Raw genomic sequence first — 57,671 nt, 5'->3', positions numbered from 1 at the left:
TGTACAGTTATGTACAGAACAATCCGTTGATTTTTATTGATCCAACCGGTCATTATTGTGTATCTGCCGATGGAAGAAATGCACACCCGGGCAAATGTAAGAGTGCGACGGGATATTGGGTTCCGGATAAGGATGGTCAATTAATAATAACGGAAAGCAAACTTATGGGGCTGACGGGCTATCATAGAGAACATGTCTATGAAGAAATAGCTAATAGAACAGGACAAATTATTTGGTGGAAAATTGATGTTGCTCGATTTAAACAAAATAATCCTGTTCCCAATTCTCAGCCTGCAACTGGAACAGACTCGAGTATAATTAACCAAAGCTTTAAAATTTTGGAATTAGGAGAAAGAAGCATATATAGAAATGGAGTGTTAAAAAACTCAGTAAAAATACTTCAAACCGCCTCTGCATCAATCAAAGTAAACTACACAAAAGATATGAATGTCACGATGAAGGGAAAGACAATAGAAATAGAGGACAATAAAGGTAGTACCGTTGAAATAACATTTTCGGGCGGAGACATTAAAGCTAAGAAAAATATGCAAGTTGTTTACAGTCATGATATAGGTGAAACTGTAAAATTAGCTGATCTTTCAGTGAAAAGTAAATTTTCTCCGCATATGTATGTGAGGAGCGATGGATACATTAATGTCTTTGATGTAGTATCAACAGTAACAGTCCCGATGCATAAAATCTTAGGAAATGTTCTACCAAAAAAAGTGAAGCTAGATGCGGAAATTGAACTCGCGGCAAAGGTAGGAGTTAGTAAAAAAGATACTGCTGCAATTACTGCATTATCGGCAGGGGCGGCTGCAACGGCAGTAGGTACAGGAGGTTTATTCGTAACTATCTATAGAGCGGCAGCTATTTGGTAACTCTTATAGATCAATGGGCTAGGACCCAGTAATCATCAGATTGTTGGGTCTTAGCACAAAAACAAAACAGGTTGGTGCAGATATGAGAAAACTTCAAATAATCATACTTGCTTTATCATGTTTATTCCTATGTTCAACAGGTGTGAGTGCTAACGAAGCGGATGATGCCAAGACTATATTACGGCATGTGATTACAAAGATTGAATGGGATGATTTTGATAAACGAATTGTTGTTCATAAAGTGGTTATACAAAAATATGATAACCAACCAATTCAAATATACCCTTCTGAGAGAGTTATAAGTGGTGACTCTTTTCAAAATCAAAAGATGACCGATGGTGAAGCTGAAGAGTTTGTAAGAAAATATGAACCGGATATTTTCACATCGGACATGATTTTTGGACACGAAGTCGAGGTTTTTAAGGATCTGTCAGGAGACCATAATGTATCACAGACAGAAATAGACAAGTGGGTAAAATTAGCGGAACAGCAAGTCGAAAAGGATTACCAATCACCCCCTGAGTTCAAGGATTCAAGTGAATCAGTAGGGTTGAACAAGTTTTTTGACTCTTTTGTTGTGGTGCTTTTATTAGTCGTATTAGTTCTTTTTTTCATACTTTCACGATTCACGAAAAAATTTAAGAATAGGAACTAAAGCGGCTTGCTCACAAGCTGATCCCCCTGGTAGAACTAGCATTAAATTGGTTTGAAGAATTGTCTCTAATTAAACAAAGTGAACTATTGGATTACTTATCTGAAATTGTGAATGCACGATGGGCTCCACAAAAGTTACGTCACAGAGTAAGAAAGATAGTAAGGAACATTGAACAATAGTAGTTATTTTTCAAACCTTGATTGGCTTCGTGCCATTCAAGGTTTTCCCTTTTTATAGAGGGCTACCCAGTACCGATCGAACCCATCATTCAACTAATAACACTTATAACCCATGTAATACCGGTATGAGGATTTTCCTATTTCGTTTGTACGCACATAAAAGCTTGAATTTTATCACCTAATTAACGCTATTCCGTTTCATCAAACAGGTCGCTTATGGTCAGATACCACCATGTTTTTCCATAACTCTACGTTCGAAACCGGCCAACTCGAGCACATCCTGGCTGCGATCGATCATATCGTCAACGGAGAAGTGAACCTTCTGGCGGGCGAGCGCACGAAGCTGTTCGAGCGAATCCGTCAGATAGGAGCAGGGTATACCATCATAGGCACGAATTATAAGTACCACAGCCGAAATCAGCTTGAGTACCGCGAGAACCTGATCCGCTACGAAGCGTATAACTACAAGTATGACCATCAAGGAAACAGTTGTTGTTGATTTTGAAACTGGGAAAATAGTGGGGTTTGAAGATAAAGATGCAATTGCTTCCACAATTAATATTCCCTATATATATACACATGTTAGTGGTGTTCCAAGTACAGATGGGAAATTAAAAGCAGAAAGTTCATTAAAAAATGGGGTTATTTCTGTTAAAATGACTGGGGAAATAGCTTCAGAAGATTTGAAAAAGATACCAGGTTTAACTATTAGCTATGACTTCAAAGTAATGTTTGATGCTTATGGTGATCGAAAAGTTCCAACCCTAGTAGGAAAGCATGATGGGTTTCCTGTATACAAAGTGTTAGTAATCCCCCCGAGTTACCGCCTATGGATATGATTACGACCCGAGAGAAACAGGAAACAGTGTCACAAGGGATAGTGTACTCTCATTACTAGACCCGATGGAAAAGGGAATGAGTTGTGTAGATATCAGTCAGTACTTTTAATTAAAGATTTAGTTCAGAATTCGTAGTTGAAGAAATTATAACAGAACTTACTCAGTTAGCTCATTTATTGGGCAGAAGAGGAGGATTAGAAATGGCATTCTTTGCGGTACCCTTACTATTCTTATGTGAGATAATCTTGTATGTGATTACTTCTTTTTTTAGAAATCGAGTTATTGGTTCCTTGTGGGTAATAGTTAGTACGATATGGATCTTGTATGGTTTTTTTGATTTGGCTAATTCTATTGTTAGATGGGAGGCACTCGGAGCGTTTTTTCTAATGATGGCACTATCCATATTATTCAACAAGATAAAGGTTTGTTATTTGTTATGGTCTGCAAGTATATTGACGTATGCTGTACTAATAGTAATAGGAATTAATTACAAGGGGATCATATTCCTCTTAATTGGAATTGCATGGATATTCTATCGCAGGAAATCTTTTTTGGGTAGCGCAAAGAACTAATCAATGCCACATGCGAGTATAAAAACTCCATGTGGCATTTCTTTTTTTTAGAACACCAGTTGACATTCCGAGTATGTCAATGTACTTGGATTACAGTATATAGCCGACACGTTTCATATGGAGTACAAGACGGTTGCGGAGAAGGTTGGCGTTTCCAAGCAGACTTTTCAGGATGGATTAAGGGCAGAAGGAAAATACCTCAACAAGGGTTGTAGTTGCTACCCGAACTATTTGGTATTAAAGAAACAGAGTTGTTCCAGAGGGAATTGACAGATTCTGAAAGGAGGGACATTCAAATCTTATACTTTCATAAGACAGATGTAGTTGAAGAAGTCGAAGTTCCTCACGTTGACGATGAAGGTAAAGAGTATACAGTCAAGTACAGTGTTTCTCAAAATAAGGAGACGAAGGTTGATTCAAAGCGTTACGGATGCAATTCATTTCGCAATACCGAAGGTAAGGCAAATAAAGAACTGTTTGAGCAACTATTATCGGCAATGGGTGATACACCAATGGGAAGGGTAAGACGAAGTCGGCAGACGCTGCAACAAGTGCAATTACAGCGACTGGACGATTACCACACGCTACTAATACACCAGGTAAGCAGCCAGGCGATCATGCAGGACACTTGGCAGGGGATAGGTTTGGGGGTTCTCCTGATTTAGACAACCTTATTTCGCAATCTAGCAATGTAAATTTAAGCAAATATAAAAAGCTTGAAAACAAATGGGCAAAAGCATTAAAGAACAACAAGAACGTAAAGGTTGAGGTTAAAATTAAGTATGATGGTGAGAATCCTAGACCTACAGAATTTGAAGTAGTTTATGAAATTGATGGAGCTATGGATAAGCTTATTATAAAAAATTAAGGAGAGATTGTATTGACTAAAAGTTTTGAAGATTACTTTTCAGAGCTACAAACAGACATGGTATCTATATGTTTAGAGTACGTAGATCGTAAAGCAGATGATATTTATTTATATTGCTCATATGAACCAGAGGCTTATTATTTTAATGTCTTTTATAGAATAAACAGGGCATTTGTACTAAAGCATAAGATTAACGATGCCGTTAGAGTAGTTAATAATGCACCAGAATATATCTATGATACTTCAAGGGATAGACAATTAGGTCTCTTAGATATTGCCACTGAGGATTTAAAGAAAATACATGAAATATGTAATGCTTTCAGAAGAGAGATGCCGACTGAAATGAAATTACATTACAACGTTGAGAAAAATAGTTTAGCGGCAGATTATAAATATGATCTGATTTATTCAAATGATGATGAATTACTTCCAGACGATATATTCGAACAATGGTATGAAGCGATTAGCTCACAAGGATAGAGTTACATGAAACAGGTCAATTATGGTCAGATACCACCATAAAAGACCTGTTTTTTGTTATGCTGGTTTTCTTGCGGTTTTTTCAAATATGTTTACAACGATGCACGTACATAGAGCGATAGATATGATGAAAGAAATATCTTCTCAACTTTTGAATAGGGTATACAGACGATGCCTGGGGCCTAGTATCCCCTATGTACAACCGGTTCGGCGAACGCGTCCGCGATGGCATCGGCTGGATCGGCGACCTAGGCACCGGCAACGGCAGCCCTGGCTCCATCCAAGGACCGGCAGACGGCAGCGGCAATACCGAGCCGGATTATCATCCGGGGAATGGCAATGGGAAGGGGAAGACGAAGTCGGCGGACGCTGCAGCAAGTACAGTTACAGCAACCGGGTCAATCGAAACTCCATCTGATGCGCCATCTACAGAGCCGAATATCGAACAAGTCATGTCCGATCTGGTTACTAACGAGACCAAACCTGCGGAGGATTTCTCGACAGAGTTGGTGAAAGAGAACCCTTATCGTTATGCGGGATATTACTGGGATCGGAAAACGCAGTATTACTACCTACAAGCCACTACTACGACCCGCGGCCGGCACGCTTTATTTCTGAGGATACGTATGAGGGTGAGATTGAGAGTCCATTAACGTTGAATTTATATGCATACGTAAGTAATAATCCTTTGAAGTTCATAGATCCTAGTGGTCATCGCCAACTGGAAGATAAAGATCTCAAAAAACATCCGTACGTTATATTTCAGGTAACAACATTTATTCCGTTCAATAGAATTCCAGAATCCGGTTATATTGGACTTGGTGACAACAGAAACTTGTGGGAAAAGGGAACGCATCGAACACGACATTCAGTTGTTGTTGATGTCGAGACTGGTAAAATAGTTGGGCCGAAGAATGCGGAGGCAATTGCTTCTACGATAGATATAAAATTATTCAAATACGTTAGTTCTGTTCCAACTACTAAGGGCAAGTTGAAAGCAGAAAGCTCATTAAAAAATGGGGTTATATTCATTAGAATGACAGGAGAAATAGCTTCAGAAGATCTTAAATGGATACCAAAGTTAAAGAACATTCATAAATCAGCCTTAACTATTAGTTATGATTTTGAGGTAATGCTCGACGCTTCTGGTAACCTAAAAATTCCAACCCTAGTAGGAAAGCATGATGGGTTTCCTGCATATGAAGTGTTAGTAATTCCACCTAGTGGTATAGCGTATGGATATAGTTATGATCCAAGACAAACAGGAAACAGTGTTACAAGAGATAATATATTATCATTACTTGATCCGATGGAAAAGAGCACAAGTGGAAAAATGAGTTGTGTAGATATTAGTCATTACGGCTGATTACAAGGTTTGATACAATCTAAATACTCGAACTTAGAACACTGGAAACGTACTGATAGATTTCAATACTTAAAAAAGGGGGGGCGGCAAAATGGGGTTCTTTTTGGTAGTTCCATTTCTTATCCTTTGTGGGATGATTTTATATGTTATTACTTCATTTCATAGGAGTCGAGTTATTGGATATTTATGGGTTATTGTTAGTACGTTATGGATGTTATATGGTTTTAACATGAGTAATGAATCTGTTATATCTTGGGAGATTCCTGGGCTATTATTTTTTGCAATTGGATTGTCCATACTGTTCAACAAATTCACGGTTTGTTTCATGTTATGGTCTGCAGGTATACTGACGATCATTGTTAAAATATTTTTAGATTTTGGTTTGAAAGGTATTATTTTTTTAATCATTGGAGTTGTTTGGATTAATTATAGCAGGAAGTCTTTCTTTGGGAGAAGGTAGGCGAATTTGATTGGTCACATGCGAGTGTGATAACTCCATGTGGCTTTTCCTTACAGTGAGTCATATCAAAAAGAAAACCGTCTGAGAGGGTGGTTAAGGTTCTTCCACGAGATCAATGATGTCTCGGATGTCCGTAAAATCACGCACGGCAACTTCGACGCCCGTTACGAGTACGAGGCATGGTAAGAGAGAGCCAAGAAATCCCTACTTCTACACATACTACGAGAAGAAGCTGGCAGAAGGAAAAACGAAGCAGCAAGCTATTGTTTGTATCATGAGGAAGTTGGTAAATATCATATACGCCATGATGATGAAGAAGTCGGCATACATGATGCCAAGTGTACCGACCCAACAAGCAGGATGATATAATTGGTGGTGACTGGAAGTAGGTATCCAGTTGCCACCTTTTTCAATGGATAGAGTCGCTTTATTAACTAGGATACGTATGAGGGTGAGATTGAGAATCCGCAGACGCTGAATCAGTATGTGTATGTGGAGAATAATCCTCTCTTATACATTGATCCTACAGGCCATAGTAAGACAGTTGGTTCTTCTGGAGGCGGGCCTGCCGCATGGTGTAACTATTGTATTCATGACGATAGTCAGCGTGTAGCTAATGTTAAGTTAGATACGAAGCAGGAAAAAGCTAAACTACTTGATCAACTTCTGAAGAAATATCGTAAGGATTTCTTTGAGACTAGCTATCCAGACCCATACTATATGACAAAATCATATTTTAAATATTTGTATAGTATGGCTACTACAAGTAACAATGAAAATAAAGTTAAGTGGGCATTGTTAAAACTTCAGAACTTCTTTATTTACGGAAAGAAGAATAAGTTCGATACAGCATTAGAAGGCTATGGACTTGGGGGAAGTGCCGCTGTTTTTGGTACAGTGGGTAAGCCGGGGACTAAACCATCTGGCAAAAGGGGTCAAGGTGTTGGTTCGGTATCTAAACAACCTGTTCAAGTGATTCAAAACAGGTATCCGAATGAGGTTCAGCAAGGAAAAACTTTTGAATATGTTTTGGAGAATGGTCAACTTAAGATTCGAAATGGAATTAAAGAAGTCGACTTCATCATTGATGTAAATGTAGCTTAAAGGTTGGACGAGGACATTCTCATTTAGCTAATGGAGCTGATGTTCAAGCTGCTGGAAAATTAAAAGTCGATGCAAATGGAAATGTTAGAAGAATTACAAATGAATCAGGACATTATACTCCAACAGCTGAGCAAGAAAAACTATGAGCAAATATTTAAAAGTGCTGGAATAAAGACAGAAAACGCCTGGTTAGAAATATATCAATTAGAACTAACGGGTAACGGTTATGTTGACTTAGGAAAATTGAGGAAACTACAGTCAACTAAATTGAAATAAAGGAGGAGATATTTTGATTAAATTCACTCAAATGAATGAAGAAATTTTTTCAACTAACTTATCTAAAGCAGTTGAAAAGATAAAAGAAGCTAGGAAAATTTCAAGCGAGATAGTTAAATTTGTTATAGAGCCTGTGGAGGAACATGGAAAAGTGTTAGATGGTGGCGATGAAATGATGAAACGTCTTGTGTTATCTAAAGAGAATATTGGTGGTAAAAAATTATTATTAGAAGATGTTGTCGGGGTTTTAGGAGGGCTTTTTCCGAAAGCTCCCATATGGATTAATATATCTTTTATGGAGATGGAAGGAGGTACCGCCCTATTCAAATTGGAAACAAGTTTACGATTTAGAAAACCAACATTATTAAGGAATACTGAAACAGGTCTTGCACCTTTTAACGTCATCTTATAAGGTCTGTAAAGATATTTGTGTAATCTCTTTACGGATTCTATGGGGCTACCCAGTACGAGTAAGTCGTCTATTTATTCCCGTCCCGCCCAGTTTATCTCAGAGGATATTAACATACATAACGCCTCATATTACAGCCAGCACAAAAAAATTTGTAAAACTTTGTCATATCCTTAAACTTTTTTTCCGTTCCAGCCGTTAAATAGATGAGAGAATACATACGGAATGGAGCATGCGGACACATGAACAACAATTGGACCCGGCGCCTGGCCGGCTTACTGCTGGCGGCGGCGCTCGTGATTTCGCCGGTTATCGCCGGTATCGCGCCTATAGCGGCTGCGGAAGATACAACGGAAAATATTGCTTTCGACGATACAACCCAACCAACGATCTATGTGGCAGGTACGCCTTACACACTGAAGCTGATTTCCACAAAAGGCACGACAACGAAGGACGTCAGTGCCAGCGCTACTTGGTTGACTACGAACGAATCGGTTGTGAAAGTGGATAAAGGAATACTTACTGCGGTAGATGAAGGCAGCGCGGTGATTAGTGCCAAATATAACGGAGTTACCCGCAGCATAACGGTTACCGCCAAATTTCTGTTCAAGAAATTTTACGCAGCGAAAAGCGCTTCCCCAAGCCAAGTGGAGACCGAGCTTAAACTAATGCTGGGCGATTCACTCAACCTGACAGCTCAAACCATGAACGACAACAGCGAGTTGAATAATGTAACAACTTCCGCCTCCTGGACTAGTTCCGATCCGGATGTAGTCACGGCCTCTAAAGGAAAGATTACACCTGTAGGCGAAGGGGATGCAGAGATCACCCTTACTTATAAAGGAATGTCCTCAGTCATTGACGTTACAGTTTCCAAACCATATGAATCCCTGACCATCGGCGTGGACCAAACGAATGGGGAACCGCCGGCGGAGCTTCTTGTCGGTGCGGAGCAACAACTTACGGCGATAGCCAAACCGGAATCTGGACAACCAGTCCCTGTGACATCTCTGGCCAAATGGACCTCCAGCAATCCGGCCGTCATTACTGTGGACAAAGGGAAACTGAAAGCTGTTGGACGAGGGATGGCCAAAATTACAGCCGAACATCTCGGTGTGAAAGATGAATTTTCGGTATATGTCCGCCTCGCGTATCAGGCCATCGAACTCTTGCCTCAGGAGGATGTAACCTTATTCTTAAGCGAGGGTTCGGTCCAGCTGAGTGCCAAAGTTTTGAATTCGACTACCGATGATAAAGTGGTTACCGCTGATCCAGAAACGGTATGGACCTCATCCGATCCGTTGGTTGCGACGGTTTCGGGCGGGAAAGTAACCCTGATGGCTCCGGGTACCGCTGTCATCAAGGCGGCTTACCGCGGGCTGCAGGAACAGGTTTCCGTGAATGTTTTGCAGAACGTAAGCACCTTTACTTTGGATAAGACAACGATCGATACTTACCGCAATGACAGCGACAAACTGCCGACCCTGAAAGCCAAGACGATCGCCGGGGACCAGATTGATGTGTCCAGCCTTGTGAAGTGGAGTTCGAACTCCTCTAACGTAGAAATCAAGGACGGCAAATGGATCGCGAAAGGCACCGGAGAGGCGATCCTGACCGGAGTGATCCGCAAATACAGCGATAAGGAAGGCACAGATACGCCTATCTTCACAGGGACGGTCAAAGTAGCGGTCAAAGAGAAGGCGCTGACGCTTCTGCCTTCTTTTGCAAGTTATACGATTTATGCAGGCCAGGAAATTACGCTTCCGACTGTGACTGCGGTGTTGGAAAACGGCGATGAACTGACCGTCACCGACATTGTGGAGTGGAAAGCTTCCTCTGCAAATCTGCTGATCCGCGGAAACAAGGCAAAAGGGCTTGCTGCTTCCAAGGTCAACCTGACCGGGACTTACTTAAACAAAACAATAACCATACCGGTTGCCATTGAGGAAGAAGTCATTTCTTTTGACATTGTTCCTGAGAATGTCATGTTCTACCCCGGTAAAACTCAATCCATTAAAGTAACAGGCATCACCAAGAGCGGCAAAAAAGTATCGATCGGCAGCAAAATTACCTGGAGTATCGGCAACACTGCCGTAGCAACAGTTAAAGGCGCTTCTGTTAAAGCGGTGGGAGAAGGTTCTACCGTGCTTAGAGGCTCTTACCAAGGGAAGCCGGTCGAAGTGCCGGTCAACGTATATCTCCGGCTGCTGAAACTGACGTTATCCGAAAGATCCCTCAAGTTCAGCGCAGGCTCCGTGAAGGCGTTGAAAGTGACCGGAACCTATGACACAGGCCGCATGACGGACGTTACTTCATCCGTGACCTGGACCAGCTCCAATCCATCGGCTGCGACGGTAGTGAACGGTGTCGTCACGGCAGTGAAGAAGGGTTCAACAAGCATCAAGGCTACTTATCAAAATAAATCCGTTACGATCCGCGTGACCGTCTATTAATAGAAAAGGACGCTTCCTCCAGAGGAAGCGTCCTTTTATTTCAGGATTGAAACGAACTGTCTCGACTTGGACGGTAAGCCGTTTCGCGTTCCTGCTTATAAATTAACAAAAACCGTCTGCGTTTTTGCGATGTACTGAACATGAAACCCTAAACCTTCCACCAGCAGTCTAAGCGGAACATAGGTTTTGCCATCCTTATAACGCACAGGTGTCTTAACCTTGACGGGTTTTCCGCCGACGATCATCGTGTTGGAACCGCCTTTGAACCGTACTTCCTTAGTGCCCAGCTTTACCACTGTACTTTTGCTTCCTGGGTCCCAAGCTGTTTTGGCTCCCAAAGCATCGGTAATCTCTTTAATCGAGACAAGGGTCACCCCGTTGACCGCGATCGGTTTATAAGGGCTGACAATTTCTTTTCCCGCCGCTACAACGGCCGGCTGGCCGCCGGAGTTCACCTTGCGGTATTCTCCCCAGATCGATTTCGCAAATACCCGGGCCATCGCTTCATAACCCGCCTGGGTCGGATGAATATCCGTCCTGCGGACAGTGTAGGTGTACTCGCCTTCATGGCCGATAAACGCTTCCCGGACCGGAACCATGGTAAACGGAGTGTCCTCTTTCACTTCGGCCTGCACTTTCTTGATCGTTTCCGAGAATTGCAAAGCTAGCGCATTCAGCCGAGGATAAGATTCTTTTTGCCACATTTCCGGCACAGGCTGATACTGATCCGACAGGAATACACGTGCATTAGGATTCAGCTGGTGTATTGTCTGTAGAATAACTTTAATCTGTTTTTCATAGTCCGCAAGAACACCTGGAACTTCCGCCTCGATTAGATTCAAGTCCATGTTGTGCTTCAACAGCAAGCTAAGAAAATCATTGCCTCCGATGGAAACTGTAATCACGCTAGCCGCCTGGATGTCTTTCTTCGCCTGAGGAGCCTGCATCCCGCGTTCATCCTGGTTCGGGTCGCTCATCCCTGCCTGTATTTCGCTGCCTTTGAGTACCCGGCCCTCCGAAATTGCCTGAAGGTAGGTCAAAAGTCCTGCGGTTTTCAGCCCGCTGATTCCGTAATTATGTACTTCCGCTTCCCCGTGAAACAGCGCCTGTTCATACAGCCGGTCGACATAACCGTAGTATACGGGGGGAACTCCGTTCTCCGGGGGTTCATAGCCGACCGCAAGGGAGTCGCCGAAGGCAACGTAGGTTTCCGTTTTGGCTGCTGCTGAAACATGATTTGCATGAGGGGATGGAATAAGCAATAAACATGCCATCAATGCGGTTAACATGGTCTTTCCTGACTTGAGTAGCATAAAGGTATAAATCACTCCTCCTGAGAATCGTTTCCAATCAACTCTATTATACTCGACTACTAGCTTGTCAGTCTCAAGGAATTCGCGGGATTTACGGGATTCGTAAAGCTTTTATTAATCAGCTGAATAAAAAATATTAAATTGCCATGCCACTACCCCGGTGTTAAAATAATATAAACTTATTATACGTATAGTGAAAATTGCGAAAATTCCGTTATCGATGCCAACAATTCATAGATGGGAAGGTTGACACAATGAAATTAAACGGTTTGCCGGAGAAGCAGGGCCTTTACGATCCGCAGTTCGAGCGCGATGCTTGCGGTATGGGCTTCGTTGCCAATATTAAAGGAAACAAATCGCACAACATTGTCCGCGAGGGGCTGGAGGTCCTGGTAAACATGGACCACCGCGGCGGTCAGGGCGCGGAGAAGAATACCGGGGACGGCGCAGGGATTATGGTGCAGATTCCTCATACTTTTTTTGCGGGCGAGTTGAACAAAGAAGGCATTGCACTGCCTGCTGACGGCGAATACGGCGTAGGTATGGTGTTCCTTCCTTATAATAATGAAGAGCAGCGCAAGCAGTTCGAGAAGACGCTTGAATCCGTTGTCCGTGAAGAAGGCCAGACTTTGATCGGCTGGAGAACCGTTCCAACCGACGATACGGGACTTGGCGACTCTGCCAAAGCGGCGCAGCCATACGTGCGCCAGATTTTCGTAGGACGCTCGGGAGATATTCAGGACACGTTAGCATTTGAGCGCAAGCTGTACATCATCCGCAAACGCGCGGAACAGGCGATCCGTTATTCGGGGATGCAGGGCGGCGAATCGTTCTATTTTGCCTCTTTCTCTTGCAAGAAGATCGTTTATAAAGGGATGTTGACACCGGAGCAGGTGAGCACGTTCTACACGGAGCTGCAGAATCCCGCTTTGGAATCTGCGATTGCTTTAGTGCATTCCCGCTTTAGTACCAATACTTTCCCGAGCTGGGAAAGAGCGCATCCTTACCGTTATGCGATTCACAACGGCGAGATCAATACGCTCCGCGGTAATGTCAACTGGATGCATGCACGCCAGGCGCAGATTGCTACCGAAGTGTTCGGCGAGGACCTGAACAAAATCAAACCGATCATCGATAATGACGGTTCCGATACGGCCATGTTCGACAACACCCTGGAATTCCTGTACCTGTCCGGACGCTCGCTGCCTCACGTGGCGATGATGATGGTACCAGAACCATGGGCAAATCACGATTCTATGAAACCTGAGAAGCGCGCTTTCTATGAATACCACAGCTGCCTGATGGAGCCTTGGGACGGACCTGCCGCCATGGCATTTACCGACGGAACGCAGATCGGGGCTATCCTGGACCGGAACGGTCTGCGTCCTGCACGCTATTATGTAACGAAAGACGACAAGATCATTCTGTCCTCCGAAGCAGGCGTCGTGGACGTGCCGGAAGAGAACGTATTATACAAAGACCGCTTGAGACCGGGCCGCATTCTGCTGGTCGACACGAAAGAAGGCCGCATTATCTCCGATGAGGAGCTGAAGGCGAGCATCGTAGCGGAGAACCCGTATCAGGAATGGATTGATGAGCATCTCGTCAGCCTGGAGGACCTTCCGGAAGCAAAAGAGCTGCCTGAGCCCGACCACGCAACGGTACTGCAGCGCCAGAACGCGTTCGGCTACACGTTCGAAGACTTGCGCAAAGTGTTCGAGCCGATGGCTCAAAGCGGTGTAGAGCCGATGGCATCCATGGGTTATGACGCTCCGCTTGCGGTTCTCTCCGAGAAACCGCAGCGTTTGTACAATTACTTTAAGCAGCTGTTTGCCCAAGTAACGAATCCGCCGATCGATGCGATTCGTGAAGAGATCGTTACGGCAACGGGAACGACGGTTGGCCCTGAGCGGAATCTGCTCAACCCTGAGCCGGAAAGCTGCCGCCAAATCCGCATGAAGTCGCCGATCCTCTCGAACGAGGAATTTGCGAAGCTTCGCCATATCCGCCGTCCGGGATTCAAGGCGATTTCCCTGCCGATCCTGTTTACTGCCGCCGAAGGCGAGCAAGGACTGGAGAAGGCGTTGGATCTGATGTGCGAAGCGGCGGACCGCGTTATTGCCAAAGGGCATAACCTGCTGATCCTGTCCGACCGGGGCATCGACCGCGAGAATGCGGCCATTCCGGCTCTGCTGGCAGTATCCTGCCTGCATCACCATCTGATCCGCCAGGGTACGCGTACGAAAGTAAGCCTGCTGCTGGAATCCGGCGAGCCGCGTGAAATTCACCATTTTGCGCTGCTGCTGGGCTATGGCGTAAGCGCAGTGAACCCTTACCTGGCACTGGAATCGCTTGACGATATGATCCGTCAGGGGCTTCTGACGAATATCTCGCACCAGAAAGCGGTCCAGCACTATATTAAGGCGGCTACGAAGGGCGTTCTGAAAGTGCTGTCCAAGATGGGGATTTCGACAATTCAGTCCTACCGCGGCGCCCAGATTTTTGAAGCTGTCGGTTTGAGAGAAGAATTTATCAATAAGTATTTCACATGGACACCTTCCCGTATTGGCGGGATCGGTCTGGAAACGGTAGCGCAGGAAGCGCTGGCGGCTCATAACAAGGCGTTCACAGAAGAAGGTGTCGATCTTACGCTGGAAACCGGCGGAGATTACGCGTGGCGTAAAGACGGCGAAGAGCATTTGTTCAGTCCTCAGACGATTCACGCGCTTCAGCAAGCTGTACGTAAGAACGACTATGCAACCTTTAAGAAATATACTTCGATGTTCGACGACCAGTCAGAGAAGCATCTGACGCTTCGCGGTTTGCTGGAATTTAAGAAAACCCAGCCTTCCGTACCGCTGGAAGAAGTCGAGTCCGTCGAGTCGATTATGAAACGCTTCAACACGGGCGCGATGTCCTACGGCTCCATCTCCAAGGAAGCGCATGAGGATCTTGCGATCGCCATGAACCGTGTCGGCGGTAAGAGCAACACCGGCGAGGGCGGGGAAGATCCTGCGCGCTTCATTCCTGACGCGAACGGGGACTCCCGCCGCAGTGCCATCAAGCAGGTTGCTTCCGGACGCTTCGGCGTAACGAGCAATTACCTGGTGAATGCGGATGAGATCCAGATCAAGATGGCGCAAGGCGCGAAGCCGGGCGAAGGCGGACAGCTTCCGGGCCGCAAGGTATATCCTTGGGTAGCGGAAGTCCGCGGTTCGACGCCGGGCGTAGGCCTCATCTCGCCTCCGCCGCATCACGACATCTATTCCATCGAGGATTTGGCGGAGCTGATCTACGATCTGAAGAACGCGAATCCGCGCGCACGGATTAACGTGAAGCTTGTATCTGAAGTGGGCGTCGGCACGATTGCTGCCGGCGTAGCCAAAGGCCGCGCGGACGTAGTCCTTGTCAGCGGATACGACGGCGGAACCGGTGCGTCTCCGCAGACTTCCGTACGCCACGCAGGTCTGCCATGGGAGCTGGGTCTTGCGGAAACGCACCAGACGCTGCTTTTGAACAACCTGCGTGACCGGATCGTCGTTCAGACGGACGGCAAGCTGATGTCCGGTCGCGATGTGGCCGTGGCCGCGCTGCTCGGCGCCGAGGAATTCGGTTTCTCGACGGCGCCGCTGATTGCCTTAGGATGTATCATGATGCGCGTATGCCATCTGGATACATGCCCGGTCGGCGTGGCGACGCAGAACCCGGCGCTTCGCGAGAAGTATATGGGGGATCCGGAGCACGTTGCCAACTTCATGCGCTTCATCGCCATGGAGCTGCGCGAGTGGATGGCGGAACTCGGATTCCGCAGCCTGAACGAAATGGTGGGACGCAGCGATCTGCTGGATAGCCGCAAAGCGCTCTCCCATTACAAAGCGAAGGGACTGGACCTGTCTCCGCTTCTGTACCAGCCGGAGATCGATGCGGACCAGAGCCGTTATGCCCGTCACGAGCAGGATCATGGTCTGGAGCAGACATTAGATATGCAGCAGCTCCTATCTGTAGCTCAACCGGCGCTGGAGTCCCGTACTCCGGTACAGGGCATCTTCCCGATCAAGAATACGAACCGGGTAACCGGCACGATTCTGGGAAGTGAAGTAACCCGCCGCTATGGACGCGAAGGGCTGCCTGAAGATACGATCCGCCTGCATTTCAAAGGCTCGGCAGGACAGAGCTTCGGCGCATTCGTACCGAAAGGCATTACGCTTACGCTGGAAGGCGACTCCAACGACTATGTCGGCAAAGGACTGTCCGGCGGCAAGATTATTGTGAAGCCTTCCGAGAAGGCGACGTTTGCTCCTGAAGAGAACGTAATTATCGGAAACGTGGCGCTTTATGGCGGTACATCCGGTGAAGCTTACTTTAACGGAATTGCCGGAGAGCGCTTCTGCGTCCGGAACAGCGGCGTGCAGGCCGTTGTAGAAGGCGTAGGCGACCACGGCTGTGAATATATGACAGGCGGGAAGGTAGTCATCCTCGGCGCCACTGGCCGTAACTTTGCGGCAGGGATGTCCGGCGGTGTAGCTTATGTGTATGATGCGGATCGTCAGTTCGTAAACCGCTGCAACATCGAAATGGTTCTTCTGGAGCGCATTGAAGAGGAAAGTGAAGCGGAAGAGCTGAAAGCCCTCATTCAGAAGCATGTGGACTACACAGGCAGCCCTCAGGGCGAGCGGATTCTGAACAGTTGGAACTCCGCGCTCGGGAACTTCGTGAAAGTCATTCCAAAGGATTACAAGCGGATGATGGATTCGATCGAACGGGTGAAGCGTACCGGCGTAACCCACGAGCAGGCAGTCATGGCGGCTTTTGAAGCGAACATGCGCGACCTATCCCGTGTAGGCGGAAATTAATAAAAACTGTACTAAAAGTTTAAGCCGGCCCTTTCTAAATAGAAGGGGCCGGCTTTGTTTATGGCGAATAAGTCCTATAAATCACCTATGTTGACGTCATACTTTCGTAGGATGACATTTATTGTTGACTGGAGCTGGTTACTATAGAGTTGTTGGCCAAAAGGTTTGTAGACTATTTATATGTCATCAACCCGGAGATTAAGGCTGATAGAACTGTTTTAGTCTTTGCTGCTGCTTCACTGCTATTAAATGTATCTATTGTTGGAACGACAATGCTCTATGGCTGCCTTAAGAACGATGTTGTCTCCGCTATATTTGCAGTTGTTATTGGGTGGAATCTACGATATTTCTCAGGCGGACATCATGCCAAAAATCTTTTCGCCTGCTATGTAATGACGACAACAGTACTCATTTTAAGTATGACGTTAAACAGCACAAATTTGATGTCATACGCAGTTATGTTTTTTGGCGGGGTTATTTGCATCAGTGTCGCACCCACAATGATAAGTAAAGCTGAGAATAAGGCGAAACATAGGTTATATAAGCTATGTACTCTAGGTATTATCTTATCAAATTCATTTCTTCTCTCCGATATATTGACGGTTCTCACCTTCTTCCAATCCTGGTCGTTGCTCTACCACAAATATACACTTCAAAAGTAGTCCGCTAGAAGGATTTATCATATATAATATATGTACTATAATAAAGCACTGGAGTAATGGATATGAAGATGAAATTGACATCGCTTATCGCCAGATTGTTACAAGCATTTGCCGTATTTATCGTAGCAACAGACTCAGTTAAAGTTTGGGTTGGTTCGCCTGCGATCCCACAACAACTTGAAAAGAGCAACAAGAAAGCAGGATAATGGAATTTATAACTTTTTATATTTTCTCCCTAATGGAGCATACATCGCTCTTTGTCTTTATGCTGACGTTTTTTCGGTTCAATACCAGGGACTATATTCGTGATTTAATTTTAGCCGGTGCTGTTATTTCCTTTCTCTCCTACGTTAATCGTAGTTTGCCGGAAGTAAGCAGTTTTGACTTTTACATCCAATTAGTCGTAACGCTTATATTTTTACTTATCATCCTTCGTATTCAGCTGTTTTCGGCTATTCTAATGCTGCTACTGGGTATGGGTGCCATAATTATCATCCAATTATTGTTAACTTATGCCTATATAACAGCGGGAATTACATTAACGGCGGAGAACAATACTTCCATACAGACGATTTCAATACAAGTACTCAGTTGCATTATCCTTTTAGGCGGCAGTTACTTTATGCACAGAAGAGGATGGGGAGTAACTTATATTGGAGACGATTCCCGAAAGAAGATCAAGCTGCATAAAATTAATAAAAGTTTACTGATTCTCTTTGCTGTATTCATTCTGTCCGGTGGGTTAGCCTTCTACTTTTGGATGGCTGATATGCTGGAGTACCAAGCGATACCGGCCTCCATATTTATGATTTCGATTATAAGAATCGTCTACTTGGCAATAAAGAAAGAATTCGATAAATAACGTTAGCTTGAACAGATCTGGCATGTACTTGTCAGGTCTATTTACTATTGTCAGGGGTTTTATGTTTACAACTCTGCATAGAGGATTGCCAACAGGACATGTAGAATAAGAGAGTCAGTTCGAAAAGCCTTTACATTTACGAGTCCAATCGTACATTATAACGAAGTTTAGGTAACCAATATAAGAGAAGGAAGTGAAATTCTTGAAAATCGGCGTAATCGGGACAGGCTATGTCGGCCTTGTATCGGGAACTTGTTTTTCGGATTTTGGGAACAGAGTGATCTGCTGCGATATTGACGAAGGCAAAATTGAACGGCTGAAACAGTACGATATTCCTATCTATGAACCGGGCCTGGAGCCGTTGGTACGTAAAAATGTCGAGCGGGGAAATCTCTCCTTTACCACGGATATTCCGCAGGTTGTGCGGGAGTCGGATATTATTTTCATCGCGGTAGGAACGCCGATGTCGCCGACGGGAGAAGCGGATCTGAGCTACGTCAAATCTGCAGCTGCCATGATTGCGGATCATCTGGAAAGCTATAAAGTCATCGTAGTCAAAAGCACTGTGCCTGTAGGAACCGGCCGGATGGTGCAGCGTATGATTCAGGAGCGTATCGGTAACAAGGAGATCTCTTTTGACGTTGTGTCGAACCCGGAGTTCTTGAGAGAGGGATCCGCCGTTTATGACTGCATGAACATGGAGCGCGCGATTATCGGTTCCACAGGGGATCAAGCGGCCTCCATCATTAAGGAGCTTCATGCCCCTTTTGAAACTAGAGTGTTGGTGACCGACCTGGAAAGTGCGGAGATGATCAAGTATGCTGCCAATGCGTTTCTCGCCGCCAAAATATCTTTCATCAATTCCATCGCCAATTTATGCGAACGGTTCGGGGCTGACGTGACGGACGTATCGGAGGGAATGGGGCTGGACAGCAGAATCAGCGGCAAGTTTCTACAGGCCGGCATCGGTTACGGGGGCTCCTGTTTTCCGAAAGATACGGAGGCGCTGCGCCATATGTCCCGGTCGGTGGACTACGACTTCTCCATGCTGGATGCCGTCATTGATACGAACGCTGCCCAGCGGATGACCGTAGTCCGGAAAGCGCAGGATGTGCTTGGCAATCTAAGCGGCAAAACGATCGCCGTTCTGGGACTTACTTTTAAGCCGAACACGGACGATCTCCGTTATGCGCCTTCCCTGGACGTAATACCCGTCTTGGTGAGTCAAGGCGCGGCAGTTCGGGCGTTCGATCCTGTCGCTCTCGCAGAAGCTCGGAAGATTCTTGGGCAGGAAAGCATCAGCTACTATGATGACCTTTACTTGGCGCTGGATGGCGCTGATGCCTGCATGATCCTGACCGAATGGGATGAAGTGCTTCACATGGATCTAACCCGGGTGCAAAAGCTTATGTCAGAGCCTGTCGTAATTGACGGACGCAACTGCTTTCCGCTGGATCTAATGCGGGCGAAAGGCTTCCGTTATGCTTCGGTGGGACGACCGGAAGTGTAAGCTGTTCTTTTTTGCAAGGAAGGGACGTAAGGTGTAAAAGAATCATTACTAATGTAAAGGTAAGGTGAAATGCAAATGGTCAGCAACGACGATAAAAACCTCGCGCTTCTCGCGCATCTGCTAGGGTTGTTTACCAGTGTGATCGCTCCTCTTGTAATCTGGATCCTGAAGAAGGATTCCTCTCCGTACATCGAGCGCCATGCGAAGGAGGCCGTCAATTTTCAGCTTTCTTTGATTATTTATTATTTTGCTGCAGGGCTGTTGTGCATCGTACTGATCGGATTTTTGCTGCTTCCCCTGATCGGACTGTTCCATCTGATTTTTGCCATTATTGCTTCAATTCGTGCTTATAACGGAGAATATTACAGATACCCGTTAACGATTCGGCTGATTCAGTAGCGGCGATATCGTGCGTTTGCCGGTCTCCTTCGGGGGCCGGTTTTTTGTTTAGGCGGGGACTTTCCGTTATAATTTGGTAAAATTGCAACGATCCCAGCGGCTTATTCGTATTAGTAGCGGACGTTAAGAGAATCGGAGGTATATTTATGACTACACCCATTGTGCAGCTGCGCAATGTTACGAAACGAATCGGGTCGAAGACCATCGTCGACGGGCTGACATTCGATGTGCCCAAAGGCGAAGTGTTCGGATTTCTAGGGCCGAACGGTGCCGGCAAGACAACCACCATCCGGATGATGGTCGGGCTCATTTCGATTACCGCCGGCGAAGTGCTGATCCATGGCAAGAACATCGCCACGGAATTCGAACAGGCGATCCGCCATGTCGGAGCGATCGTAGAGAATCCTGAGATGTACAAGTTCCTCTCGGGCTATGACAACCTCAAGCATTATGCCCGTATGATTCCGGGCATTACGCCGGCGCGCATCCAGGAGGTCGTCGACCTTGTCGGCCTGCAGAACCGCATTGACGACAAGGTGAAGACCTACTCCCTGGGGATGCGCCAGCGGCTTGGCGTCGCTCAGGCGCTGTTGCACCGCCCGAGCCTGCTGATCCTGGACGAGCCTACCAACGGGCTCGACCCGGCGGGAATCCGTGAATTGCGCGATTATCTCCGCCGCCTGACGCGGGAAGAAGGCATCTCCGTGGTCGTATCCAGCCATCTGCTCTCTGAGATGGAGCTGATGTGCGACCGCGTCGCCATTATCCAGAACGGGAAGCTGATCGACGTCCGTCCGATCCGCGAATTCGGTTCGCAGGCAGCGGCAAGCATCACGGCGCTGGAAGTAAACGAGCCTGCTGAAGCGGCGGAAGCGGTAGCCGCCTGGCAGGCCGGCCTGAATCCCGCGGCCGTGGACGGGCTGCTGCAGGTGACGGGGGAGCGGGAGCAGATTGCGGAACTGAATGCGTTCCTGGTGCAGTCGGGCTTTAAAGTGTACGGGATCCGCTCAGTGACGAAATCGCTGGAAGATCAATTTTTGGAAATGACGGGAAGTGATCCGATTGGTTAATCTCATTGCGAACGAGAATATGAAGATATACCGCAGATGGCGCACATGGATTATGGTCATTCTGCTCGTACTGATGACCTGCGTGGTTTCTTACGCCGTGCATCGAGTCATGAATCCGGCAACCCAGGACTGGCGGGCAAGCCTCCAGGATAAGATCCGGCAGCAGGAATCGGTCATTCAGGATACGCCGGAGTTTATGAAGAAACAGATGGAGGAACAGCTGGCCGTCGATAAGGAATATTTGAAAAGGGACATTCCCCCGGTCGATTCCACCTTCTGGGGCGGCGTGAAGAATGCTTCAGGGCTCATTCTGCTGATTACGATCTTCACCGTGATTGTGGCCGGTGATATCGTAGCGGGCGAATTTACCTGGGGCACGATTAAGCTGCTGCTGATCCGCCCGGCGAGCCGGTCAAAAATTCTGCTTTCCAAATACATAGCGAGTTTCTTGTTCGCGTTATTGCTTCTGGCTATTTTGTTTGTAACGGCTGTGATTGCCAATGGGGTGCTGTACGGATTCAGCGGAGGAATGAACCCGTTTCTGCATGTGAACGGAAGCGGACAAATTGTGGAAACACCGGCCGTTCTCCATGTGATGCAGACTTACGGATATCAATGCGTACAGCTGATCATGGTGGTCACACTGGCGTTCATGATATCCACGGTGTTCCGGAGCAACTCGCTCTCAATCGGGCTTTCGATTTTCCTCATGCTGATCAGTCAGGCGATTCTGCCTCTGATTATGAATTACAGCTGGGGCAAATATTATTTATTTGCTAATACGGACTTAACCCAGTATATAAACGGGAGTCCGTTGATGGAAGGAATGTCGCTGGGCTTCTCGGTTGCTGTGTTGGCGGTTTATTTTGTACTTTTCAATGCGTTATCCTGGCTGATCTTTACAAAAAGGGATGTCGCCGGATAATTCTGACTATTCCGCAGTGAATCAATTGTGTATTTGCGCGAAATGGCATATAATTTCCTAAAAGCATTCCGCACAATTGGAGGATACCGATGGACAAGCATAAGAAATATAACATTGTAGATTGTACAATCCGGGACGGGGGTCTCGTGAACAACTGGGATTTCAGCGTAGAGTTCGTCCAGAACTTGTATGAAGGCCTGAACGAGGCCGGCGTTGAGTATATGGAGATCGGCTACAAGAACTCGCCCAAGCTGCTGAAGGGTGCGGAAGATGCCGGTCCATGGCGTTTCCTGAACGATGACTTCCTCAAGAAGATCATCGACAAGAAAGAGACGAAGCTGTCGGCATTGGTCGATATCGGCCGGGTCGATGAGAACGACATACTTCCACGCAGCGAGAGCCTGCTGGACCTGATCCGCGTGGCTTGCTACGTGAAAGACGTCGACAAGGCAATCGATCTGATCAGCAAGTTCCATGAGAAGGGCTATGAAACTACGCTGAACATTATGGCATTGTCCAACGTGATGGACAACGAGCTGATGGAAGCTTTCGAGGAAATTAAGAACAGCCCGGTCGACGTTGTTTATATAGTGGACAGCTTCGGCAGCCTGGATCATAACGACATTAAATATTTAGTGGATAAATTTCAGAAAAACCTGCCGAACAAGAAGCTCGGAATTCATGCACACAACAATATGCAGATGGCGTTTGCGAACACGCTAGTCGCTGCTGAGCTGGGCGTAGAATATTTGGATGCTTCCGTTTACGGCATGGGACGCGCTGCAGGCAACACGCCTACGGAGCTTCTGGTGACGCACTTGAAGAATCCGAAGTACAACACTCGTCCGGTAATCGATCTGATTGAGCGCCTCATGATTCCGCTCCGCGAGAAGGAAGAATGGGGTTATATCATCCCTTACATGATTACAGGCACGTTGGACGAGCATCCGCGTTCGGCGATGGCGCTCCGGGATTCGGAAGACAAGGACAAGTTCCTGGACTTCTACGACCGCCTTACTTCGCCGGAAGTGCTTCATAAGAGCAAATAACAAGGACAAAGAAAGCCGCAAACCATTCCATGTAAGGAGGGTTTGCGGCTTTTTTACGCGCATAACGGAACCGGTAAGCTAACCTGCCGCTTGGGTCCGTTGCGATTTGCCCTTTTTCTCGGGCAGTGGAAGTTCTTTCACCGGTTTGCCGGTTTCCGGCTTTTCCATAAGGCTGGATCCCATAAATATAGCACCTTCTTCAATCACCAGCGTACCGGCCCGGAGATCTCCTTGAAGCATCCCGTTTTTAGATAGAGTCAGCCTTCCTTTGGCAGTGACATTCCCGTACACCTTGCCGACAATATGTACATCCCTTGCTGTAATATCGGACCTAACCGTACCCTTCGAACCGATGACGACGTCCCCGGCGCTTTCAATATCGCCGGTAACCTCGCCTTCTACGCGCAGACCGGTTTCACATATCAATTTGCCTTCAATCATACAGCCTTCTCCTATGAAGGTGCGAAACAAATTTGCCTGCCGGTTAGTCTTCTTCCTGCCGAACATAAGCCTCATCCTCTCCCTTGGAATGAAGATATTTCTGTGGGTTTACTTCTTTGCCTCTGCGGACGACTTCAAAATGCAAATGAGCTCCCGTACTCCGTCCGGTGGAACCAAGGCGCCCAATCAACTCGCCTTTATGCACCTGATCGCCGGTTTTAGCCAAGCGCCTGCTTAAGTGCAGATAGCGGGTACTGAGGGTTCCCGTATGACGAACTTCCAAATACTGGCCATGCTGTCCATCGGCATCGGATAAAGTGACAGTGCCGTCGGCCGCAGCGTATACGGGATCACCGGTATCCCCGGCGATATCCAGCCCCTTATGGAGGCTTGGCCTCCCGGTGAAGGGGTCGCTCCTGTAGCCGAAGCGGGAAGTCACAATGATAGACCGCGTGGGCCAAAAGGTAGGGGTCACAGCCAGTTCTTTTTTGGCTCTGCGGGCTTCTTCCAAGGTGTCGGACAACGATTGTTCGAGTGAACCAAGCTGCACGCTGTAGGTACTGTAGCCTTCAGAAGCAGCATCGGCAGTATCGGAGACGCCGGTGTCCTCTGCTGCTTGGGGGTAATACAATCCTCCCGAAGCGGACCTCTCCATGCTTGAGTAGGCAGCCGGTTCTTCAGAGCCGATGCCGGAAGTAACGTTAGGATCAACGGTACTGTCTTTTCCCAAAAAGCCGTTGATCTCCGCTTCAAGGTCCTGCAGCCTCGACACCTGCCGGCCAACTTGTTCCGCCTTCTCGGACAGCTCTTTAACTTCGTTCTGCAGCCGCTTGATATCCTCATCTTTATGGCGGATGGTTTCAACGAACGATCTGGATTGCTTAGTGAGTTTAGACTGCAGCTGTCCTTCCGTCCGGCGGGCAGTGAAGTGCAGAGATAGATAGACGTAAATCAGCACCCCAATCGTAAGCAAAGGGAGGAGGATCAACAGCCGTTTGGATAGGCGAATCTGCAGGACGGGCCTTTCGGGCTCAGGAATAACCAGAAAGGTCAGCTTATGCTTTCCTGATCTAATCCGACACATCTCCTTTCCGGGTTGGAATAAGACGCCTTATGTTAGCCTATGCCTTGTCCGCTGCCAACATGCCATCCCGTTAGTTCGCTGTCTCCGCTTTTCCGGCAGTTTGTTTATTTGAGGCGCTGTGGCTGGAGGTTTCAGGCACGCTTGCATTGGCCATTTCATAATGGCTGGACACCAAAGCTGCGAACATTCCGAACAAAAAGGTGCCTGCACAAATATTAGCAAGCGTCGGAAACCAGCCTCCAAACAGAAATCCACCGCAAAGGCCTGCCCCGCTGACGATGATCATCCATGTTCCGAAACGGATCGTGTCCTCGTAGGAAAGTTTGCGAAGCTTACCTGTGACCGGATTGCCTGAAGTTTGATTTGTTTTCTTGCCGGTATGCCCCTTGGATGATACTGATTTCTCCTCGGCAGCCTTGCTCTGGTCAGGAGTCCGTTTGCGTCTATATTTTCCCGATAAGGCAAGCACGATGAGGAGAGTTGGAACAGGAACCAGTAGGGCGAGAATCGGCAATGTGCGTGCCAACTCCAGCTGTTCGCTGATATTGCGGATCGACGCCATGGCGGTAACGAGTACAATCCAGCAGGTAATCCGGTTGAAAATCCGCTCGGAACCCGGCTTGAAGAAACTCCCGATACCGTTGAGCACGGCAAAGTAGGTAGCGAGAGTTTTCACCATAAACACAGGAAACCATACACTGTAAAAGAAAATCTCGACCCGGTCGAGGAAATCCGTAAGATGTATGTTCTGGGCAAGCATATACAACGGATAGAAGGAGCGCCCGCCTACAGCGGGTCCAAGTACGCCGATCACCAGCATCATTAGGACCGTTGTTACGAAGCCCCCCAGTAAAACGCCATATCGGATCCCGGTATGAAGCTGCCGGGGGACGGTAAGCATGTGCAGAAAGGCGCCGACAAGCAAGAGATCCCCGTAACTGCCCAATGCCAGAAAATTAATTCCTGCAACTTCCCGGACCGGGTCGTTCATCAGCGGAAGCATGTCGCGAAACGCGAATTCGTTCGACAGCAGCAAAGGGAGGAATAGGAAAGCGAACATAAGTATGGGAAACACAATATCGTTCACTCTCAGTACAACCTCAAAGCTGCTTCGCCCGAAGTACAAAAGGACGAGGAATAAAGTGAACAGCACAATTTCCTGCGGTGTCCTCTGAAGGAGCATCGTGTTAATGAAAAAGGTAAGGCCCTTCATATCCCGCATTAGCAGCAACCAGAAATAGAGGATCAATATCAGGTTCAAGATACCGCCGGGCACGTTTCCCATCGTAATCCGAATGATCTGATACAGGTTCTTGCCTGGAAAAACGACGCTTAGACGGTAGAATACAAAAGCTATGGCAAGCGAATAGACCGTCGGGCCGTAAAAAGCGAACCAGGCCTCTACTCCGGCCAAGTCGATCAAATCTTTATTCGAAGTCCCGAAACTGCCTGTCATCAGCAGGGCCGCTGTCATCCATCCCAGCTGTCTTGTTCCCATTTGTTCACGTGGTGCTTGCATAGTGAGCCTCCTTGATCAGGGTTAATGTTGCGGTTTTACAGCTGAAAAAGGGAGATAAGCCAAGGGGCAATGTAATCGATCAGAAGATCCGTAGGCATGGGCGGTACCATATGAAACATCAAAGTAAGCAGCAGCAAAAGGAACAATCCGTTTAGAAACACATAAGTTCCTTTTAAGCCCGGGGCCGGTTCTTGGGTTCGCAGCAGCGCCCTGTCTGCAATCAAAGTGAGTGCATATCCGGTAAAAATCAGAATAGCCAGAGCTGTACTCATGATTTAGGCTCCTTCTTGGCGATGTTCTCGGAGATCAACCCGGCCCTGGTAATATTGCTGTCAACCTGGACATGGAAAGCGGCCTGTTGGAAATAGTCTTTCTTCCATTGTCCGGATATGTTCTTCCATTTTCCCGGCAATTCTCTGGAAATCACTTCACCGAAACCGATCGCGTCCGAATCGGACTTCTGCAGATTATGAAGGGTTCCGGTAATGGATGCCTGCAGCTTTTCGCTCAGTTTTTTCTCAAAAGCATGGGTATTCACCGGCAGGGTAAGGTCGCGCATGGACATTGTTTCCACGATACTGGCCGCCGCCGTGATCCGGATATCGAAAGACACGTTATTCCCTGACAACTTAGGCAGAATCCTCACAGTCCCCCCGGTAAGAAACACATCAAGCGAATCCTGTTTCGCGAGTTCCAGGGTCATGAACCCCATCTTCTTGTGAAGCATAAAATTAAAGCCGGACAGATTTTCTCCTTGCAGTAAACCGCTCATATGTCCATTATCGAACAGAGCGTATCCCATCAAGGCAATTTCCTTGGAAGGTTTGTCCCCCTTCTGCGATTCTTCTACGCCCATATACGGCATAACGGCGTCGCTGCCTTCTAGTGCCATGGAGTTCGCCAAGTCCTTTACCGTCATGTTCGAAGTTTTGGCTAATTCCCGGAGGGCTTCAGCCGGGAAGCGTTCGAATTTAGGCTGGGCCCCCAGCAGGTCGTAGGCCTTCCCTTTTGCCACCATCATATAGGCATTCAGCCGGTACTCGGTTCCCCGGCCGAGGGAACTGAACAATTCCTTTACGCCCTTTTTGGCTAAATCTTCCCCGATCACGTACACGCGGACATGGGATGTGGTCAGAAAACGGGACATTCTTTTTTGCAGCGAGTTCATCGCGTCTCCGACGGTTTTGCCTGTTGCAGAGTCGATGTAATAGCTTTTGTCTCCTCCGGTGCCGCCGCCTCCCCCGGATTCTCCGCCCATCTGCCCAGGCAAGGCGACCTGTAAACTGACCCGGTATTGGTTGTTCTTTTCCAAATCGATTGCAGTAGCCAGCACAAACCCGACGTCATTGATCTCTCTGCGGTCCCAGCATCCCGTCAACAGAATCATGGAAAGCAGCGGCAGGAACCACAGAATCCGCTTAGCCGTTCTTGTTGTCTTCATGCGCTTCTCCTCCTTGATTCTGTGCGGTATCTTCGGTATGCCCGAGGTCCGCGCCTTTTTGCCCGCTTTGCTCGTTTAGTTCTTGTTTGAATCCGGCACTAACCCGCCTGTCGTTGGAATGCGGCATAAACTTAGGCCTTTTATGCATCATGTGAATCGGGGCGCGGATGATCGTGTCTTTCATGTCTCTGAGTGTCAGCGGAGCTGCCGGGGCCAGATAAGGGATGCCGAAAGATCTCAGGTTAGCCAGATGTCCCAACAGGATGAACAGCCCTAGAAGGATGCCGTAGATCCCGAAGATCGCCCCCAGGAACATAATCGGAAACCTCAGCAGCCGGACCGCAATGGCTGCGTTATACCGGGGTATGGCAAACGAGGCGATCCCGGTAAGCGACACGACGATAACAACGGGGGCCGAAACGATCCCCGCGGTAACGGCAGCTTGACCGATAACCAGGGCGCCAAGGATCCCCAGGGCGGATCCGACAGCCTTCGGCAGACGTACGCCTGCCTCCCGCAGCGATTCGAAAATGATTTCCATCAACAGTGCCTCTATTACCGCCGGGAAGGGTATAGCCTCCCTGGCTGCGGCAATCGAGAGCATTAGGCTGGTAGGAATCAAATCCTGATGAAACGTGGTGATGGCTACGTATAATGCCGGGGTTGTCAGGGATAGCAGAAGCAGTATATAGCGGAGCACGCGAATAATGCTGGTTACCCAAAACCGTTCGTAGTAGTCCTCGCTCGCCTGCATGTACTGCCAAAACACGGTAGGCACGATCAGGACGAAAGGCGTTCCGTCAACAAAGATGGCAACTCTGCCTTCCAGTAATGAGGCGGCGACAGTGTCCGGGCGCTCGGTGATTTGAATTTGCGGAAACGGCGAATAGGTGCTGTCCTGGATCAATTCTTCTACATAGGCGCTTTCCAGAATCGCATCGATTTCTATTTTATGAAGGCGCCGTTCTACCTCCTCCACGATGGCAGGGTCCGCAATCTGATCCATATAGGAGATGACGATATTAGTGTTGGTCTGTTTCCCCAGGACGAAAGGCTTCATTTTCAAATGGGGGGTACGCAGCTTCCTTCTCAGCATAGATGTGTTCGTACGCAGATTTTCAATGAACCCTTCCCGGGGACCGCGGACAACCGATTCCGTTTCAGGTTCGGCTATGGAGCGTGTACTCGGCCCCCGCAGGCCAAGCAGGATCACTTCCCGCTCGCCCTCCAACAGAATGGCTGTATCGCCGCCCAAAATGCCGAGGAGCACATCCGCGTAATTGTCGGAAATCTTCATCTGTCCGGATGGAATGGAAGTCCTGGCAAGCTTTTTGGCAGTCTGAGCCTGTCCCTCCAAAATCATCAGCGCCTGCAGCGCTTCATTTACCTCCTGTGAATTTACCAGGCCGTCGATAAATACGGCCAACGCCTTTACGCTCTCTTCAATTTCGAACTCGAGTACAACGAAATCGGAGCTGTCCTTAAACAGCTGCTCCAGCTGCTTTTTGTTGTCCTCCAAGGAAGCGGAAAAAGGTGTATCCTTCAAATCGGTAACAAATTCGTACTGCAGGGCTTCCAGCTTCTCTTCTGATTTTTTGCGCTTATTCTTTTGTCTTCGGTTAATCAGCATGAACCTTGGCCTCGCTTTCCTGGAACAAACAGAATGGGTTTTCAGAAAAAAGGTTATATCTAGTTATATAGATACAGCGGGGAGTGGGCGAACTTTGATATGGTTATGTATACTTCTGATCGTTTTCATCCTGCAGGCGGCTACGATTCTCTTGCTTGAGTTCCGGCATCCTGCAAAAACCATTGCATGGCTATTCATTCTATTTGTTTTTCCAATTATCGGGTTTGTTATGTATTATTTCTTGGCGAAAGAGTATAAACATAGGCGAAAAGTAAGGCGAAAGGGAACGCTGATCGCTGAAGAAGTGCGGAAGTTCGTGTTCGAGACGGCCAGTATCGTGTCCAAGCCCGAAGATGTCTGTAATGAGGAATTTATGCATCAGCACCGTTTATTCGGGCTTCTGCAGAATATGCCGGATTCCCCGATCACCACATGCAATGAAACTACGGTGCTGACGAACGCACAGGATACATATGATGCCATTTTTCTTGCTATTGAAGGAGCGAAAACACATGTCCATGTGGAATATTACATATTCAAACCGGACAAAATCGGTACAAAATTGAGAGACCTGCTCATTACCAAAGCGAAGCAGGGAGTCGAAGTCCGATTAATATATGACGGCGTGGGCAGCCATAAGCTTGGCGCCAGGTTTCTCAAGCCGTTGACGGAGGCGGGTGTGGAGCATCATGCCTTTTTGCCGCCTGCGTTTGCTCTGTTCGATAAAAGGGTCAATTACCGCAATCACCGCAAAATCGTAGTCGTGGACGGGGTAACCGGATTTTTGGGAGGCATAAACATAGGGGACGAGCATTTGGGGGAGGACGTGAACCTGGGATTTTGGCGGGATACCCATCTGCAGGTGAAGGGCGACGCGGTGTATTTTCTGCAGCATACTTTCTTAACGGACTGGGCCTTTGTGAGCAGTCAACAGGTGAAAAGCCTGGAGTATTTTCCTAAACACGGCTGTATGGGGACGGAACAGGTGCAGATTATTTCCAGCGGGCCGGATGTCCAATGGGATTCCATTCTTGAAATGTTCTTCGGAGCGATTTCGGTGGCCCGTCGCCGGATCTGGATCGCATCGCCTTATTTTATCCCGGAGGACAGCATCTATATGGCGTTAAAAACGGCAGCAGTCAGCGGACTGGATGTGCGCATTATCGTTCCGGGGATTCCGGATTCAAGGGTCGTCGAACTGGCAACCATGTCTTATCTGGAAGAGCTCATGCAGGCGGGGGTCCAGTTCTATTCGTATCAAAAGGGCTTCATTCATGCCAAGCTGATGCTGATCGACAGCATGCTGGCATCAGTGGGGACGGCAAACATGGATATGCGGAGTTTCTTCAGCAACTTCGAGCTGAATGCAGTCATGTTCGATCAAAAATCAATCCGGAGGATTGAAGACGATTTCGAGCAGGATTTCAAGGACAGCATACGAATAGACCTCCAGGAATTCCGCAGGAGGCCTCGTATTCACCGGGCAAAGGAAGTGTTGGCAAGACTGCTTTCACCGCTGCTTTAGTTATTCATTTCAGGTGTTCCAGGATGGGGTAGAGATTTTGCTTAGGTACCTGTTCAATCAGGTCCCCGTAAGTTTTGAGTCTCTCCCCAATATTAAATAGATGAAAGTCACGGGCCGTTACCCCCATCTTGAGCTCTTCCCATTTGAGAGGAGTGGAGACGGGGGCTTTCGGCCTGGCTCGGGTTGTATAGGGAGCGGAGAGCGTTTTCCCATAGTAATGCTGAAGATAATCGATATAAATCAAATCTCCGCGGTTCTTTTTCAGGCGCTCGATGGTAAACAGGTTCGGATGGGTTTTCACCAGATATTCGCCCACAAACTGACCGATTTTACGTAGTTCGTCAAAGGTAATTCCTCGTTCGATCGGTACATAGATTTGCACGCCGGTAGCTCCTGAAGTCTTAGGTACAGCTTGAATTCTCAGCCCGTCCAGCACTTCGCCGACCAGGTATGCAGCTTCCATGATCCGGGGCTCTTCTTCCAAAGAGGGATCGATATCAATGACCCATTCGGCGGGCAGCAGGTCGTTTATGTAGTGGAAAGAAGGATGAAATTCAAGGCATGCGAGATTGCCCAGCCACAGCAGGGTCGGCAGGGAATCCAAATTGACGTATTCAATGCTCTCCAGCACGGCGGTGCGGACGAAATCGGGCTTTGGATCCGGGCAGTTTTTCTGATAAAACGATTTGCCGTCAATCCCGTTCGGCCAACGGATCGTCGTTAAATACCGGTTGCTGCAGTATTTCAGCAAGTAAGGTGACAAAGCGGCCAGCTTGGTTAAGAAATCGGCTTTCGTGATCTTTTCTTCCGGCCATAGGAATTTATCCGGATTTGAAATTGTTATTTCTTGGCCGTCTACATTAATGGTCCCTTTTTTGGACGGGGGCATGGTCAGCACCTCCTGTTGGCTATAGGGTTGGCAGGCTGTTCAGCATGGGATGACGCAGCAGGCCGGCGGATGTAATTTCAAGGCCGGTTACCGAGCACACAAAGGGCTTGTCGGTCCAAAGGACGGTTTCCCCTTTCAAATCGGCAGGCAGCGCCGGGAAGGGCCGGTGATCGGAAGGATGGCTCTGGACGTAATCGTAAATCCTGCGTTTACTTTCCGTGTTTAACCTGAGGGATACTCTACCGGAATATACCCCCGAGACGGACATGACTAAACTGGCAACGACCCCTTCGCGTATCGTTATGCCGACAATGTCCACATCCATCGTGACTGCTGTTTTGCGCTTGAACCAGTCCTTATGCTTCTTTCCTTCCCTGTATGGGCTGGAGAGCCTTTTGCTGACTACGCCTTCCCAGCCGTTCGTTTCCACCCAATGCCATAGAGCCTGTCCGTCATGAAATAAATCACTTACAAATAAGTCCGGGCTTTTCTCCGGGAACAGGTCTAGAAGGCGGGCATGACGCTCGGTATAAGGAAGCGTGCGTAAATCTTCGCCGCTGGCATACAGCAGATCGAACAAGACGTAAACGACGGGACCTCTTTCCGTTAACTGCTTAATGCCTGCGGCGGTCCTGGTTCGTTCCCTTTGAAGCACCTTTTGGAACACGGGACGCTGCAGAACCGGATCAAAGACTACGGCTTCCCCGTCCAGGATGAGCTGTCCGGGTACGGAAGAAAGGCGTCTTGCCACTTCAGGGTAGACTGAATTTTTGGATAGGAGCGTCCGGGAGTAAAGATCGGCTTGTCCGTCCTGCACCCTGGACAGCAGCCGGACCCCGTCCCACTTGAGCTGATACCCCCATTCCGGTCCTGCAGGAATGGTCTCCTGCAGAATCGGTTTCATGGGATCCCGCGGAAGCTCGATCAACCGATATCTTTCGCCTTCGCTTTGGATTTACGTTTCTTCTTCTCTTCGGCGGGTGCCTCTTCCGGTTTTGGGGGTGCTGAGGCAAGGCTGGCCTGAAGAGCGGCCATAAGATCGATGACGTTCGTTTTCTGCTGTTCCGGAGCCACTTTGATTTCTTCGCCTGCCACTTTGGCTTGAATCAGATTCATGAGATCCTCGCGGTAAGTATCTTTATATTTGCCGGGATCGAAGGGAGCGGACAGCTGTTCGATCAGCATTTTGGCCATCGTAAGCTCTTTATCGTTGACTTCGATTTTCGCCGGCAAGTTCGGGACCTGTTGGACCGGGCGGATTTCATCCGGATAGAACATCGTCTCCATAGAAATACAGTTGTCGATCACCCGGATCGCCGCCATGCTGCTTTTGGAACGGATGGAGACGTTGGCTATGCCGATTTTGCCGGACTGGTTCATAGCTTCCATCAGCAGGTTGTATGCATTGGCTCCCGCCGAATCCGGGGATAAGTAGTAGGTTTTCTGATAGTAGATCGGATCAATTTCTTTCAGGTCGATAAAATCAAGTATTTTGATTTCTTTGCTTCCGCCAGAGCCAATAGCCTCGAGCTCGTCTTTTTCGAACAGGACAAACCGCCCTTTTTCATATTCGTAACCTTTAGCAATTCCTTCCCATTCTACTTCGATGTCGCAGCTGGGGCACTTGCGGATGTAAGCCAGCGGAGAACCGCAGACTTTATGGATATAGCGCATGGAAATATCTTTGTCCTCGGTAGCCGAGAACATTTTGACGGGAACGTGGACAAGCCCGAACGAAATCGCTCCCTTCCAAACTGTGTGCATGAATGAACCCCCTTCGGATTAAATCGGATATGACGCGATGAGTTCTTGCGCTCCATGGTGTGTTTGGTACAGTTATTTACCCTTTTTCGATAATTTAGTATATGTTAGGAAGGTTTTTTGTATGTTGAGGGGAATCCCGGAATCCAAAAGCAATTGATTGCAGGGCTGCGCTTTGCTTGCGGCAGGTAAACCTTACCGATATAATAAAGGACAGCCATGTAAGGTTAGGAGTGAAGCGCTTGTCGGTACAGGCGGTTAGCTATGCGTATACTGCGCATACGGAAGAAGATACGATCAAGCTGGCGGAGCTGCTTGCCGGGAAAGTCCAGGCAGGTGCGCTGCTTGCGTTGGACGGCGACTTGGGGGCGGGAAAGACGCGCTTCTCGCAGGCTTTTGCCAAAGCGATGGGCGTACCGGGCGTAGTGAACAGCCCGACGTTTACGATAGTGAAACAATACCAGGGGGAGGTATTTCCCCTGTATCATATGGATGTATACCGGATCTCTGCGGAGGAGGCGGACGAGCTTGGCTTGGACGAGTACTTCTTCGGGGACGGCGTGACGATCGTGGAATGGGCGAGCATTATCGAAGACCAGCTCCCTGACGAGCGGTTGTCGATGTATATCGAGCATCACGGCGGGGAACAGCGGCGCTTTCGCATCGCTGCGTACGGCCAGCCCTATTCGGCTTGGTGCGCCGAGCTGGCGGAGCGCGGTGTGCTGACTCCATGGGCGGAACAAGGGTAGCCGGCGGTTTTTTCGCGGGATTCGAGTGAACGATAGTAGTAATATGTCGCATGTTAGTATGGGTAGAGTTAGTGATATGAGATATCACTAAATTGGCGGAATTGGCTGGTTTAGGAGTAGACGGGCCAATTTTGCGGAGTTAGTGATATGTGGTGTCGCTAGGTATGGGCAGGGTGCATGTTAGTTATATGAGATATCACTAACATGGCGGAAAGTGGCTAGATTAGGAGTAGGCGGGGCCAATTTTGCGGAGTTATTGATATGTGGTGTCGCTAGGTATGGGCAGGGCGCATGTTAGTTATATGAGATATCACTAAATTGGCGGAAAGTGGCTGGTTTAGGAGTAGGCGGGCAATAGTTGCGCTAATGGCGGTGATTTTGGTAAGTAATTACTCTATTTGGTTGCACGATTACCCATAAAAGAAGCCAAATCAGTGTTTAAGTGAATGCAATGGACCCGCCCTGAATTACCATAAAACGACACTCTGACAACCGGATATGGAAATTTACTGTCGTTCACAGCCGGAAATCCCGTTGCGAAGCTTATATAAGGTAATTTGGCAGCAAGTTAGCGAAATTGATTGCCATAAAGGCTTACCCATCAACTAACCATAAGCGAGTAAAGCCAAGATAGATAAGGTTGAATCAGAACGGAGCCATCATTATGGAAAACACGCAGCAGCCCGGAATCATCGGGGAGCAAAGCAAATTATTGTCGATCGATACTTCCACCTCTGCCATGACGGTCGCAGTACTGGAGGGGAGCCGTATGCTGGAGGAGGTAAACTCCCATGCGGAACGAAACCATTCTATTCATTTGCTGCCTATTATCGAACGTCTGTTAAAGTCGCTGGACTTGCAGGTCGATGACTTGGACGGCATTGTCGTAGGACAGGGCCCGGGTTCATATACCGGTGTACGCATCGGGGTTACGGTTGGCAAAACGCTGGCCTGGGTGAGGAATGTTCCGGTTTTGGGCGTATCGAGTTTGGAGGCATTGTGTTATGGAAGCCGGCAAGGCTGCGGAGACAGCCCTTCCGGGGCACAAGCCGATGAGTCTGAAGGTAACACATCTGGAGAAGAAGGTTATGCCGAAGCACTTGCGAGGCATTCGGATTTGGCATCAGTCGGGGAACAGGAAGCGGAACCTGCAGCCGGGTTACGCTGGGTTGTGCCGCTGATGGATGCACGGCGTGGACAAGCTTACACAGCGCTTTTTTCTGCGAAAAAGGATGGCTCGGAATGGAAGCGGCTGGAGGAAGACCGGATTCTGCTGGTGGAAGATTGGCTGAAGCAGCTGCAAGGCCGATGGAAAGAAGCTTCCGCCGCCGAGCGGCCTGATTCGATTGTTTTTGCGGGCGAACCGGGGCGGTTCCAAGGTTTGTTGGATATTTTTGCAACGGATACGGGATTGCCTGTCGAGCAGTCGGACCGTTCGATCCGGGCGGAGCACGTAGGCCAGTTGGGCGTCCGGTATTGGTCTGAAGGGCGCAGGCAGGATACCCATGGGTTTGTGCCGAATTATACACAGCTGGCGGAAGCCGAAGTTAAGCTGAAAGCGGCAAAAAAGTAAGGGGAGATTCCTCATGGACGCTATGATGAATGCGCAAGGCGAACCGGAACCGGTGTTTCGCGCCATGCGCGCTGAAGATATACCCGCCATTGTGGAGATTGAGAACGAGGCGTTTACGACGCCATGGACGGCGGGCGCTTTTTATAATGAATTGACGAACAATCATTTTGCTAAATATATGGTCATGGAAATCGCCGGTGAGATCGCGGGCTATGGCGGCATGTGGATGATCATGGACGAGGCCCATGTGACGAACATTGCAGTGCGGGCCAAATACCGCGGACGTAAACTCGGGGAGCGTCTTCTCAGGGAAATGCAGCAAACTGCGGCTTATATCGGCGCCGTCAAAATGACGCTGGAAGTCAGAATGTCGAACACGGTAGCGCAGAACTTGTATACGAAACTTGGTTTTGCCCGGGCTGGGGTGCGAAAAGGTTACTACAGCGACAATCAGGAAGACGCGCTGATCATGTGGGCGGAGCTTCCGAAATACAGCGAAGCGTCAGAATAGGACAGGAGCTATATCAGAATGAATGAGAATGTACCGGGCCGGCCCTGCCGGATCCTTGCTATAGAAACGAGCTGCGACGAGACATCGGTGGCGGTAGTGGACGACGGGCGCAAAGTGCTCGTCAACCAGGTCTCCAGCCAGATCGAGACGCACCGGCAGTTCGGCGGCGTCGTTCCGGAGGTCGCGTCGCGTAAACATGTAGAGTCCATCACCCGGATCATCGAGTCCTCGCTTGGCGAAGCGGGACTGGGACTGCGGGACATGGACGCTATCGCGGTTACGCAGGGGCCGGGCCTGATCGGCGCCCTGCTGATCGGGGTTGTGGCCGCGAAGACACTCGCGCTGGCAGCGGGGAAACCGCTGATTGCCGTGCATCATATCGCGGGCCACATATACGCCAACCAGCTTGTGCAGCCGTTGGCGTACCCGGCTTTGGCTCTGGTGGTGTCCGGCGGACACACCGAGCTGGTGCTGCTCGAGCGCCCGGGGCGCTTCCGGATCATAGGCCAGACGCGTGACGACGCGGTGGGTGAGGCCTATGACAAGGTTGCGCGGGCGCTCGGCTTCCCTTACCCGGGCGGTCCCCATGTGGACCGCCTCGCGGTAGAGTCGGCTCAAACCGTGCCGCTGCCGCGGGCATGGCTTGAGCCGGACTCGTACGATTTCAGCTTCAGCGGGCTGAAATCGGCGGTCTTGGCCGTGCTGAACACGGCCAAGATGAAAGGCGAAGCCGTCGATCCCGCAGCGCTGGCGCGGGGCTTTCAGGAGTCCGTAATCGACGTTCTCGTAGAGAAGTCGATGCGGGCCGTGAAAGCCTTTGGCGCGAAGCAGCTGCTTCTGTGCGGCGGCGTCGCCGCCAACAAGGGCCTGCGCAGCGCCCTGAGTGCTCGCTGCGAAGCCGAGGGCGTGCCGCTGGCGATTCCGCCGCACGCCCTGTGCACGGATAATGCGGCGATGATCGGTGCCGCCGCCTACTTGAAGTTCCAAACCGGCGAATTTGCCGGCCTGGATATGGTAGCCGACCCGGGCCTTTCGCTTGAGGCCTGGTCTGTGGAATAGCAGGTACTTTTTTTTAGGAACCTATTGACGAATTTGTCCAACTTATGGTAATTTACAAGTAACCGAATAAACTATGTGCGGAAGTACCGCCCTGAATGTGCTGTGATGACAGCATGTTCCGGGCGGTTTTTTTGCGTACAGAGAGGGCTATTATTATCGTTGGATAAGGAGAGAGGAGAGGTTATGCACAAGTGGATAACTGCTGCGGCCGGGCTGTTGATCATGGCGGGAAGTGTGGCTGCGTTTATTTATTACATGAAAGGGTATGAACAAGATCTGACGACGATGGTCACTTATAAGCCGAAGGCTATGATTTATGCAGGTGATTTGGTGACCGAGTCTATGATTCGGAAAGTACCCATACCTGTGATGCAGCATGCAGCTGCTGCGCTGACAGACAAAGATGAGATCATCGGAAAGCGGGCTGCGGTACCCATTGGGGAAAGCGAAGAGTTCGCTCCCTGGAAGCTAACTGCAGACGATGTGTTCCCTCAGCAGGGGGAGAGCTACTATGGCTTTGAAATTACCGGCGTGCAAGCGGTCAATAATATGATCCGCCGCGGCGACCGGGTCGATGTGTGGGTCGAGCTGAATCCCGCAGATCCGGCTTCCGAGGGCGGCGAGGAGAAAGCCCCCGTTGGCGCTGAAAGTTCAGTACCCCGACTCGTACCGGTTCGCCCAACAGTCCAAAATTCAAATGAACCAGGAATTTCAACACACCCGTCATCGGGTAAACCGCTTCGACCCTCTCAACCTCCCCGCGAAGCTGTTCAGCTTCTTCTGCAGCAGCTGAAAGTAGCTTCCGTTAAGGATGCGGAAGGGAATGAAATTAGGGATGAGAAACCTGCAACACTTGGGCAATTAAAGGGATTGACGAAAGAGGAACGGGACCGCTTCCGGTTTGAAGGATTCCGTTCAACGGCCGAGGGAGCGCCAGCTTTTATGACCTTTATTATGAGCCCGGAGCAGTATGACACGTTTATCGCAGGAAAGAACAGAGGCACCCTTAGGCTGGGTTTGAATAATCCGTTTTTTATTGTAGATGGGAGTAAGTAATCAGAGGGAGAGTTGAGAGTGAATATAATCATTGCAGTGACTGAACCGGAACTGGGGGAGCGGATCGCAAGCAGAATGGAAGGGCGGAAGCATGTCCATGTGTGCTGCACGGATGAAGAACTGGTGAAGCTTGCCGAAGCGGGAACCGGGAACACTACGCACATGTTTCTAATGGAGGAGCTTTTCGAGAAGGAGTACCCATGGGATTGGATGCCCCGCCTGCGCGGCTATTGTCCGAACGCAATTATCGTTCTGGGGCGCAGCGGCCAGGAGGATCCCATTTTTCGTGAAGTGATTACAAGTCTGGCTTTGGAGTTCAACGTGAGCACGATACCCCCTTACGGGATATGGGATGATGTCATTCGCGAGACGGAAGCGTATTTTTTCGGGACAGAATCTATTATCAGGGAAAAAGGCGGGACGATCATCACCTTCGCATCGGCAGCACCTAAAGACGGCGCGACCACCGCGGCCATTTCAGCTGCTGCGGCCTTGGCCCAAGGCACCTCAGCATCGGTTGGCCTGCTGGACCTGAACTTTAAATCTCCTGAAATTCAGGATCAGTTGAGGATCAAAGGGGCCAAAGGATTTCCCTTTATCCAAGCTGAGTGTGATTCGAAGACACTGAACCCTGACATTCTGCGAAATGCGTGCTCGGCATTGCCGGGAATTCCAACCCTGCACATTCTTACCGGATTACGCCGCAGGGAGTGGGCTGAGCGGATAACCCCGGAGGAGATTTCCCATCTGCTTGAGGTAGCCCGCCAAACTTTTGACGTGACGCTAGTGGATGTACATACATTTCCCGATCAAGCGGCAACCGTCCAAAGTGTACGCTCCGCCGATCTCCGATGCGTTATCGTACAGCCGCTGGTCACAAGCTACGAAAGTTCATGGCATGACTGGTACCGGGGCGTGTGGACATACTTTGGCCTGACCGAAAAAGATTTCCATATGGTGCTTAACCGCGCCTCTAAAGGAGGTCATACGGAACAGGATATCCGTAGAAGTACAGGAGCGGAACTTCTGGGCACGCTTCCTGAGCTAGGGATAGTCGAGGGAAATAGAGCAGTAAACGACGGGGTACCGTTCGCCTTGGCTCAGGGGGGCGGCGTCCTTGGCGAATATCAGCAAGCCATACGCGGGCTTAGCCGGAAGCTTGCGCAGCACGCGGGGATCGCTTGGACGGAAACGGAAGAACCCAGAGAACGAAGGAAGCATAGGACGATTTCGATGATGCTTCCGTTTATGAAGAATCTACAGTAACCCGAGGTGACATGTGAAACGGAGCCGGACAAGAACACCACGAAGCGGATTCAGCCTGCTGGACCAGCTGAAACATGCCCAAACCAATGATGTCTCCACTAAGGCAGGACCCGCCGCCCCGCGGGGGTATGAAATCAGAGAGCTGCTTGAGGTCGTCAAAATTGTGCAGGAAGAGCTCAAAACCTATGAAACCTCTCTGGCACGGACTATAGACCATAAGGAGATTATTCATCAGGCAGGCTTGGGGAATCCGCTGGCGCAGGAACAGGTCAAATCGATGATCAAAAAAATCCTTCAGGACAGGCAAATCTACGTATCCTCCGGACCTCTTCCGGACCGGATGACCTTGAGCGATGCGGTATTTTCGCTGTCCATCGGTGCCGGGTATATCGAGGATTTGTACAAAGACAAGGACGTCGAAGAAGTTCAGGTAAATGACTGCGATATTTATGTGATGAAGAACGGCATTTCAGTCAAGCATGCCAGACGCTTTGATTCAACAGAGCAAGTCGTCCGCCTTCAGGAAAGGCTCGCATTGTACGGGAGGGCCCGAATCAATGAGCAAAACCCTATCTGCCATACGTACATGTACAACCGTGCCAGACTGACGATGACCCAGCCGAATTATTCCGCATTTCCGACCATCACGATTCGAAATTTTATACTGAAAGACCCCTCCCTGGATTCCCTTATGGAACAAGGTACCCTTAACCGTTCGATGGCGCGGTTTCTTAGCCTGATGGTTCAATACCACGCTTCCATTATTGTGGCCGGCGGCACGAAGACAGGGAAAACAACCACGCTATATGCCCTCGCCAAAGAAATTCCCCGGAAAGAGCGTGTGCTCACCTTAGAGACCGAATTCGAAATGATGCTTCATGAACGTTTGGGCGGAGGGAGAAACATCATCCCGTTTCAAGCGGTGACGGAGCTCGGTATCAGCATGGAGGAAGCGTTCAAGCCGCTGCTTCGTAACAGCCCGGACCGCATTATTGTCGGGGAAATCCGGGGAGCGGAAGCGTCCCAGGCTGTTCAGGCAGCGCTGAGAGGTCACGACACGATGGTCACGCTTCACTCAAAATTCCGTTCCATGATCGTCTCGGACATTATGGATATGGTGAAGCAGGACGGGCGCACTCACGACGACCGGATGTTAAGGCATAGGATTGCGAGGGCATTCAACATTGTTGTTTTTCAAAGACTGATCAAAATTAATGAATTCAAGAGCAGGAGGGTTATTACTGAAATCAGTGAAATTCGTGCATCCGACGACGGTGAAGTTAGCGTGGTGCCTCTTTATTTATGGAATTATAGCCAAGGAGAGTGGGAGAGAACGGAGCACGAAGTGAGCGATGAATTGATTGCGCACATGGAGAGCTACGGCTTAGTTCCCGAACAATTAACCTGCTGCGGGGAAGATACATGATCATTTGGCTGTTGTTTAGTGTGGTTTTTTCTATGGGTGTCTTCCTGGTTATCACTCCACTGCTGCAACAGATTTCACGCTGGCTGCGGAAACGGACAACGTCCACCTTCTATCGCGGCATCCGGAAAGACTACGGACGTCAAATCCGGTTAGATCTGCATAACTGGGCCGCTTTTCGGCGCTTGGAAATCTATATGAGCGTAGCGGGGATGGGAGGCTCACCTTATGTTCTGTCAGTAATAAGCTTGCTCCTGTTTACCATTTTCTTCGGAGCGGCCTATCAGCTGATGCATTCGCTTGTGAGCGGTGCAGTTCTCGGCACGATGACGGGTTCGGTCCCCTTTATCTATTTGTGGAATACATACCAGCGTAAGCAGCAAAAAATGGCCACAGTGATGATTCCGACCGTACAGAATTTCATCGGTTTTTTTACCGAATCGGAAAATTTGGCGGGTGCGATATACAAAGCAGGCCCAACGATGCCGGCTGATATTTCGGGTGAATGGCGGCGGCTGATAATGGACATCGAAACAGGGGAGGCAAGGGAGAACTCTATTTTAACGTTCGCGGAGCGGGTAGGGAACGCGTGGGCGCAGGATTTTGCGGACATTCTGGTGATTCATCTCGAAACGGGAAGCGATATCGTACCTTCGCTGTTTAAGCTGATTAACGAGATGCAGAACGCCATGTACAACGAGGCCAAACGCAATACGCTCCTGTCCATTTACCGGTATGGGACCATGCTGATGATTGTGCTTGCCTTCCTTATTGTCGGGTTTAACATTTGGATTCACCCCATTAACAAAATCTATTATTTCGCAGACCCTGGCGGCAAAAAGTTCGTCACCATGTCCATCCTCGTCCTTTTTGGTTCATTTATCGGGGCACTGCAGCTGGGCAAAAAGAAAATCTAGGGAAAGGAGGTACGGCTTGTCATGCAATGGTTATTAGCGGTCTTGTTCGGTGCGGGCTGTGTGTTGCTTTGTTCGTCCTTATTGTTTCTGTTTCCCGCCCGCAGGCGTGTTCGAATTCCGTTCTTGCTGTTGAAGCGCAGGGAAAACCTGCGGGAATGGGCTGAGAAGAGGATTCAGCATATCAATAACCGTCCGGCCAATCTTGCTGTAAAGCAGCGGTTGAAAATGGCGGGCGATCCGCTCGATTTGACTGTGTTCAGATATCGGGTGCTGCAGTATGTTTTTCCTGTTCTTCTCCTATTCCTTTATGTCTCTATTCGTTCTATGCAGGCTCTTGTTCAGCGCACTCCGGTCGAAACGCCGCATTGGTCGGGGATTTTGCTTGCCGGTTTGTTGGGCGCGGTACTGCCCCCGGTTATGCTATTGCTCTTGGCGGTGAGGCGCAGAGACCTGATGACCGGGGAGATCGTCAAGTTTTCCCATCGCCTGGTTGTGAGTATCAACGAGCATATCCAGCTTTATTATGCGATCAAAAGAGCCGGCCGCACCTGCCACATCCTGAAGCCCTATATTGACGAGCTTTTAATGGACTGGCTGAGCCACCCTCAGCAGGGGATCCGCAAATTCGCGGAGCGGGTGGGAGTACCTGAAGTGCTTCCCATCACAAATACGCTGCTGGCTACGTGGAATGCACCGAGTGACAAAATTTTGGAACTGTTCCATCACCAGATCCGAAACATTGATACGATGCGTGATTTTCAAGTGAAAAAGAGTATCGAAGTGTCCCCGCTGCACGTGACCTTCCTGATCGTAATCCCGTTTATGTTCACGGTCGGCCTGATGCTTTTACCCTGGTACATGGAGGCGATTGCGCTGATGAATAAAGCTTTTTGAAGGAGGAGCGGGTATGGACAAGTTGGTGTTAAGCATTGTCGTTACAATCATATTAATCGGCATAGCTTTCTATGTGTTTAACAGCGAAATCGGACCGGGACTGACGAACGGCGGCGATCATTTACAGCAAAAAATAGAGGATGCAACATCCTGAAGGAGAGAGTAATCGGAATGGATAAATTGGTTATCGGAATTCTTATTGTTATTTTGCTAATCGGCGGGTGTTTTTGGGTGTTCAACAACGATAACGGCGTGAATGATGCCATCGAGAACGGCGGCAAAACAGTGAATGCCAAAACGAGTAATTTTGATTATAGCGGCACCGCAGCACCCGGCACTTCCGGACATGCTGCAGACTGGGTAGCGACGCCTGCGACAAACGATTAATACCTATGGATAAATTGGCGCTTATACTTGTCGTGTCCATTATGGTTGTAGGAATCGGGTTCTATATGTTTTTGCGTGACGGCGGGTTGAGCACAAAGCTGCAAGAGGGCCACGCTGAACTTCAGGATGACGTAAAACAATGGGGGTACACTACGGCCCCTTGAATTAGGGGGGGCTAGGTGTGGTTAGAGAGTTTTGGCGGAATGAACGCGGTATGGCGGAAATGGTCTCGCTGCTGATTGTGTTGGGCGTGTTCCTGTTTATCAGCCTGAGTATGGTGGGGTTTCTCACCTTTTTGATGCGGCAGGAAAAGCTGGAAACCTTGCATCATCGGGCTTTGGTGATGAGCACTCATGAGGGGTATATAACCCCGTCCATTCTTCAGGATACGAAGAACAAGCTGACGCAGATCGGGTTTCCTCCGGTAGACATAGGAGGCGTGAGCTATCCGTCTTTTGCCGGGAGTACAATTCTTAAAGTGACAAGGGAGGATGCGGACCCGAGCGTAAAGGTCGTTATCAAATACCCTGCTACGTTTCTGCAGAAAATGGCGGGTTTACTTGGAGGGAACAAGACGGAAACACAAGGTTATTTCTTGATACAAGGAGTCGGCCGTAGCGAGGCTTTGGAATGAGGGACTGGTGCAAAAGGCTTTGGCATGAGGAGCAAGGCGGCGTTTCCATAATGGCTTTAAGCTTGATCGGGCTGGGATTCTGCGTGCTGATGCTGATTACAGGGCTTGATTATGCAAAACAGATTTCCACCATGGCACGGATCAAACAGCATTTGAATGTGGCATTACATGCCGGCTCGCTCTCGGTCGATGAAGTGCGGCTATCCCAAGGGAAGCTGAGGTTAGATGTAACTACGCCAGGTTTCCGGGTTCAGGACCAATTCTATAAATATCTTCGTGAAAACATGATTCTGGACAACAGTAATCGGGCTGGCCCCGGCAGCTATTTGAGCGTTGGAAGCAAAGTGGAGGTACACTCCCTCCTTTATGCGGACCCTGAGACAGGGTTGCTTTCCATACTGCACGGATCAGGTTCGAATTGTACAGTTTCAGCAGGTAAGCTGAAATGCGATATGGTCCTTCATGCGGGAAGCGGGGATGAAACATTCCGCCCGTTGGATGAGCTGCTGGTTGGACCGTCTTTGATTAGTTTGGTAGAGGTGGAGCATCAAGGTCTGGGTTGGCTGGGGGAGGAGCCGATCGTCATTGCGGGTGTGCAGGAGGTTCGTTTTCATTGGAATTAAATAGTGGGAAATTCCTTAATATGTTAAACTATGGTTTGTAATATGCAGATAACGGGATAAGGGGTTGGAAGTTTTGAAAAAAGGTTCTCTATCGGCAGCGATGCTATGTTTTACACTAGTATTATCAGCATGCGGCACAGTAGGAGCAGCTTCTATGGCTCCTGCAGCAGAATTTTCGGACGTAAAGCCGGAGCACTGGGCGGCAAGCTCGATCCAGCGCGCAGCCGGGTCCGGTGTGGTAAGCGGATTGCCGGATGGCCGGTTTAATCCGGATGTGACGATCAGTAGAGCCGAGTTCTTAAAAATGGTGATTCTAGCAGCTAAAATAAAGGTGGAGGGCCGCTCGGGTGGCGCGACATGGTACGATCCATATGTGAAAGCGGCAGCCGGGGATATGATATACAAGACTACGGATTTTACGGGCTGGACTAAGCCCATCTCCCGATTGGAAATGGCGAAATTGGTAGTCCGTGCTGTCGACCCCAGCTTGAAGTCTGCAGGTGACAAACAGCTCATGTACGAGGCAACCAAAAAAGGCCTCATCACAGGCTTATCCGATGGCAGCATCGGCAAAGAAAAGAGCTCCACTCGAGCCACCGCTGCGGTTGTCATTGACCGGATGTTGACTCTGCTAGATGGAAAGACTCTAAAAGTAGATAAGAGAGCGGCCTCCTATGCGGAGGTAGACTATAGAGGCACCAACCTGGAGACCATGTGGGGCGGACATATGAACCCTTTGCCGCAGACACATGATCTGTCTTATGCGGTGCGCGGGACGTTTCATCAGATTTTGATTATTGATATGGATGATAAGGACGGGGCTTATCGGGAGTGGGTTCCTAGTTTAATAAAAGTTAATGGGAAAGACTGGAGAGGTGATTATTTAGTAGCTTATAAAATTGAGATGGAAGCCTTAAAAACAGTTCCGAAAACTCAAGTATTTTTTAATAGAACGGTTGGAAACCCTTATTTTAGGGATGCAGTTATTTTGAACCAAGACACTACAGAAACACCATTATCTACTAGGAAGGGGCTTTTATTGAATAAACAGAATAAAGTGATAACATGGCATCTTCAAACTATTAGCAAAGTTGAACTCAGCGAGTTTCAACAGGCTAACTTCCGGTTTTGGTATTTCGACTGGTCTGGTAGGGGGTATTTTGAATTATCTAAAGATGGCAGACTCTTTGGGAACAAGGAAAATAGTAAATGAACTGGTATAAGATAAATAAAACACTAGTAATTACTTGTTTTATTATTACTATTGCTTTAATAGCAACAACAATGTTAGCGGCCTTTAATAATAGTAGATTTCCAATTATTGTATACACACCTGAAGGAGTTCCAGGATATCAACAATATCACTCCACTGAAATATTTCCTCTCAAAATTAGTGTTGTTGAATATCCTGGTTATGAAATTGAAAATTGGAAATTAATAAAAAATGGTATAGATAAAGGTAGGCTGGGTACTTATAATTCAAGTACAAACCAAATAGAAATCTCTGCAATTAACGGTGATCGAATTCAACTTAGTGGCAGTAGATCCTCATACATGTACCATGCTATTTGGCGTGATTCATCGGGTAAAAGATGGAAAACGGGAACTGGGGACCTTGGTGTATATACATACACGGCTAACACATCAACGCTTGACGGTGGATTATCTAAATACCCAGGAATGATACCAATTAGAGATGACGCCAACCAAATTATTCCTTTAGCTCTCCGTTATACAGATGGAAGCGCAGCTGCTTGGTCTGATAAGCTACTGCCTCCTGAGTTTTTTCATACACTAACGCTGGATGAAGTCCCATTAAGTCATGTCGAAGAAAGCTCAATTAGTATAACTGAAGCTACCCCTGTCCAGAGGGGTGTTGTTGTTGACTATTTTGGTAAAGGTCAGGATGGATACGGCTATATAAAGGTTCATAAATTGTTAAATGACCGCCATAATATGCCGGGAACTGATTATGAATTAGATTTCAATTCCTCAGGTAATGTTGAAGGACGCATATACAGCATGGATTCCATTACCACCTGGACCGCCACCACCTACGCCCTCACCTACGAACTCCACGTCACCTACAAAAAAATCAATGCCGACAAACCCGACCTCGTCGCAGATGACATCACTACGGGCTCCGCGATCAAAGCAGGTGCACCGGCCAACTTCACCGCCACTTTTCACAACGATGGCCCCAATATCACAACCCCTTTTAACGTTAAGGTCATGGCTGGAGCAACGACAATAAAGAGCCAGAGCTTTCCGAACGCATCCAACGGTGCCACCCAGCAGCTCAGTTTCTCCTACACCTTCCCGGACACTTCCCAAAAGACGTTCACGCTTTCAGTAGACAGTGCAGCAGCCATTTCCGAAGAGTCCGAAACGAACAACGTACTCACCAAAACTTTCACTCCCGGCACGGGACCGCCTAAGCAATTCAGCGCAGATTTTGACATCATTCCGGACACGATTGCGTGGAGGCAGCCATTTACCCTTCATCCTAAGGATTTTCAACTTAACGGCTGTTCCTATGTTTCCCATAAATACAAAATCGAGCGAAACGGAACTTACCTCTCTCCGGTTTATCAGAACCAGGGAGACACCACATTTTCCTTTGGCAGCTATCCTTGGAACATTGGGGTCGGGTACCACTCCATCAGTATGAAAATGATGACCAGCTGCGGGGAAACAGACTGGATCGGTCCCCGAAACTTAACAGTAACCAGTCCGGCCACCAACAATCCGCCTCAATTTCAGATCGGCTTCGTCTATCCGAATGCCCGAACGAAAGCAGTTAACAAAATTGTTGCTGGTGAAATCATGGATCTGATCTACATTGATGATCCTGAAATCCCGACGCCTACTGACCCGGATCAAGACAATCTCTACTTCATGGGGTTTGATTTTACGAGAAGCACAGAATTTGTTGAATCCATTCCTTCCCGGAGCGAAGCTTACACCGACGGCCAACACCATATTCTCATGGATACGGCCGGTTTTCATCAGGTTTGCGGCCAAATGCGGGACGAGTGGGGGGCAACTGCAACAGCATGCACCTACATTGAAGTTGTCCCGCCGAATCCAGTAGCGGTACCCGCCTGCCCGCCGCCAGTCATCGAAAACCATCCTGTGTCCTTATCCTCGTTCAGTGCAAGCCAGAGCTATAGCCCTTTGAACCGGGGGATCGACCATACGAAAGACGAATGGATCAACCGGAAAACTTCGTACACCAACGGAACAACATCCAACTTGCAAGTAAAAGTCCAGTTACACGTATACGATTCGGAAGGGTTGAAATCCCTGCAACCCGGCGAATGTGAAATCACGGTGAAACCGGATCTTCCTCCAAAGGCAAAGCTGATCGTTCCTCCTATTGGCATCCGTCATCAGACCATCCCGATTACCAATGCTTCCACCAGTCCGGATGGAGATGCCATCACGCAGGCGGAATATAAGTTTAAATATGATGATGAAAACAACGGATTTGCAGACGATCCTTGGCAGTCGCTGTCAGGTACGCTTTCTAAGGCAAACTTTACACCTGGAAAAGTGGGGAAGTATCTTTTTTATCTGAAAGTAACCGAGCAGTACGGTCAGCAGGACGACACTTCCGACGAAGCGGAGTCCACTTTGACTTTTGATGCCGTTAATAATGCGCCTGAAGTATCTTTTGAAGTAGAGGGAAAAAATCCTCAACCGGACCTCGATCCGTTCACTACAGTGACGGCTGCCCAAATGTTGAATTGGCCGGTCTATGTCCCTAATGAGAATCAAACGGTCTATAACAAGTATCAGTTATGGAAATCGCAAAACGGGAAACTTGTCAGCGGGGAAGGACGAAACTTCGGTTCCCAGACTACCCCGATTCACTGGTGGGCACAAACTAGGTACAGCGAGGAAAAAACCTCCGTCGAAAGCTTCACTATGTCCAACAACGGCTACGGGAACAATCGGTTGTCCCCTTGGAGATCGCAAACCGGCAGCACGGTATCGGTTCCATTGCTGAACACAAATGGGGATAAAATCAGGTTCAATACGTATCTAGTGGATTACAAATTCAAAATCAGGTCCAATAAAAAACTGGTGTACTTTTCCGAACCTGGATTCAACGATAGCTCAAGCCAGCTGCAGATCTATGCTGTGGACCCGACAAAGCTGTCACCTGTGGAAATGTACGTAAAGCCCATGCAAATGTATGCGAGCTACAGGTATACAGGCGGTGATCCCTACGCATTCATTTTGAAAAAGCCGTCGCAATCCCGTTATATCAACGGAGTATACGCTGGTTGTGATTATATTTACAACTGGGACCTGGCCGAACGTTATTTGTATATCAGCCGCTCATGGAAAGGATCCAACACAACATTCTATGAATTTGCCGTATACGACGCCTTCACGGGCGAGCTGATCCGAAGTTCGTTAGACAAGCCGTTGAGACCAAATGAAAACTTGAACCCAGCCAATTTCAAGTTTCTCTATACGAGAGGCGAAAACTTGGTTATGGTCAACGAATATGATTACTCTCAAGGCTACTATGCACCGAGAATCGTAGAGCTGAGCCCCAATTTGGAGGTGGTCAGAGAAACGGTGCTGTCCCGTCCGGGCTTTGGGCCCGATGCGGAAACTTTGCAGCAGTATAACGGGACCAAAGATTATTACTACGGCAAATTCACCCCGGACGCATCAGGGGCCATGTATGTCTACCAGTTTTACTATCCTTCCGGTACAGGCTGGGGCGGACAGAACACGTACGATCTCAACGTGACCAAATATAATCCGGACTTCACGCTTGCCTGGAGGAAATACCTCAAAACGGACCGCAAAGTCTACCACACTTACACCGGTTTGTTCATGTCAGGATGGACCTATTCGGACGATTACACGGATGTGGTTTATCAGCCCAATAGTAATGAGGTGCTGGCAAAATACTATTTTGAAGTGCACCGGCCCGGGGATGTAATCCCTACACCCCAAGCAGCCATTGCAGTATTGGATGCAGGCACAGGTAATCTGAAGTATGTAAAACCATCTTCCGATTCCGATTTCGATCAATACTTTTATGGAAACAGCAGCTGGTCCGACATGGGCCTTTCCAATTACAGTTTCGGCTGGAACGGCAAAAGAACCGGTCCCAACGCCACAACAACGGTGGAAGGAAACCGGACTACGATGGTCGATCCCAGCTGTCCCGGTTACCTGACAGGAGGCAACAGAGTATTGGATTCTGCGGGAAATACGATAGGAGAAGCGGGAGTTCCGTGTAATCAGCGGCATCAGGTGTTTGGTGAATATTTCGGGGACGGGGTTTATGTGTCCATGAATTCAGAGTACTCCGACCGCACGGATGTAGCCAACCTGAATATTTCCTATGGTCCGCCTTCCACAGCGCCCCCTCTTGTCCGTTCGTTTACCCAAGGACAGTTTTATTCCGATATCTCCCTCGCCGACGCGGAGCTGCGGTTCACGTTGAACATGGAACAGGTCGATTACGACCAGGAGTGGCTGGGGATTTCATTCCGCATGAAGGACACCCGCAACAGATATGCCCTTGAGACAAACGGGAACGCCCTGCAGATTGTTAGCTACGTGAATGGTTCCAGAACGGTCCTTACCCAAGGCAGCTATCCGATGGCAAGCGGGACCGATTATTCATTCAGGCTGAGATTTGTCAGTGATCAAATCGAAGTTTGGCTGAATAACATTCCCATCCTAAGCTTACGGGACAGCAGGTATAGTGAGGGTAGGTTCGGGTATTTTGCGGATAAGTCCTTTGTCACATTCAGTCCCCTACGGTACAAAACTGTAGATGCACGGATTAACTGGTCGGCACAATACGCCATTTGGGACGAGGGCCTGGCAAAGGCTGAAGTAAAGTATAACAACATCCATTATGAAGATCCGGAACAAGACCCTATGGCAGGCAGCTATCAGTGGCGGGTTCAGCACACGGTAAGATTTATTAACAATCAAGGATTATCAACCCTCCATGGCAAGACGTTCTCCTTTCCGCAGCTGCTGTTTGATAAAGTAGGGGATTATCTGGTTACTTTGAATGCCAAAGACGACCCGCACCCATGGTACCTGACACCGAGTATGGTTTTTGACCTGTACCGGAAGCCTTCCAATGAATTTACGCGAAAAGTAACCGTGCACCGGAGACCTGTCAGCGAATTTACCCTGGCTCAAGGACCTGACGGCAAAATTACATGGAGCGATACGAGCCGGGACCCGGACCGGTACCAAAACACAGGTTTGTATTCCAACGAAGCTACCGGAATTGATTATCGGGCCACCAAAGGGATTATGGAGCGAAAATATTACTACATCACCCCAAGCGGTAACTATGTCAATGCCAAGCTGGCGTCCCCGCAGGAAACGGGCACGTATGAGGCCGGTATGGCGGTAAAGGACGAGTATGGTGCATGGAGCGACTGGACTATAGCTACTATAACCAGTGGAAAAAATGCCCCTCCAAACACACCGCCGGTTCCGGGTTTTACAACCAGCCAAAGCGTTGTTGTGAGAAATCAGTCTATCACGATCAACTCTACCGCCCATGATGCGGAGGACGGCGGGAGAGAGAACCTGGAGCATGCTTATTATGTTCGATCAAATGCGGGCGCATCTCCTGAGACAATGCCAAGCGTATCCAGGATAAGTTGGCCAACCTCTTTTGCATCCTTAGGGACGTTCACGATTCGTCAGGTGGTAACTGATTCAGCAGGTGTACCTGCACAGTTTGAACGCGAAATCACGGTACAGAATCAATTGCCTGCCGCAAATGTCGTTGTTCCTGCCAGTACGGATCCAAGCGCACCGGAGCGGTTTAAAATGCTTCGGCCGACATTCCGCTGGACGTACGGGGACCCGGATGCCGATCCCCAAACCAAATATCAAGTCCGTATTTTAAAGTACGGGGGAGCGCTGCAGATGGAATCCGGCGTAATGCAGGGAGGTTCGCTGAGTTGGATACCCGGACAAGACTTGCCTGAAAATATCAACATGATCGTTCAGGTTCGCGTGTTTGACGGGTATGATTGGGGTGATTGGAGCGGGGCTAAATATTTTTACATTAAAACCAATTCTCCACCTACAGGTGATTTTCTCGTCTACACTTATGACCGGAATCAACTGGCTATGCCCATTTACGAGGGCGACCTCGTACATATCGGCACGTTGAATCTTGCCGATGCGGACCAAAACAACCTGACGGTTCAGTACCAGGTATTTAACCCGGCAAACCGTATGATTTTGGACGAGAGCTATCACTTTACCTTCCCTTACGGGCCGGAGGGGCCATCCTTTCAAGCTTTAGAGCCAGGGACTTATACGGTAAAGCAGTCGATCAGCGATCATATCGATCCTGCCGTCATTAGAACCAAAACCTTCCAGGTCCGTCCATTAGGGATAAGCGCTGAAGTAAATCATACAGTGGAATGGGAAGCATGGCGGGAAAAATATAACGCTAACCATGATCCGGATCGTTCGGCGAACGTCTTTTGGGCTGGAGAGGAATTTGTCCTCCGCTCTGAAGTGACAGATACGGCGGACAGCTGGACGAAGGCTGTTTCGGTTCGGGCGGTTCTGATGGAGAAATCCGCAGCAGCATCCCTACACTCATCTAATAAGCTGCTTTGGACGGGAGCGATGTGGCGGGACGACTTCTACCAACTTCCGGATGGAAACTATGTATTTACCTTTACCTCGGTTTGGAGCAACGGTGCAGTGAAGCAGGCATTGGTTACGATCAAAATCAAAGGGCAGGTGATGGAGCTCATCAGAACACATGCCGTCGGGTAACAAAAAGAGCAGCTATTCCACGGAGGAATGGCTGCTCTCTTTATGCGGCGGCTGCGCCGGTCCAGAACAGTTCTACGACGGCTTCCGCTGCCTTATTCAAGTCCCCGTGGTACAGCTCCAACAGCATTTCGCGGGATCCCATCATGACCAAGGAAGCGAAAGCGAGGGAGAGCACCATCGGATGCTGCTCGGATTTTAGCGTTCCACGATCCATTTCTCCTTGAAACGTATTGGTCATCAACGTGTGGATGGCTTTCTCGGCTGCCCGGATCTCTTGGATTTGCTCTTGCGTCAGATGTGACGATGCTTCTTTCATCAGCGTTTCAAATTCACCGAACCGGTTGCCCATCTGAACTTTCGCCATGGCGAGAAGCCGCTCTTTTAAAGGAATATCCATGTTGAGATGGCGGCCGACATGGCCGACAACGTTATGAAACATCCGAACCACAGACTGAGTAAATAATGTAGCTTTGTTATCAAAATAGTAATATAACGTTGCTTTCGTTACTTTGCATTGTTGTGCGATCTGCACTAAAGAAACTTTTTCGTAACCATGTTGCATAAACGCGGCCGAAGCTTCCCGCAGAATATTGGATTCGGTTTGCTGATTGTCCGTTTCCGTCTTCCGGGGGCGGCCCGGCGAGCGTTTGGGAGGGTGATTCATCGTAATCCACCTTTCGGTTGAAAATTAACCTTCCGGTATATATAATTAGTGAGTACTATTTATGAAGATTATATCTTTATATATACAAGATTTCATCTTATTAAGGAGTGAAATAATTATGGGTCAAAAAGAAAGTATGTTAGAACGTTACGGAAAGGCCGTTGCGGGAAAGAAAACCCGATGGGTAACAATTCTAGTTTGGGTAGCTCTGGTCATGGTGCTGAATCTGCTATTTCCCCAAGCAAACAGCCAGACGGTGGAGAATGCTCCTAACTTAGGCGACAATCGTCCATCTGTTAAGGCTGAAGCACTCGCCAAAGAGCAGTTTCCCAATGAATCCGGGGTTCCGGCGCTGATCGTGCTTCACCGGGAAGGGGGAATGCAGGATCAGGACTTAGTCAAGTTAGGCAAAGTTACTGAGCATTTCACGAAAAACCCACTGCCGAATCAAACTCTGATTCCTCCTTTGCACCAGCTTCCGCCGCCGGCGTTGAAGCAGCAGCTTTCCGAGGATGGTTCTACAATCGTTGTGCCGGTCTTTTTTGAGAAAACTGCCACTGTGGACGAATTAAAAGAAAGTATAGAAGTTTTTGAGAAAAAAACGTCCGAAATCATAGGTTCCGATGTGTTTGAAGCTTCCGTAACATCGGCCGATGCATTAAGCGCCCGTGTTACCGGACCGGTAGGCATTCAAATCGACGCGACCGGGTTATTCGAATCTGCAGACGTAACCTTGTTAATCGCAACTGTACTACTCGTTCTTGTACTGTTACTGCTAATTTACCGTTCGCCGATTCTTGCTCTGATTCCGCTGGTTGGGGTCGGATTCGCCTATGGCGTCATCTCGCCGCTGCTCGGCTGGTTCGGAGAAGAAGGTTGGATAACGTTTGATTCCCAAAGTATTTCAATCATGACGGTGCTGCTATTCGGAGCCGGTACGGACTACTGTTTATTCCTGGTTGCGCGGTTCCGTCAGGATCTGAAAGTACAGGAAAATCGTTTCATGGCGCTGCGTCATGCGATTTCCGGAGCAACAGGCGCTGTAGCGATGAGCGGCTTTACTGTCGTCGTTTCCCTGTTGGCGCTGCTGCTGGCGGAGTACGGTTCTTATCAGCGGTTTGCTATCCCGTTTAGCTTGTCCATTTTTATCATGATGATTGCCAGCATTACATTGGTACCAGCATTACTTGCGGTATTCGGCAGAGCATCGTTCTTCCCGTTTGTACCGAGAACTCCGGAAATGCAGAGGGAGCGTGCGCGTAAGAAAGGGAAGCCGGAGCCAAAACCGAAGCAGGAAAACCGTATGGGCCTGGCTATAGGCAGCCTTGTAACGAAACGTCCGTGGACAGTGACTTTGGTAACGGTAATTTTATTAGGGGCGATGGCTACTTTTGCCACACAGGTCAAAATTAATTTCGATACCCTGTCCTCGTTCCCTGAAGACATTCCCTCACGGGAAGGCTTTACTTTAATCGGCCAGCAGTTTTCTGAAGGAGAATTAGCGCCGGTAAATGTCATGATCGATACGGAAGGAAAAACAGTCGACCTCAAATCCGCATTGGCGGGGCTGGACTATGTTTCCAAAGTGGGCGATCCTGCAAAAGGAGCGACCGACGCAAACATTCAGGCTTATAGTGTGGAATTTAAAATGAATCCATATTCGAACGAAGCTATGGATCGTTTGCCGGATTTGAGGGCAGCTGTAGAGAAAACTCTGGGCGATGCCGGTATTCCTGATGCCGCGGACAATGTCTTTATCGGCGGACAGACCGCAGAGCAGCTTGATACAAAAGAAGCGACCGAGGGCGACACAGCCCGCATTATTCCGGTCGTTGTCGTTCTGATCGCCTTGATTCTGGTTGCTTACCTGAGATCCATTGTGGCGATGCTTTATCTGATGGGCACCGTTCTCTTGTCCTATTTCTCCGCACTGGGGATCGGTTGGATCATTATTCATTACGGCATGGGCGCGGATTTCATTCAAGGATCCATTCCGCTGTACGTGTTCGTGTTCCTGGTAGCTTTAGGTGAGGACTATAACATCTTCATGATCTCGAGCATATGGGAAAAACGCCGCCGGATGCCGCTCCTGCAGGCTATCAAAGAGGGTGTGGCACAGACGGGAGGCGTGATCACCTCGGCCGGTCTCATTCTGGCGGGTACATTCGCGGTGCTGGCTTCTCTGCCGATTCAGGTGCTGGTTCATTTTGGCCTGATTACAGCGATCGGGGTCTTGCTGGATACGTTTATTGTGCGTCCGTTCCTGGTTCCTGCATTGACGACTTTATTAGGCCGCCGGGCGTTTTGGCCTGGAGAGTATAAGCCGGTAAAAGAACTGGGCAAGCGCTCTTTCTAACAGCATAAGATAATATAGATGACCAAGGGCAGTTATTCCGAAAGGGGTAGCTGCTTTTTGGTGTTTATGGTACACTGTTTTTCCGGCTTTTTGATTCGTTGTGGATAAGCAGCTTACCGATCTTCTGTGAATAATGTGCATAACTTTAAAATGATAAGGAAAATGAGGGATTATCCTTGTGAATAACTAAAGGGATATCTTTTTCATCAGAAATTGTGGATAATGTGGATAAAACGGTGGATAGATTGCAAAAAGTGGACTAAATCCTAAAAATGCGCCTGTTTATAGCGTGGATAAGTATGTGGATAAGTGTATAAGTAGTATAACGCTTTCTTTTTCGGGAGAAGCTGTGGGGAACTTGTAGAGAGGGGAACGGCAGGGTGAGGGGCAAAAGATACGTAACGATACTAAATCGGGTTCTTATCATTTTTTTACTACATAGTCTTGTGCTTGGGGTTACTCCGGCATGGGCCGCAGTAGAGCATGCACAGGTCCGCCGTGTGGCTTTGGTTGCTGTACCCGACCTGTCTTTTGAGGAGCTGGATGAGTCTGACGCGGGCCTTCTGCCGAATTTACATAAGCTGATCCAAAATGGTGCCCTGGGCGCGATGAACATCCGGACCCCGATCCGCGGTGAGTCCAACAGTTATTTGACGTTCGGAGCGGGAGCACCGGCTGCGGCGCCGTTTGTGGAAGCATCGGAAACCGTACTGACTTTAAAGGGACAGTATGCAGTGCAAGTAGGGGAAACCCGAAAGGAAATGCAGGGCATCGTCGTACCAGAGGTAGCAAAGCTGATTGCGGAGAATGAAAAAAGGCATAACAATGCGGAGGCAGGCCTGCTGGGAGAGCTGCTGGCACAGGCGGGGGTTGGTCGGTATGTGTTTGGAAACCGGGATGTGCTTCCTGCGGACGAGCCGGGGAACCTTCATTTGAAACGCCAGACGGCTTATTTGCTGATGGACAGGTCGGGACGGATTCCTTTTGGAGAGATAGGCGGCCCGGCGACGGTTCAGGATCCGGATCATGCGCTCACCGTCATGACCAATTATGCTTTATTGCTGCAATCTTGGAATCGGCTTCCGGAGGATCGGCCGCTAGCTGTTCTATATGAGCTTGGGGATTTGGACCGGTTATATACGAATCAATCGTTCTACACTGCCGAGAAATTCGAGAAGGCTAGAAGGTTGACCCTTCAACGCATCGATTACTTGCTTGGAAAGCTGGCGGAACGGCTGGGGCCCCGGGACCGGTTGGTTGTATTTTCGCCGACTGTGAATCCGGATGCAGCGGGCAGGAAGTCGCTCATGGGCCCTTTGGTAGTGTATGACGGCGGTAGGCAAACATGGAAAGGGCGATTGTCTTCTCCTACAACTCGGCAGCCGGGGCTCACGGCTAATGTGGATCTGGCGCCTACAATATTGGAGTGGTTTGGGATTGCTCCGCCAGAGACCATGAGCGGCAGGGCGATGGGGGCGGAAAGGATGGGTGGTGAAAGTAGCGAGAGTGGCAAGACGGACAAAATTGGAAAGATTAGAGAATCTGGCAATACTGACAACCCGGAAGGGGACGTGCTCCCTTGGCTTTTAGAAGAACTGCGCCAAATGCAGACGGTTTATAAGCTGCGTCCGGACTTGTTATACAGCTTTGTAACTTATGAAGTGTTAGTGCTTGCGGGAAGCCTTCTGGCGCTGCTGTATCGTTGGAAACGAAGCTACGCTTGGCTTCGGGTGCTGCTGCTGTCTTTGCTGGCGGCACCTATTGTGCTGCTGGCTATGGGGTGGCTGGCGGCGTTGTCTGCGCCATGGCTGGTTGTTGTGTTTGTGGCCGGGTCGTTAGGACTCGGCCTGTGGACCAGCAGCATGCGGACCGGCACAGCGGTCCTGCTGCTGGCGCTTGCCGTCAGCGAGCTGATTCTCGCGGACGGATTGACCGGATTCTCCGCTATGGAGAGATCCGTGCTCGGGTATGATCCAATGATCGGCGCCCGTTATTACGGCGTTGGGAACGAGTTTGAGGGCGTGCTGATCGGAGCGGTGATTCTTGCGGCCTCGGCGGTGCTGCAGCAGATGCAGCGCCGCCAGGGCGCGGAGCCTTCCGCGCCGGCAGTGGAAGCCCCAAGGGGCCGCGCGCGCAAGCAGCGGGGGGCGCAAGGCGCCGGCGGGCCGGGCACGCGCAGGGAGCGCGCGTACCGGCTCGGCGCCGCGGCCGCGTTCGCGCTGACGGCCGCGTTCCTCGCGGCGCCGACGCTCGGCGCGGACGCCGGCGGCGCGCTGGC

51 protein-coding genes and 1 pseudogene (1 of these 52 running past the window's edge) are annotated in these 57,671 nt (G+C 49.0%); 41 read left to right on the top strand and 11 right to left on the bottom strand.

What is annotated here, in order from left to right; genetic code table 11:
• The 13 genes and pseudogenes from ACFSUF_RS15500 to ACFSUF_RS15445 form a co-directional block, all read left to right on the top strand.
• Positions 1 to 881 carry the 3' end of an RHS repeat-associated core domain-containing protein gene (locus tag ACFSUF_RS15500; protein ID WP_377604022.1) on the top strand. 7,582 nt of this gene lie to the left of the window's left edge, so only the last 881 of its 8,463 coding nucleotides appear in the window; its start codon lies beyond the left edge, outside the window; it ends in the stop codon at positions 879 to 881.
• 82 nt (positions 882 to 963) lie between these two features.
• Positions 964 to 1,536, top strand: a complete 573-nt coding sequence (locus tag ACFSUF_RS15495) for a hypothetical protein (RefSeq protein ID WP_377604020.1) — start codon at positions 964 to 966, stop codon at positions 1,534 to 1,536.
• 411 nt (positions 1,537 to 1,947) lie between these two features.
• Positions 1,948 to 2,214 (top strand): hypothetical protein, encoded by a 267-nt coding sequence (locus tag ACFSUF_RS15490; protein WP_377604018.1) that lies wholly within the window; start codon positions 1,948 to 1,950, stop codon positions 2,212 to 2,214.
• The gene (locus ACFSUF_RS15485) at positions 2,186 to 2,554 is read left to right on the top strand and encodes a hypothetical protein (protein ID WP_377604015.1); all 369 of its coding nucleotides are present in this window, start codon (positions 2,186 to 2,188) and stop codon (positions 2,552 to 2,554) included. Before ACFSUF_RS15490 ends, ACFSUF_RS15485 begins: the two co-directional genes overlap by 29 nt.
• 787 nt (positions 2,555 to 3,341) lie before the next feature.
• Entirely contained in the window at positions 3,342 to 3,791 is a 450-nt protein-coding gene (locus tag ACFSUF_RS15480; protein WP_377604013.1) for a hypothetical protein, read from the top strand.
• Positions 3,683 to 3,994 carry a DNA/RNA non-specific endonuclease gene (locus tag ACFSUF_RS15475; protein ID WP_377604455.1) on the top strand — a complete coding sequence of 104 codons (312 nt, stop codon included), beginning with the start codon at positions 3,683 to 3,685 and terminating at the stop codon, positions 3,992 to 3,994. Before ACFSUF_RS15480 ends, ACFSUF_RS15475 begins: the two co-directional genes overlap by 109 nt.
• 12 nt (positions 3,995 to 4,006) lie before the next feature.
• Positions 4,007 to 4,474, top strand: a complete 468-nt coding sequence (locus tag ACFSUF_RS15470; protein ID WP_377604010.1) for a DUF600 domain-containing protein — start codon at positions 4,007 to 4,009, stop codon at positions 4,472 to 4,474.
• A 194-nt stretch (positions 4,475 to 4,668) separates the two neighbouring features.
• Positions 4,669 to 5,127, top strand: a complete 459-nt coding sequence (locus ACFSUF_RS15465; RefSeq protein ID WP_377604008.1) for a hypothetical protein — start codon at positions 4,669 to 4,671, stop codon at positions 5,125 to 5,127.
• The gene (locus ACFSUF_RS15460) at positions 5,013 to 5,840 is read left to right on the top strand and encodes an RHS repeat-associated core domain-containing protein (RefSeq protein ID WP_377604453.1); all 828 of its coding nucleotides are present in this window, start codon (positions 5,013 to 5,015) and stop codon (positions 5,838 to 5,840) included. Before ACFSUF_RS15465 ends, ACFSUF_RS15460 begins: the two co-directional genes overlap by 115 nt.
• A gap of 641 nt (positions 5,841 to 6,481) precedes the next feature.
• A pseudogene (locus ACFSUF_RS25290) lies at positions 6,482 to 6,664 on the top strand (IS110 family transposase); the annotation flags it as partial.
• A gap of 128 nt (positions 6,665 to 6,792) precedes the next feature.
• A complete protein-coding gene (locus tag ACFSUF_RS15455; protein WP_377604006.1) occupies positions 6,793 to 7,404 on the top strand; it encodes a hypothetical protein in 612 nt (203 codons plus the stop codon).
• Between the two features lie 289 nt (positions 7,405 to 7,693).
• The gene (locus tag ACFSUF_RS15450) at positions 7,694 to 8,092 is read left to right on the top strand and encodes a hypothetical protein (protein WP_377604004.1); all 399 of its coding nucleotides are present in this window, start codon (positions 7,694 to 7,696) and stop codon (positions 8,090 to 8,092) included.
• Between the two features lie 239 nt (positions 8,093 to 8,331).
• The gene (locus tag ACFSUF_RS15445; protein WP_377604001.1) at positions 8,332 to 10,542 is read left to right on the top strand and encodes an Ig-like domain-containing protein; all 2,211 of its coding nucleotides are present in this window, start codon (positions 8,332 to 8,334) and stop codon (positions 10,540 to 10,542) included.
• A gap of 95 nt (positions 10,543 to 10,637) precedes the next feature.
• Here ACFSUF_RS15445 and ACFSUF_RS15440 read toward each other — a convergent pair whose 3' ends face one another.
• Positions 10,638 to 11,855, bottom strand: a complete 1,218-nt coding sequence (locus tag ACFSUF_RS15440) for a stalk domain-containing protein (protein ID WP_377603999.1) — start codon at positions 11,853 to 11,855, stop codon at positions 10,638 to 10,640.
• A 254-nt stretch (positions 11,856 to 12,109) separates the two neighbouring features.
• Here ACFSUF_RS15440 and gltB point away from each other — a divergent pair, with 254 nt between their 5' ends.
• The 9 genes from gltB (at position 12,110) to ACFSUF_RS15395 (ending at position 23,185) form a co-directional block, all read left to right on the top strand.
• A complete protein-coding gene (gltB, locus tag ACFSUF_RS15435; protein WP_377603996.1) occupies positions 12,110 to 16,708 on the top strand; it encodes a glutamate synthase large subunit in 4,599 nt (1,532 codons plus the stop codon).
• A 149-nt stretch (positions 16,709 to 16,857) separates the two neighbouring features.
• Entirely contained in the window at positions 16,858 to 17,370 is a 513-nt protein-coding gene (locus ACFSUF_RS15430) for an accessory gene regulator B family protein (RefSeq protein WP_377603994.1), read from the top strand.
• A 62-nt stretch (positions 17,371 to 17,432) separates the two neighbouring features.
• The gene (locus tag ACFSUF_RS15425; protein ID WP_377603992.1) at positions 17,433 to 17,576 is read left to right on the top strand and encodes a hypothetical protein; all 144 of its coding nucleotides are present in this window, start codon (positions 17,433 to 17,435) and stop codon (positions 17,574 to 17,576) included.
• The gene (locus tag ACFSUF_RS15420; protein ID WP_377603989.1) at positions 17,576 to 18,232 is read left to right on the top strand and encodes a hypothetical protein; all 657 of its coding nucleotides are present in this window, start codon (positions 17,576 to 17,578) and stop codon (positions 18,230 to 18,232) included. The genes ACFSUF_RS15425 and ACFSUF_RS15420 overlap by 1 nt, the downstream gene beginning before the upstream one ends.
• A 202-nt stretch (positions 18,233 to 18,434) precedes the next feature.
• Positions 18,435 to 19,742, top strand: coding sequence for a UDP-glucose 6-dehydrogenase TuaD (gene tuaD / locus ACFSUF_RS15415; RefSeq protein WP_377603987.1), 1,308 nt, complete (start codon positions 18,435 to 18,437; stop codon positions 19,740 to 19,742).
• A 75-nt stretch (positions 19,743 to 19,817) separates the two neighbouring features.
• Complete coding sequence (locus ACFSUF_RS15410) at positions 19,818 to 20,141, top strand: DUF4870 domain-containing protein (RefSeq protein WP_377603985.1); 324 nt, start codon at positions 19,818 to 19,820, stop codon at positions 20,139 to 20,141.
• 146 nt (positions 20,142 to 20,287) lie between these two features.
• Positions 20,288 to 21,211, top strand: coding sequence for an ABC transporter ATP-binding protein (locus ACFSUF_RS15405; protein WP_377603983.1), 924 nt, complete (start codon positions 20,288 to 20,290; stop codon positions 21,209 to 21,211).
• Entirely contained in the window at positions 21,204 to 22,136 is a 933-nt protein-coding gene (locus tag ACFSUF_RS15400; protein ID WP_377603981.1) for an ABC transporter permease, read from the top strand. The genes ACFSUF_RS15405 and ACFSUF_RS15400 overlap by 8 nt, the downstream gene beginning before the upstream one ends.
• An 89-nt stretch (positions 22,137 to 22,225) precedes the next feature.
• Positions 22,226 to 23,185: an aldolase catalytic domain-containing protein gene (locus tag ACFSUF_RS15395; RefSeq protein ID WP_377603979.1), complete on the top strand. Its 960-nt coding sequence runs from the start codon at positions 22,226 to 22,228 to the stop codon at positions 23,183 to 23,185.
• A 78-nt stretch (positions 23,186 to 23,263) separates the two neighbouring features.
• Here the strand turns inward: ACFSUF_RS15395 and ACFSUF_RS15390 are convergent, their stop codons facing one another.
• The 6 genes from ACFSUF_RS15390 to ACFSUF_RS15365 form a co-directional block, all read right to left on the bottom strand.
• Positions 23,264 to 23,692: a bactofilin family protein gene (locus tag ACFSUF_RS15390; protein ID WP_377603977.1), complete on the bottom strand. Its 429-nt coding sequence runs from the start codon at positions 23,690 to 23,692 to the stop codon at positions 23,264 to 23,266.
• On the bottom strand, positions 23,670 to 24,710 hold the full coding sequence (locus tag ACFSUF_RS15385; protein WP_377603975.1) for a peptidoglycan DD-metalloendopeptidase family protein: 1,041 nt from the start codon (positions 24,708 to 24,710) through the stop codon (positions 23,670 to 23,672). Before ACFSUF_RS15385 ends, ACFSUF_RS15390 begins: the two co-directional genes overlap by 23 nt.
• Before the next feature lie 70 nt (positions 24,711 to 24,780).
• Positions 24,781 to 26,229 carry a GerAB/ArcD/ProY family transporter gene (locus ACFSUF_RS15380; RefSeq protein ID WP_377603973.1) on the bottom strand — a complete coding sequence of 483 codons (1,449 nt, stop codon included), beginning with the start codon at positions 26,227 to 26,229 and terminating at the stop codon, positions 24,781 to 24,783.
• Positions 26,230 to 26,264: 35 nt separating this feature from the next.
• The gene (locus ACFSUF_RS15375; protein WP_377603971.1) at positions 26,265 to 26,501 is read right to left on the bottom strand and encodes a hypothetical protein; all 237 of its coding nucleotides are present in this window, start codon (positions 26,499 to 26,501) and stop codon (positions 26,265 to 26,267) included.
• A complete protein-coding gene (locus tag ACFSUF_RS15370) occupies positions 26,498 to 27,670 on the bottom strand; it encodes a Ger(x)C family spore germination protein (protein WP_377603969.1) in 1,173 nt (390 codons plus the stop codon). The genes ACFSUF_RS15375 and ACFSUF_RS15370 overlap by 4 nt, the downstream gene beginning before the upstream one ends.
• Positions 27,648 to 29,300, bottom strand: coding sequence for a spore germination protein (locus ACFSUF_RS15365; protein WP_377603967.1), 1,653 nt, complete (start codon positions 29,298 to 29,300; stop codon positions 27,648 to 27,650). The genes ACFSUF_RS15370 and ACFSUF_RS15365 overlap by 23 nt, the downstream gene beginning before the upstream one ends.
• Before the next feature lie 94 nt (positions 29,301 to 29,394).
• Here ACFSUF_RS15365 and cls point away from each other — a divergent pair, with 94 nt between their 5' ends.
• Positions 29,395 to 30,825: a cardiolipin synthase gene (gene cls / locus ACFSUF_RS15360; protein ID WP_377603965.1), complete on the top strand. Its 1,431-nt coding sequence runs from the start codon at positions 29,395 to 29,397 to the stop codon at positions 30,823 to 30,825.
• 4 nt (positions 30,826 to 30,829) lie between these two features.
• Here the strand turns inward: cls and ligD are convergent, their stop codons facing one another.
• The 3 genes from ligD to ku are packed head-to-tail and all read right to left on the bottom strand — an operon-like array spanning position 30,830 to position 33,478.
• Entirely contained in the window at positions 30,830 to 31,714 is an 885-nt protein-coding gene (gene ligD / locus ACFSUF_RS15355; protein ID WP_377603963.1) for a non-homologous end-joining DNA ligase, read from the bottom strand.
• A 19-nt stretch (positions 31,715 to 31,733) separates the two neighbouring features.
• Positions 31,734 to 32,642, bottom strand: coding sequence for an ATP-dependent DNA ligase (locus ACFSUF_RS15350; RefSeq protein ID WP_377603961.1), 909 nt, complete (start codon positions 32,640 to 32,642; stop codon positions 31,734 to 31,736).
• Positions 32,639 to 33,478 (bottom strand): non-homologous end joining protein Ku, encoded by an 840-nt coding sequence (gene ku, locus ACFSUF_RS15345; protein WP_377603959.1) that lies wholly within the window; start codon positions 33,476 to 33,478, stop codon positions 32,639 to 32,641. The genes ACFSUF_RS15350 and ku overlap by 4 nt, the downstream gene beginning before the upstream one ends.
• Before the next feature lie 239 nt (positions 33,479 to 33,717).
• Here ku and tsaE point away from each other — a divergent pair, with 239 nt between their 5' ends.
• The 16 genes from tsaE to ACFSUF_RS15265 all read left to right on the top strand — a co-directional run bounded on the left by tsaE (position 33,718) and on the right by ACFSUF_RS15265 (position 52,373).
• Positions 33,718 to 34,224: a tRNA (adenosine(37)-N6)-threonylcarbamoyltransferase complex ATPase subunit type 1 TsaE gene (gene tsaE / locus ACFSUF_RS15340; RefSeq protein WP_377603957.1), complete on the top strand. Its 507-nt coding sequence runs from the start codon at positions 33,718 to 33,720 to the stop codon at positions 34,222 to 34,224.
• A 664-nt stretch (positions 34,225 to 34,888) separates the two neighbouring features.
• On the top strand, positions 34,889 to 35,797 hold the full coding sequence (tsaB, locus tag ACFSUF_RS15335) for a tRNA (adenosine(37)-N6)-threonylcarbamoyltransferase complex dimerization subunit type 1 TsaB (RefSeq protein ID WP_377603955.1): 909 nt from the start codon (positions 34,889 to 34,891) through the stop codon (positions 35,795 to 35,797).
• 13 nt (positions 35,798 to 35,810) lie between these two features.
• The gene (rimI, locus tag ACFSUF_RS15330; protein ID WP_377603953.1) at positions 35,811 to 36,308 is read left to right on the top strand and encodes a ribosomal protein S18-alanine N-acetyltransferase; all 498 of its coding nucleotides are present in this window, start codon (positions 35,811 to 35,813) and stop codon (positions 36,306 to 36,308) included.
• Positions 36,309 to 36,326: 18 nt separating this feature from the next.
• Positions 36,327 to 37,367, top strand: coding sequence for a tRNA (adenosine(37)-N6)-threonylcarbamoyltransferase complex transferase subunit TsaD (tsaD, locus tag ACFSUF_RS15325; RefSeq protein ID WP_377603951.1), 1,041 nt, complete (start codon positions 36,327 to 36,329; stop codon positions 37,365 to 37,367).
• Between the two features lie 183 nt (positions 37,368 to 37,550).
• Positions 37,551 to 38,423 (top strand): SAF domain-containing protein, encoded by an 873-nt coding sequence (locus ACFSUF_RS15320; protein ID WP_377603948.1) that lies wholly within the window; start codon positions 37,551 to 37,553, stop codon positions 38,421 to 38,423.
• An 18-nt stretch (positions 38,424 to 38,441) separates the two neighbouring features.
• The gene (locus ACFSUF_RS15315) at positions 38,442 to 39,689 is read left to right on the top strand and encodes an AAA family ATPase (protein WP_377603946.1); all 1,248 of its coding nucleotides are present in this window, start codon (positions 38,442 to 38,444) and stop codon (positions 39,687 to 39,689) included.
• 13 nt (positions 39,690 to 39,702) lie between these two features.
• Positions 39,703 to 41,115: an ATPase, T2SS/T4P/T4SS family gene (locus ACFSUF_RS15310; RefSeq protein ID WP_377603943.1), complete on the top strand. Its 1,413-nt coding sequence runs from the start codon at positions 39,703 to 39,705 to the stop codon at positions 41,113 to 41,115.
• Complete coding sequence (locus ACFSUF_RS15305) at positions 41,112 to 42,029, top strand: type II secretion system F family protein (protein WP_377603941.1); 918 nt, start codon at positions 41,112 to 41,114, stop codon at positions 42,027 to 42,029. Before ACFSUF_RS15310 ends, ACFSUF_RS15305 begins: the two co-directional genes overlap by 4 nt.
• A 21-nt stretch (positions 42,030 to 42,050) precedes the next feature.
• On the top strand, positions 42,051 to 42,923 hold the full coding sequence (locus tag ACFSUF_RS15300; protein ID WP_377603939.1) for a hypothetical protein: 873 nt from the start codon (positions 42,051 to 42,053) through the stop codon (positions 42,921 to 42,923).
• Between the two features lie 13 nt (positions 42,924 to 42,936).
• Positions 42,937 to 43,077 (top strand): hypothetical protein, encoded by a 141-nt coding sequence (locus tag ACFSUF_RS15295; RefSeq protein WP_377603936.1) that lies wholly within the window; start codon positions 42,937 to 42,939, stop codon positions 43,075 to 43,077.
• 17 nt (positions 43,078 to 43,094) lie between these two features.
• Positions 43,095 to 43,310, top strand: a complete 216-nt coding sequence (locus ACFSUF_RS15290) for a hypothetical protein (RefSeq protein ID WP_377603933.1) — start codon at positions 43,095 to 43,097, stop codon at positions 43,308 to 43,310.
• A gap of 5 nt (positions 43,311 to 43,315) precedes the next feature.
• Complete coding sequence (locus ACFSUF_RS15285; protein WP_377603930.1) at positions 43,316 to 43,474, top strand: hypothetical protein; 159 nt, start codon at positions 43,316 to 43,318, stop codon at positions 43,472 to 43,474.
• A gap of 17 nt (positions 43,475 to 43,491) precedes the next feature.
• Positions 43,492 to 43,944 carry a hypothetical protein gene (locus ACFSUF_RS15280; RefSeq protein ID WP_377603928.1) on the top strand — a complete coding sequence of 151 codons (453 nt, stop codon included), beginning with the start codon at positions 43,492 to 43,494 and terminating at the stop codon, positions 43,942 to 43,944.
• 50 nt (positions 43,945 to 43,994) lie between these two features.
• Complete coding sequence (locus ACFSUF_RS15275; RefSeq protein WP_377603926.1) at positions 43,995 to 44,567, top strand: hypothetical protein; 573 nt, start codon at positions 43,995 to 43,997, stop codon at positions 44,565 to 44,567.
• Positions 44,568 to 44,640: 73 nt separating this feature from the next.
• Entirely contained in the window at positions 44,641 to 45,780 is a 1,140-nt protein-coding gene (locus ACFSUF_RS15270) for an S-layer homology domain-containing protein (protein ID WP_377603924.1), read from the top strand.
• An 809-nt stretch (positions 45,781 to 46,589) separates the two neighbouring features.
• Positions 46,590 to 52,373 carry a CARDB domain-containing protein gene (locus ACFSUF_RS15265; protein ID WP_377603922.1) on the top strand — a complete coding sequence of 1,928 codons (5,784 nt, stop codon included), beginning with the start codon at positions 46,590 to 46,592 and terminating at the stop codon, positions 52,371 to 52,373.
• 40 nt (positions 52,374 to 52,413) lie between these two features.
• On the opposite strand, the gene ACFSUF_RS15260 is transcribed toward ACFSUF_RS15265, so the two are convergent.
• On the bottom strand, positions 52,414 to 53,037 hold the full coding sequence (locus tag ACFSUF_RS15260; RefSeq protein WP_377603919.1) for a TetR/AcrR family transcriptional regulator: 624 nt from the start codon (positions 53,035 to 53,037) through the stop codon (positions 52,414 to 52,416).
• A gap of 118 nt (positions 53,038 to 53,155) precedes the next feature.
• Here ACFSUF_RS15260 and ACFSUF_RS15255 point away from each other — a divergent pair, with 118 nt between their 5' ends.
• Together ACFSUF_RS15255 and ACFSUF_RS15250 are read left to right on the top strand one after the other, a co-directional pair.
• Positions 53,156 to 55,393, top strand: coding sequence for an MMPL family transporter (locus ACFSUF_RS15255; RefSeq protein WP_377603916.1), 2,238 nt, complete (start codon positions 53,156 to 53,158; stop codon positions 55,391 to 55,393).
• A gap of 380 nt (positions 55,394 to 55,773) precedes the next feature.
• A partial coding sequence (locus tag ACFSUF_RS15250; protein WP_377603914.1) for a hypothetical protein occupies positions 55,774 to 57,671 on the top strand: 1,898 nt, incomplete at its 3' end.

This window comes from Paenibacillus gansuensis, from assembly GCF_042684925.1.
Classification (GTDB): Bacteria; Bacillota; Bacilli; order Paenibacillales; family DY6; genus Paenibacillus_N; species Paenibacillus_N gansuensis.
This window is presented reverse-complemented; position numbering and strand designations above follow the sequence as displayed.

Coding starts and splice junctions, on each gene's coding strand:
- ACFSUF_RS15485 (WP_377604015.1), top strand. CDS start 2,186: ATGACCATCAAGGAAACAGTTGTTGTTGATTTTGAAACTGGGAAAATA.
- ACFSUF_RS15425 (WP_377603992.1), top strand. CDS start 17,433: ATGAAGATGAAATTGACATCGCTTATCGCCAGATTGTTACAAGCATTT.
- ACFSUF_RS15375 (WP_377603971.1), bottom strand. CDS start 26,501: ATGAGTACAGCTCTGGCTATTCTGATTTTTACCGGATATGCACTCACT.
- ACFSUF_RS15305 (WP_377603941.1), top strand. CDS start 41,112: ATGATCATTTGGCTGTTGTTTAGTGTGGTTTTTTCTATGGGTGTCTTC.
- ku (WP_377603959.1), bottom strand. CDS start 33,478: ATGCACACAGTTTGGAAGGGAGCGATTTCGTTCGGGCTTGTCCACGTT.
- tsaB (WP_377603955.1), top strand. CDS start 34,889: ATGGAAAACACGCAGCAGCCCGGAATCATCGGGGAGCAAAGCAAATTA.
- ACFSUF_RS15365 (WP_377603967.1), bottom strand. CDS start 29,300: ATGCTGATTAACCGAAGACAAAAGAATAAGCGCAAAAAATCAGAAGAG.
- ACFSUF_RS15380 (WP_377603973.1), bottom strand. CDS start 26,229: ATGCAAGCACCACGTGAACAAATGGGAACAAGACAGCTGGGATGGATG.
- ACFSUF_RS15385 (WP_377603975.1), bottom strand. CDS start 24,710: ATGTGTCGGATTAGATCAGGAAAGCATAAGCTGACCTTTCTGGTTATT.
- ACFSUF_RS15290 (WP_377603933.1), top strand. CDS start 43,095: ATGGATAAATTGGTTATCGGAATTCTTATTGTTATTTTGCTAATCGGC.
- ACFSUF_RS15440 (WP_377603999.1), bottom strand. CDS start 11,855: ATGCTACTCAAGTCAGGAAAGACCATGTTAACCGCATTGATGGCATGT.
- ACFSUF_RS15420 (WP_377603989.1), top strand. CDS start 17,576: ATGGAATTTATAACTTTTTATATTTTCTCCCTAATGGAGCATACATCG.
- tsaD (WP_377603951.1), top strand. CDS start 36,327: ATGAATGAGAATGTACCGGGCCGGCCCTGCCGGATCCTTGCTATAGAA.
- ACFSUF_RS15370 (WP_377603969.1), bottom strand. CDS start 27,670: ATGAAGACAACAAGAACGGCTAAGCGGATTCTGTGGTTCCTGCCGCTG.
- ACFSUF_RS15295 (WP_377603936.1), top strand. CDS start 42,937: ATGGACAAGTTGGTGTTAAGCATTGTCGTTACAATCATATTAATCGGC.
- ACFSUF_RS15390 (WP_377603977.1), bottom strand. CDS start 23,692: ATGTTCGGCAGGAAGAAGACTAACCGGCAGGCAAATTTGTTTCGCACC.
- ACFSUF_RS15490 (WP_377604018.1), top strand. CDS start 1,948: ATGTTTTTCCATAACTCTACGTTCGAAACCGGCCAACTCGAGCACATC.
- ACFSUF_RS15260 (WP_377603919.1), bottom strand. CDS start 53,037: ATGAATCACCCTCCCAAACGCTCGCCGGGCCGCCCCCGGAAGACGGAA.
- ligD (WP_377603963.1), bottom strand. CDS start 31,714: ATGCCCCCGTCCAAAAAAGGGACCATTAATGTAGACGGCCAAGAAATA.
- ACFSUF_RS15320 (WP_377603948.1), top strand. CDS start 37,551: ATGCACAAGTGGATAACTGCTGCGGCCGGGCTGTTGATCATGGCGGGA.
- ACFSUF_RS15465 (WP_377604008.1), top strand. CDS start 4,669: ATGTACAACCGGTTCGGCGAACGCGTCCGCGATGGCATCGGCTGGATC.
- ACFSUF_RS15275 (WP_377603926.1), top strand. CDS start 43,995: ATGGCTTTAAGCTTGATCGGGCTGGGATTCTGCGTGCTGATGCTGATT.
- ACFSUF_RS15255 (WP_377603916.1), top strand. CDS start 53,156: ATGGGTCAAAAAGAAAGTATGTTAGAACGTTACGGAAAGGCCGTTGCG.
- ACFSUF_RS15410 (WP_377603985.1), top strand. CDS start 19,818: ATGGTCAGCAACGACGATAAAAACCTCGCGCTTCTCGCGCATCTGCTA.
- ACFSUF_RS15495 (WP_377604020.1), top strand. CDS start 964: ATGAGAAAACTTCAAATAATCATACTTGCTTTATCATGTTTATTCCTA.
- gltB (WP_377603996.1), top strand. CDS start 12,110: ATGAAATTAAACGGTTTGCCGGAGAAGCAGGGCCTTTACGATCCGCAG.
- ACFSUF_RS15405 (WP_377603983.1), top strand. CDS start 20,288: ATGACTACACCCATTGTGCAGCTGCGCAATGTTACGAAACGAATCGGG.
- ACFSUF_RS15285 (WP_377603930.1), top strand. CDS start 43,316: ATGGATAAATTGGCGCTTATACTTGTCGTGTCCATTATGGTTGTAGGA.
- rimI (WP_377603953.1), top strand. CDS start 35,811: ATGGACGCTATGATGAATGCGCAAGGCGAACCGGAACCGGTGTTTCGC.
- ACFSUF_RS15265 (WP_377603922.1), top strand. CDS start 46,590: ATGGATTCCATTACCACCTGGACCGCCACCACCTACGCCCTCACCTAC.
- ACFSUF_RS15445 (WP_377604001.1), top strand. CDS start 8,332: ATGAACAACAATTGGACCCGGCGCCTGGCCGGCTTACTGCTGGCGGCG.
- ACFSUF_RS15395 (WP_377603979.1), top strand. CDS start 22,226: ATGGACAAGCATAAGAAATATAACATTGTAGATTGTACAATCCGGGAC.
- ACFSUF_RS15300 (WP_377603939.1), top strand. CDS start 42,051: ATGCAATGGTTATTAGCGGTCTTGTTCGGTGCGGGCTGTGTGTTGCTT.